Below are 57,671 nucleotides of genomic sequence, written 5' to 3'. Positions count from 1 at the left end.
ACAAAGCGCCGCGTGAAATGAACTGGGTCGTTGGTATGCTCATTTTCTTTGTTATGCTCGGTCTTGGTTTGACAGGTTACCTGCTGCCATGGGATAACAAAGCTTATTTCGCTACAAAAGTTACATTGGAGATTGCGAACTCCGTACCTTGGCTTGGACCTATCATTAAAGAATTGCTGCAAGGCGGTACGATCGTAGGTGCCGAAACGCTGACGCGTTTCTTCGCGATTCACGTATTCTTCCTTCCGGCTGTCCTTCTTGCTCTATTGGTAGGACACTTTATCATGATCCGCAGACAAGGTATTTCCGGTCCACTATAAGAAGAAGGGAGGCGCATATTTATGGCACATGGTCATAAATCTGATGAGAAAGTAGTTTATGTCGGCGATTCGCGTGTGAAAAAAGGCAGCGGTTGGGTTACGCCGCCGGATTACACCGCTTATCCCGGCAAATCAGAAGCGTTCATTCCTAACTTCTTGTTGAAGGAATGGATGGTTGGTGTAGTTGTACTGGTCGGTTTTCTTGTGCTGACCATCTCGGAGCCGGCTCCGCTCGGTTATCCGGCGGATCCGGGAGCTTCTGTAATCCCGATGCCGGACTGGTACTTCCTGTTCCTGTATGAATACCTGAAGCTTCCATACGCTTCCGGTGATTATGTAGTACTGGGTACTCTTGGTGTTTCGGGCGTTGCCTTTGGCGCATTGCTCCTGGTTCCTTTCCTTGATACGGGGAAAGAGCGACGCTTCTACAAGCGCCCTATTACTTCGGCCCTTATGATTCTGTCGTTGTTTGCAGTCATCTATCTGACGAATTCAGCATGGACGCACTATGCGCATGAGCTGGAAGCGACTGGACAGAAGCCTGAGCATATCCAGCGTGAAGAAGAGGCGGAAGAGAAGCATGCAGCTGGTCTACCAACGACTAGTGGCAAGCAGGCTGAAGACAGTGTTGTAGCGATCGTTGATAAGGATAATCCTGCGATGGAAACCTTTAAAACAGCTACCTGTATCTCTTGTCATGCTGCAGATTTGAAAGGGGCATCCGGACCATCGCTTCGCGGTGTTGGGGATACCCACACGAAAGAAGAGATCGTGGCTATTATTGCAAATGGCAAAGGCGGCATGCCGGCTATGAAAGACACGGCGCTTGCGGCTGGTGTCACCGAAGAACAACTCGATCAGTTGGCTGATTGGCTCGCAAGCCAAAAGGCAGAAGCAGCTGCAGAGTAAGATAAATAAAAGAACCTGACCGCAATGCGGTCAGGTTCTTTTTTAAATGTTGTACATAGATGAAATATATGTGCGGTTTAGGTATAATCGGCATTAGTCGTAAAAGTAAGAATACAAGGCACAGGACAGGAGGACGGAGTTTGTCGATTTCGTATTTTTGGAGCCGGGAATTTCTAAGCAAGCGATCGATTCTCTGGCTGCTGCTCATCTGCAACATCCTTGGAACGATCTATGGATACATATGGTACGGGGGGCAAATGGTCGATACGGTGGATCATGGCTTGTTATGGCAGGTTATATTCGTACCGGACAGCCCGACGGCCAGTTTATTCTTCAGTTTGGCGCTTCTGCTGCTCCTCTACCCGCCTCGTGGGCTTGGGGGCTCCTTGTTTCAGCAATTCATTGAGGCGCTGGCGGTCGTGACATCAGTAAAGTATGGGATATGGGCTGTTGCCATCATATTTGCCGGACAAGCCCAAGGGGATGTGCTGGGATGGCAGGATTGGATGCTCGTCGCTTCGCATACGGCGATGGCGGTGGAAGCGCTATTGTTCGTACGATTGTTTCATTATCGCTGGACAGCGCTCACCGGGGCGATTGCCTGGACACTGCTGAATGACACCGTAGATTATACGTACGGCGTATTTCCTTGGCTGCCGGGTCAGTTGTATGACGACCTATCAGCGGTCGAGCTGTTTACTTATCTTTTGACTCTTTTCAGCGGTTTCGCCGGCTGGATCTTCATGAAATATGGGAATTCCAAACAACGTTAGCCGTTTAGGTTACACGGTTCTATGAGCATCCCTTCTGCCATACATATACGGTAGGAGGGATGTCCCATGTTTCGAATCTTTCCGAAGCTCCTGCTGTGTCTGTTTGCACTGCTTATGCTGGTTACTGTCAGCATGGGTGATCCTGTTGGGTGGGCTACCCCGGCAAACGGACAGTCGGAGACTTCGCCCGCTGCATCCATACAGGCCAAGGCACTTAACAAGGAAGTGGAGCAGCTATACCGCCATGTGGAAGAAGGCAATGTACAAGCCGTGCTGGAGGATGTTCGCCGGGTATCCGGGTTGTTTGAGGCTTCGTCATTTCAGGGATTGACCGGTGTAGAAGGGATTCATGCGTTGGCCGAGAGCATTTTGGAGATGAAAGAAGCCACGGCAAGAGCCACGCAGGAGCCGCAGCACTGGATGGTGTCCGCAGGTAAACTCCGAATGGCAACCGATAGCCTGATTCGTACCAGAGATGCGTTATGGCTGCAATATTACAAGGTCATCCGTGAAGACCTGAGGGTCATGGGAGAGTATGCCATCCAGCAGGACCAGGCTGGCATGAGACGAGCGTATGACAGCCTGAGTGAACATTATGAACTCATCCGTCCTTCGGTTGTCATACAGCGAAAGCCTGAGGAGGTTAACATGATGGAGTCCTGGATTTCTTATGCCGGGGGTTTGGTGTCATCTGGGGACACAGCTCAGGTGCAAAAAGTGGTTCCGCAGGGCGAGGAAATGATCAATACGCTGTTTGGCAAGAAAAAGGATGAGCCCGCCCTAGCTCCGCTCGGAGAGGTCAAGGAGCCATGGACGTGGCAGCTGGTCATCGGCGCTTTCATTTTGGCGGCATTAACGTTTGCGGGATACCGCAAATACCGAGGTCAGTTGTATAGCGCAAAACCCATGTTCCCTCGCAAAATGTAGGCGGGAATCCATAGTTGTTCTGATTGAGGCTCGGTGCAAACCGGGCTATTCTTCTTTAAATCCTTCGCCATGCACATCATTGACATCATTAATGATAATAAATGCCCGAGGGTCCAATGATTTGGCGATTCCCGTTAGGCGGCGAATTTCCTGCCTCGATACGACGCAGTATACCATATGCTTGGCTTGCTTGGAGTAGGCGCCGATGGCCGGGATCAGTGTTACTCCGCGCTCCATCTCGGTTGATATGCGATGGGCGATATCGGGTGCGTGATCACTGATGATGGTAAAGGCTTTGGCGGCATAAGCCCCCTCTTGTATGAAATCGATGACCTTGGAAGCGATGAATACGGCAACGAGGGTATACAATATCCGCTCGAGCGGGATAAAGAATAAAGAAAGCCCGATGATCAAGATATCAAGGGATAGAATAATCTGGCCCATGCTAAAGCCGAATTTTCGGTTAATGATTCTGGCAATGATGTCTGAACCGCCCGTCGTTCCGCCAAACCGGAACACAATGCCGAGTCCAGCGCCCAATGTGACACCTGCGTAGAGCGCAGCAAGAATATAATCCTGCTCGGTCTGAAACGGTACAACATAGCCGCGATCGATTAAAACTTCAAACAGCCACAGAAACAGGGTTAATGAGGCGATACCGAGACCTGTGTAAATCGACTGGCGTTTACCGAGGATCTTCATGCCGACCAAGAATAACGGGATATTGAGCACCATAGTTGAGATGGACGGCGATATGTTAAAGGCATAGTTCAGCAGTACGGTAACGCCGGTGACGCCCCCTTCCATAAGTTCATTCGGAATGATGAAATACAGAAGGCCGAATGCGTAAATGGCGGAACCGGCGATGATCGGAATGATCGTACGAAGCTGATTGAACAACTTGGACGTTTTCATAAGACCCCTCACATTTCCAATTGTGGATATTACCCGTATGTCAGGTTGCTTGTACACCTGCTTAGTATGTGCCGATCATGTTCCAGCCATAAAAAATTATTTGTTTTCAAATCCGCTTTACGATAACATAGGTTTAAAACCAATCGCTCGTCATAAGAGAATGCTGCTTACAGCTTGGATATTTCTAAGTTGAGGCAGACTGCGCAGTGAAGGGAGTTATAGAGTCTTGGAAAAATCAATGGCTGAAATGCAGCAGGAAGTCGATCAATACATATCACAATTCAAGGAAGGTTATTTCAGTCCTTTATCCATGATGGCCCGGATGTCCGAAGAGGTGGGCGAACTCGCCAGAGAGGTTAATCATCAGTTCGGTGAGAAGCCGAAAAAAGCCGATGAAGCAGACAATTCCATCGAAATGGAACTTGGAGATATATTGTTCATTACGATTTGTTTTGCCAATTCCCTTGGCATCGATCTCGCGGAAGCGCACGCTAAAGTCATGCATAAATTTGCCACGCGTGATGCTGATCGTTGGACGAAAATAAACACCGATTAGGCTGCTGCTACATATGCTGTACCAAACCCGCTGTGGGGAGGGACAGCCCGTGAAACCTGAAAGTTATATACAAAAAGCATATCGATGCATCCTTCAAAATGATTTCGAAGAGGCGCTACGTTGGTTTGAGCAAGCGATCATTGCGAATCCGGGAGATGCCGAAGTGCATTACCGATGCTCCATTACCTACGGCAGAAGCAACAAACTGGAGATGGCGATTATTCACGCGGAGGAAGCCGTCAGGCTGCAGCCGGACAAACCGGAATATGCGCTTCACTTACAGCATATCAAGGCGGCGGAGCTGGTGCAGCGTGCCAGAAAAATGGTGGAAAATCGCAAGGATGTGACCAAGTCTGAGCTCTATCAGGCCGTGTCTCATCTGAAATCAGCCATAGCGATGGACCCTTTGTACGCTCAAGCCTACGTGTGGCTTGCTCTGGTCTATAGCGAACTTGATGAGCATGCGCGCGCCATTTCTACACTAAAAGAGGTCATCTCATTATACCCGCAGGAGAGTGGGCTTCAGCATATAATGGAGGAACTCAAACAGCGCTTGAAATCATATATGCAGGATACAGCATCGGATTGAAAGTGAGGACATGTACAATGGCAAACAAATGGACAGTTGCGGTCGTCGGTGCCGGCGGCCGTATGGGTAAAGAAGTAGTGAAGCTTGTTTTGGGCGACGAGGAACTGAAACTGGTTGCCGCTGTGGGCCGATCAGATGCAGGTGTTGATGCAGGGACGCTTGTGGGTCTTCCTGCCTGCGGCATTACGGTGACATCCGATCTGGAGATGGCGCTGGTTGAATCGAAACCAGATGTTATGGTCGACTTTACAGCACCGCAATTTGCCTATAGCAACACGGCTCTGGCCATTAAGCACGGCGTGCGTCCGATCATGGGCACTACCGGCTTTACGCCAGAGCAAATCGAAGAGTTGGACAAGCATTGTACGGAGCAGAATATCGGCGGTTTGATCGCACCGAATTTCTCCATCGGAGCGATCCTGATGATGAAGTTTGCGGCTGCGGCTGCCAAATATTTGCCTCATGTTGAAATCATTGAAACCCATGGCGACCAGAAGCTTGATGCGCCATCCGGAACATCGATCAAGACAGCGGAAATGATTGCCGCAAACCGCGAGGAGATCCGGCAAGGCAATCCGAAGGAAGAAGAGGTCATTGAAGGCGCCAGAGGCGGGTATTATAACGGCTTCCGTATTCACAGTGTTCGTCTGCCGGGTGTATTTGCTCAGCAGGAAGTTATATTTGGCGGTTACGGACAAAGCTTGAAGATCCGACATGATTCCTATGAGCGTGCAGCTTATATGCCGGGCGTGAAGATGGCGATAGAGAAGGTAATGGGTTACACCGGCTTGGTCTATGGATTTGATCATTTTATCGACTAACATAGGGGAGAAATTACTATGAATATTTCATTTATCGCTCATGACCGTAAAAAAGAGGAAATGGTCAACTTCGTAATTGCTTATGAAAGTGTATTCGAAGATCATAATCTTTACTCGACGGGAACGACGGGGACCCGTATTATGGAGCAAACCAAACTCAGCATTCACCGTTTCGCTTCGGGACCGCTTGGTGGCGACCAGCAGATTGGCGCGCTTGTTGCGGACAATGAGATGGATCTCATCATTTTTTTACGGGATCCTTTGATGGCACAGCCTCATGAACCGGACATTAATGCACTCCTTCGTCTGTGCGATGTGCAGGGAATTCCGCTTGCTACCAATGTGGCAACGGCCGAGATTCTTGTTAAAGCGCTGGACCGTGGCGATTTTGCATGGCGGGAACTCGTTCATAAATACAAACCGGGTGTGGATAGCTAATGAACAGCCAACTGGACATCTTAATCTTCGGAGCACATGCAGACGATGCCGAGATCGGAATGGCAGGAACGATTGCGAAGCATACGGCAGCTGGACTGTCGGTCGGGATCTGCGATCTGACGCAGGCTGAGATGTCGTCTAACGGTTCCGTCGACATTCGCAAGCAGGAGGCAGAGCAAGCAGCCCGGATTTTGGATCTTACGGTCCGGACGAATTTGGGACTGCCGGACCGCGGTTTATTTGTGACGCCGGAGCATATTGAACGGGTCACGGCTGAGATTCGCAAGTTTTCTCCCTCGATTGTGTTTGCTCCCTACTGGGAGGATCGCCATCCGGACCATGTGGCTTGCAGCCGTTTAGTTGAGGAAGCTGTATTTAATGCCAAGCTTCGTCGTTACATGCCTGAGCAGCCACCGGTTAAGGTGGACGAGCTTTATTTTTATTTCATTAATGATATCGGAAGAACGGATCTGGTCGTTGACGTTACGGATCATTATGCTGTTAAAGAGCAGGCCCTGTCTTGTTACCGTTCTCAGTTCCAGAAGGCTGAAGAAGATGCAGTCTCTACCCCGTTGACTGAGGGGTACATCGAGCGTGTGCGGGCCAGGGATTCACTGCTTGGAGCGCGCAGGCTTATTCCTTATGCAGAAGGTTTCGCTTGTAAAAGTCCGTATGTTGTTCATCTATTCGGCTCCAAGCAGGCATAATATATAAAATTCGAGTTCAAAAAGGTCGGTTTTCAGCACCGAGAAGGTTGGATGAAGCTAGGGAGTGAGGAGCGGAGCGTACGTAGTTTGTACGTGAGCACCGGAAGGCCCGGCTGAATTCAAGATTCGATGCCGAGTTGCTTCTTGATTCACTTCGTGATCAAAATCGGACTTTTTGAACAACCTCATAAAGGCGTAAAGGAGGCCTGACATGAATCAACATCCATTAAAAATCGGCATTACCTGTTATCCTTCATTGGGCGGGTCGGGCGTGGTGGCGACAGAGCTGGGGAAACTCCTGGCCGAGCAAGGACACCAGGTTCATTTTATTGCTCACAGTATTCCATTCAGATTAGGAACTTTTCATAAAAATATTTTTTATCATGAAGTAGAAGTGAACGATTACTATGTGTTTCGATACCCGCCATATGATTTGTCGCTGGCGACAAAGATGGCTCAGGTAGCCAAAATGCAGCAGCTTGATGTGCTGCATGTGCATTATGCGGTCCCGCATGCCGTATGTGCCTTCCTAGCGAAGCAGATGGTCGGAGACCAGCTGAAGGTCGTCACGACGCTGCATGGAACCGATATTACGGTTCTGGCGCAGGATGAATCGCTGAAGGACTTGATTCGACTCGCTATTAATGAAAGTGATGCGGTTACGGCTGTTTCTCAGGATCTCATCCGAGAAACGCGGGAGCTGCTGGATATAAGCCGGGATATTGACCTTACCTACAATTTTGTGGATCCGCGGGTGTATTATCCACGGGATTCGGAATCGCTTCGTAAAGATTATGCAGATCCGAATGAAAAGATTTTGATGCATATTTCCAACTTCCGTCCGGTAAAACGGGTAGCGGACGTGTTGGAAATATTCGCCCAGGTGCAGGAACAGGTGCCGGCGAAACTGCTGCTTGTCGGGGAAGGGCCCGAGCTTCCGAAAATCCAGTGCCGGATCAATGAGCTGGGACTCGCCAGCAAGGTGCATTTTCTAGGCAAGCAAGATGAAATTGCACATGTGATTTCGATGGCGGATGTGCTGCTGCTTCCTTCCGAGAAGGAAAGCTTTGGCCTGGTTGCTCTGGAAGCGATGGCCTGCGGAGTGCCTACCGTCGGCTCTACGGCAGGCGGGATTCCCGAGTTGATTACACATGGCGAAACCGGATATTTGGCGCCCATCGGGGACACCTATTCGATGGCTCAGCATGTGCTTGAAATATTCAAGGATGAAGCGCTTAGTGAGCGGCTGCGCAAGGCTTGTTTGCATCGTTCCAAGACGATGTTCTGCAATGAATTAATACGGGGCAAGTACGAAGAAATATATTACCGAGTATTGGGACGGGAGGTTAACGAGCTGAAGCCGGTATGCGGCTAAGCTCGGCCCTCTCGTTGTTTTTCGGATAAAGGAACGGGAAACTATGGCAGATATGTTTAATTCAATACGATGGCGCAACGCGGATCCCGATATGGCCGAGCGGAGTGCGGACCTGATCCGGAATCTGCTTCGGCATGGACATGAAGCGTATTGGGTCGGAGGCTGTGTCCGTGATGAATACATGGGACGCAGGGTCAGTGATATGGATATTACCACCTCCGCCTTGCCGGAAGTCACCTGTTCCGTATTTCCCAAGGTCATTCCTACCGGAATCAAGCATGGGACCGTGACGGTGCTGATGGAAGGTCAGTCTTTCGAAGTGACGACTTATCGCGTGGAGAGCGGTTATGCAGACCATCGTCATCCAACGGAGGTTGCTTTCGTCAGGGATGTGAAGGAAGATTTGCGACGGCGCGATTTTACGATGAACGCAATGGCCCGAGGGATTGATGGATCCTGGGTGGATCCCTTTGGCGGACGTGCGGATATTGACAGGCAGGTGATCCGCTGCGTGGGCGATGCTCGTCTTCGTTTCCGTGAAGACGCCCTGCGCATGGTTCGCTGCATTCGTTTTGCCTCCGTGTTCGGTTTCTACATCGCGGCACATACATGGAGAGGGATTCTCTCGGAGAGAGATACCTTAAGCTGGATTGCGATGGAGCGCATTCGCAGTGAATTTGAAAAGATATTGACAGGACCGGCCCCCTTACGCGGATTGGAGATGTTTGTCCGCAGCGGCTTGTACGCCCGAATGAAGGCGCCGTTTCCGTATACCGGACATGACACGCAGGCGATAGAAGCCATGAATCGGATCGAGCCGGAGCAATCTACGATCCGCTGGACGCTGCTGATGCTTGCCTGCGGCATTTCAGCCCAGGCAGCAGAGGGACTGCTACGATCATGGACGTTCTCCAATAAGCAGCGGGAAGCCATCGTTAAGCTGCTGGCGCTTCATGAATCCTATCTGCAAGAGCAGGAAGGGGAAGATACCGAAAGCGCTAGGCTTCAGTGGATTAAGCTGGTTCTTTTCCATGGGGTCGAAGCAGCTCAAGGCTGGTTGTATCTGCAGACGGCGTTGGACCAAACGGGAGCGGCCTCTGCTTCACTAAGCGTAATCGAGCAGCTTGACGGTTGGCTCGGGGAACTCCGAATTCGGAGTTTGAAGGATTTGGCCATCACCGGAAACGAACTGCTTGAAGCGCTGGACAAGCGTGGGGGTCCATGGCTAGGCGAACTTCTCGGGCAATTGCTGGAGAAAGCGGCAGCAGGTTTAATTAACAACGATAAGGAATCGTTGATTGAAGAAGCAAAGCAGGTGGTAATTCATAATGAAGGATTATGATCAAGACAATGCACTTCTGAACATGTTCCAGGAGCATTCCGGCCAGTTTTTGTCTGGAGAAGAGATCAGCCGTAAATTGTCCATCAGCCGGACGGCCGTATGGAAGCAGATCAATAAGCTTCGACATTTGGGTTATGATTTCGAGGCCGTTCCGCGGCTTGGCTACCGCCTGATGGATGAACCGGACAAACTGAGCGTGGAACAACTGACAGCGGGGATGACCAGTCAAACCCTCGGGAAACCGCTGAAGCTGCTTGATAAAACGACGTCAACGCAGGAAGATGCCCGGCAATTGGCGGAAGAAGGGGCAACCGAAGGCACGCTTGTGATCTCGGAAGAGCAGACGGGCGGCCGCGGGAGAATGGGAAGGAAATTCCATTCTCCGAGAGGCAAAGGCATATGGATGAGTCTGGTGCTCAGACCGAAGCAACCGCTGCATTTAACCCAGCAGCTTACCTTGTTGACAGGCGTAGCGGTATGCCGTGCGATCACGAAGTGCGCCGGTGTGCAAACCGATATCAAATGGCCAAACGACATTCTGTTTCAGGGCAAAAAGGTGTGCGGCATTCTGCTGGAGTCTGCGACGGAAGACGAAAGGGTGCGCTATTGCATAGCCGGTATCGGCATCAGCGCCAATCTGAAAGAGTCGGATTTTCCGGAGGAGCTGCGCAGCGTGGCGACTTCGATTCGCATGGCTGGCGGAGCAACCGTCAATCGGACAGAGCTGATCCAGTCCATCATGGCGGAGATGGAGGTTTTATATGAATTGTACAACGAGCAGGGCTTCGAGCCTATAGCCTCTCTCTGGGAAGCATTATCCGGTACGGTGGGCAGGGAAGTTCAAGTGCAGACGGCTCGTGACCGTTTTAGCGGGATTGCCACAGGACTCAACCGAGATGGTGCGCTGCTGGTTCGCAATCAGGATGACGAGCTGATCCCCGTATATTCCGGTGAAATTCTTTTTTAATACCAGGTAAATGAAACATGGTGAAATCGTCGTTGGATTTTGTTATACTATGACCAAGAGGCGGTATCGCATGAGCGAATTGCACTCAACAAGCAAGTGGTAATGAACAGCATTACATTTTTAGAACACCTTCATAACTGTTATGCCGGTTACGTTGGATTCTGCTCTGAGCCGAAAGGACCGAGACAGAAGGGACGATCGCGAGTGACTCTTTTTTGCCTTTCGGACTTTTTAGCAAGCATGTGCTAAAAGGTTTTTTTTATTGTGTCTAACTTATTTACACAAAGGAGGCTGTGTCACAATGGCAGGCAAACAACCACTGAACATCGTGAAGATGAAGAACATGAAAAAGAAGGGTGTACCGATCACCATGCTGACCGCGTACGATTATCCTTCCGCCAAGCTGGCGGAGGAAGCGGATATTGATATGATATTGGTAGGCGATTCCCTCGGCAATGTCGTACTTGGGTATAACTCCACAATTCCGGTAACGCTGGACGACATGGTATACCATACCCGTGCCGTCGCTCGTGGAGCGGAAGAAACTTTTATCGTAGCGGATATGCCGTTTATGACCTACCACGGAGATATTGATGAAAGTCTGCGCGGGGTGCGGAGATTGATGCAGGAAGGCCATGCGCATGCCGTGAAAATGGAGGGCGGCGAAGAAATCGCCGGCACCGTGAAACGGATCGTCCAGTCCGGCGTACCGGTACTGGGCCATATCGGGCTGACGCCTCAGTCGGTGAATCAGATTGGAGGCTACCGCATCCAAGGCAAGGATGCCCAGGACGCGCAGCGGCTCATGAATGATGCGAAGGCACTTGAAGCGGCTGGAGCATTCGCAATTGTATTGGAGCTGGTTACGGAAGAGGCAGCGGCGGAAATATCCAAAGCGCTGAGCATACCGACGATTGGCATCGGAGCGGGTCGTTACTGCGACGGTCAGGTTCTGGTATTCCATGATATATTGAAATATGCGTCTCCCTATCGGGACAAACGCTTCGTGAAAACATACGCCGATGTCGGCTCTGTCATCCGTGAAGGCATTACGCAGTATGTGAAAGAAGTGAAGGACCGCTCATTCCCGGCGGAGGAGCACGTATTCAAGGCCGAGAATCATAAGGCTTCCGAAACGACAACAACATTATATGGAAGCAAAAAGGAAAAGGTGGGCACGACATCATGAAAGTGATTCGCACCATTGCGGAATTAAGATCAGAGCTTAAGGACCGCCGGGAATCCGGCAATGGTCCGGTTGGACTTGTGCCTACGATGGGTTATTTGCATGAAGGACACGCCAGCCTGATGCGTAAGGCGCGTGAAATGGCAGGTACGGTGGTTGTTAGCATCTTTGTCAATCCGATTCAATTCGGACCGGGTGAGGATTATGAGACCTACCCTCGGGATGAGGCACGCGATCTGGCATTGGCGGAATCCGAAGGGGTGAATGTGGTGTTTATTCCCACGGTTCAGGAAATGTATCCCCAGCCGACCAAAACCAAGATCGCTGTATCGGAAATTACGTCTTTGTTGTGCGGGGCCTCCCGTCCCGGGCATTTTGACGGTGTTACCACAGTTGTTAACAAATTGTTTAATATCGTAAAACCTGACTATGCTTTCTTCGGAATGAAGGATGCCCAGCAGGTAGCCGTCATTGAGCAAATGGTTCAAGATTTGAACATGGATGTAACCATCGTGCCTTGTCCGATCATTCGCGAATCTGACGGCCTTGCTCTAAGCTCACGTAACGTGTATTTGAAGCCGGAAGAGCGGGAACAGGCACTTGTGCTGTCGGGCTCTCTGCGGACCGCTCAGGAGATGATCCAGCAGGGACAAGCGACGACGGCAGGAGAGATCCGTGCTCATCTTCGGGATTTTATATCCCGTTCCGTGCTCGCTGATATTGAATATGCAGAATTGCTCACTTTCCCGGAACTTGTTCCCGTGGAAGACTCATATCGCATTGCGGATGAAGGCCGAACCGTCATTATGGCGCTGGCCGTACGATTTGGCCGTACTCGTCTCATTGACAATGCGTTACTTCAACCAAAAGTAGGGGGATCCCATGTTTAGAACAATGATGAAATCCAAAATACACCGCGCAACGGTGACGGAAGCCAATCTGAACTATGTGGGCAGCATTACCATTGATGAGGATCTCATGGAGGCTGCAGACCTTCTGGAGAATGAAAAAGTTCAAATCGTGAATAATAACAATGGCGCCCGTTTGGAAACGTACGTGATCAAAGGCGAACGCGGCAGTGGCGTGATTTGTCTGAACGGGGCAGCTGCAAGGCTTGTACAGCCTGGCGACAATGTCATTATCATTTCTTATGCCATGATGTCTAAAGAGGAATACGACAATCACACCCCAACGGTTGTGATCGTTGACGAATTGAATAAGCCGGTTAACACGCAATACCGTGAGGTTCACGCCGCGGTTCTCTAAGGGTTTCCTAAGAACCAAAATGTGTCGGGGCCTTAAAGGGATGAAAAGACCGTCTTCTACAGAAAATGAGTTCAGGTCGACGCACTGATCTCATTTTTCCGCTAAGGGTGGGATGCAGCTATGTTTCAACATGTATTCGCTGAAATGAACAACATGTTAGATGAAATTGTGAAGCATTACCCTTCTGCTCAAGGTCCCCAAAAACAGGCGCTGGTACAAAACTGGAACATGCTTAAAAGCATGAGCGAGGGCATTATCGAGGAATGGCTCCATTTTGAAGAGAAGATGGCTATCTTCCGCGAGAGTGCCGCCTCACCTCCTGTTTTTCCACCTACCGAAGCGCCTGAACTGCAGCTTGATGCATTCATTCGCGGCCAAGGTTATTACAAGTTGTTGATGTTCCAGCCGGCTATACAGCAATTTGAGGTGGCCGCCACAGTATTTCCGGATAGTCTTCTGATCAAGCTGTATATTGCGATGTCCCATCTTTATTTGGGGCAAACCATACCAGCGTCCGATGTATTGGTGTCCATCCTGCCCATGGCAGACAATAAGAAGATGCGAGCGATGATTTACAACGCGCTTGGATGCATCGAGGTGTTGAATGGACAACAAGGGAAAGCCGAGGAGCATTTTGCACTGGCGATTCACAGCGACCCGACGCTTCCTGACCCCATTATCAATTTGGAGGTCTGCAAGCAGAATCGCGGTGAGCTCCAGTACGGCAGCCAATTGATCTCTTTGCTGTAGAAATCAAGCCATTACAAGAAGCGATGCCAGAGCTCATTCCTGAGACTTTGGTATCGCTTTTTGCCGTATGGAGCGATGGAGGAGAAACGGGGGATTTTTTACCCGGAATGTTCAAATCCCGCAACTTCTGGTATGCTGTTAATTAGTCTGGAGGAAAGGGATTTTATCGAAATGAAATTTGCCGTATTGGATTTTGAAACCACGGGCAACCAGTCAGCAGATGAGATCATTCAGGTTGGACTGGCCATCATCGAAGAGGATCGAAGCATCTCCCGCGTATACGGCACCTATGTCAATCCCGGGATTCCGATCCCTCCTTTTATTACCGGTTTGACCGGCATTTCCGACAGTGATGTAGCGGATGCTCCGTCATTGGAAGAAATGATGATGGAACTCGTGCCCATGCTCGACGATGTCGTATTGGTTGGGCATAATGTCGCTTTTGATTTTAACTTTTTGCAAAATGCACTCGATCGCTGCGGCTATTTACCGTTCAGCGGCCGAATTCTAGATACGATGCACTTCTTAAAAATATGTTTTCCCTCGTTGCCTTCTTATCAGCTAGGGATGGTCTCTTCTCATTTCGGTCTGGAGCATGACCGTCCGCATCAGGCGGACAGCGATGCGCTTGCCACAGCTTATGCGCTGCTGAAATGCCTGGAGGAGATCGATGAGCTTCCTTTGCTTACCGTGCAGCGGTTAAGCGACCTCTTTGCCGACGAGGACAGCGACTTGGCCTGGTTCTTTGACGGCATCCGTGCTGACAGGGAGTTCCAGGCTGTACAAGCCGGAGACACCCATACGTACTATCGTCAATTTGCCCTGGCAGTTGACGATTGGAACGATATTGCGCCTGTCAGGGATGAGTCAGAGCCTAATCCGCTGGCGGATGTAAGCTTTGAGCAATACATGAATGATGTCCGTGAACGGCTAAAGGAAACGCTGCCTCATTATGAGAGCAGGGATGCCCAGGACATGATGTTTCAGGAAGTGATGCAGGCCCTCGATGCCAATAAACATTTATTGATCGAAGCCGGCACGGGAACAGGCAAATCCCTCGGGTATTTGCTGCCGTCGATTTATCAAAGTGTGAAGCAGGAACAGAAGGTTATGGTGAGCACGCATACAATCAACCTTCAAGAACAGCTGCGTGACCGGGATATTCCCCTGCTCACTCAGGTTGTTCCTTTTCCTTTTAAAGCGGCTATTTTCAAGGGAAGAGGCCATTATTTGTGTTTGAGAAAATTTGAACATAAAATAAATAGAAGAGATTTTCATTCCCCGAAGGAAGATGTGATCACCGCGGCGCAGATGCTGGTCTGGCTGACCCAGACGGAGAACGGGGATGATGAAGAGCTGAACCTTGGCGGTCGCGGAGGAGATTTCTGGGAGACCATCTCCAGCGATTCGGATTCCTGCCTTGGCCGTGCCTGCCCATGGTTCCGCAAATGCTACTACCACAGGGCCAAACATGAAGCGGGTATTGCGGATGTTGTCATTACGAACCATTCGAAGCTGTTCACCGACGTGAAAGCGAATCATCAGCTGCTTCCGAGTTATGAGCGCCTCGTCATTGATGAAGCGCATCATCTGGAGGACGTCGCCGGCAAGCACCTTGGCCTGCAGATGAAATATTTTTCGGTTGTTCATACGTTGACCCGTATGTACAAGGACAGCCGCAGCGGTCAGCTTCCGGCTCTTCGCCAGCTGCTGCAAGCATCATCGCATGAGAAGGCTGTCGAGTGGTCTTCCATCATCGACCGGATCTATCCGGATCTGATCACCGCAAAAGAGAATTGGGACCGGCTCAGCGATCAATTGTTCGGACTGCTTCCGGAACGCGGAGACGCGACGCCGGGGGATGCCGGTCAATTCTCGCTTCGCTTATCGCCTCTGAAGAAGCCGAAGGATTGGGATTCGCTGGCCGAGCTGGAGCATCAAATTCATGTGACGCTAGGCGATGTCGTACGCAAGGGTGACAAGCTGATCTCCGAAATGAAGGAAGATCTGGACGACTACAGCGCGGACAGTTTGTTAACAGACCTAGCGGGTCTGTTTAAGGACCTGGCTGCACACCGCGAGGACCTGAGGTCCTTCATGGCTCTGAATGATGAAGGCACGGTATACTGGATGGAGGCTAACGGGAATTTCCGCGGCAAATCGCTGCAGCTTTATGCAGTGCCTGTCGATGTAAGCACCCACTTGAAGGAATTGTTTTTTGATAAGAAACAAAGCGTGATCCTAACATCGGCGACCTTGTCGGTGGATAAATCGTTTCAGTTCATGATCGAGAACTTGGGTCTTCAGGAAGCGGCAGATAGCGGCAACCTGAACACGGTTCTGCTGCCGTCCCCGTTTAATTACAGGGAGCAGGCCCTCCTTGTCGTGCCGCGCGATTTTCCGAGCGTGAAGGGCTCGGTCGGTGATGCACTCTTTGTGAATACACTTGTGCAATCATTGGCCGATACGGCAATCGCTACGCATGGCCGCATGCTTGTGCTGTTCACCTCGTACCGGATGCTGCGTCAGGTGCACGAGCCGCTGAAGGAGGCTCTGGCATCCAGTGATATTACGGTACTGGGACAAGGGATGGACGGAACAAGCCGTACCAAGTTAATCCGGAGATTCCAGGATAGCAGCGCTTCCGTCCTGCTGGGTACCAGCTCCTTCTGGGAAGGGGTAGACATACCCGGTGAGGCGCTCACTTGCCTTGCCATCGTACGGCTGCCGTTTCAGCCGCCGAATCACCCCTTGGTCGAAGCCAAGAGTGAATTGCTGCAGCAACAGAAGAAGAACCCGTTCATGAAGCTTTCGGTTCCGCAAGCGGTCATTCGCTTCAAACAGGGATTTGGCCGACTGGTGCGGACCGCGCAAGATAAGGGGATTGTCATCGTCTACGATACCCGGGTCATTGAATCCTATTACGGGAAATATTTCTTATATTCTTTGCCGGGGCCGAAGATGGAGCATATGCCGACAGAGGGGATTGTTCCCCGAATTTCGGAATGGCTGCAGGAAGAGGCAGGCGTAGAGAACCAAGCAGAATAAATGTGTAAAAGTGAAACAATGAACAAAATGATCGGTCACAAAAAATGTAGTTATTAACCTATTATTAGGGGGAGCATGAATGAAATCGGAAAAAATTTCGGAAGCCGTGGTCCGCAGATTACCTGTATACTTGCGCTATTTGAATGAGCTTCAGAAAAGGGAGGTCTCCACGGTTTCCTCCCAGGAACTGGGACAAAAACTGGATCTCAATCCTGCTCAAATTCGTAAGGACCTAGCGTATTTCGGTGATTTTGGACGGAAAGGGATCGGATATGACGTATCTTATCTGATCGAGAAAATTCGCCAGATTCTAAAGCTGGACCAGAAGATCAATGTCGCATTGATTGGGGCCGGTAATCTTGGACATGCATTATCGAATTACAATGCATTTCTGAAGGACAATATGAAGATTGTGGCGGTTTTCGATTCGTATTCTCCCAAAGTTGGTATGAAAATTAACAATTTGGTCGTACAGCCGATGGAAGAACTGGAGAAGACGGTTCATGAGTACGGCATTCGTATCGGGATCATCACCGTTCCGGATTTTGAAGCGCAGAATGTAGCAAATCAGCTTATTGCAGCAGGCATCGAGGCTATCCTGAATTTTGCGCCAACCATCCTGAAAGCCCCATCCCATATCCGGATTCATACGGCTGATTTTACTACGGATTTGCAGAGTTTGGCCTATTATTTGGATAACGGTAAGGAGGATGCAGCACATGACGACAACGAATTGGATGGTTAAGAACGGAACGTTTGCGGTACTAGAGGAAGGAAGGTCCGTGCTACGCGGATATATGGTTGTGGAGAATGATCGGATAACCTACCTGGGTGAAGAAGAGCCAACCGTCCAAGAAGGAACAGAAGTTATTGACGGAACTCATCTCTTTTTCCTACCTGGGTTGGTGAACACGCACGGACATGCGGCGATGTCGCTGCTCCGCGGTTATGGCGACGATCTGGCACTGCAGGTATGGCTTCAGGAAAAAATGTGGCCTATGGAAGCCAAATTTACGGCCGACGATGTATACTGGGGAACCGCACTCTCCGTGCTGGAGATGATCAAAGGCGGAACCACGACGTTTGTGGATATGTATGATCATATGGATCAGGTTGCTAAGGTTGTGCAGGACTCAGGAATGCGCGGCGTTCTGACACGCGGTGTTATCGGATTATGTCCGCCTGAGGTGCAGCAGCAGAAGCTGGATGAGGCTGTTGCATTCGCAAAAGACTGGCATGGCAAGGCTGACGGGAGAATTACGACGATGATCTCGCCGCATGCACCTTATACGTGCCCGCCGGATTTCATCGAAAAATTCGTTCAGGCATCCCATGATTTGAATCTGCCTTTGCATACCCATATGTCTGAAACGGAAACGGAAGTCGCTCAGAATGTAAATGACTACGGACTTCGTCCTGTCGCCCATTTGGAGAAGCTTGGCATGTTCTCCCGTCCAACGCTGCTTGCGCATGCCGTCCATCTGACCGATGAAGAAATCGAAATCCTGGCCAAGCATCAGGTCATGGTGTCGCATAATCCAGGCAGCAATTTGAAGCTTGCCAGCGGCATTGCTCGCGTGCCCGCACTGCTGAAAGCCGGGGTTACCGTGTCTTTGGGTACCGATGGACCTGCGAGCAATAATAATCTCGATATGTTTGAAGAGATGCGCCTGGCGGCGCTGATCCATAAAGGGGTAAGCGGGGATCCAACCGCGATTCCTGCATCCGAAGCGCTTCGAATGGGTACAGAGTATGGAGCCAAGTCAGCCTTCCTTACGGATATCGGTACGCTTGCGGTAGGTATGAAAGCAGATATGATCGCACTGAACACGGATCAGGCGCACTTCCTTCCGAAGACGGATTACATTTCTCATGCTATCTACTCCGCTAGTGCGAAGGATGTTGAGCATGTATGGGTTGACGGCAAGCAGGTAGTGAAGAATGGCGCGAGTCTTACTCTCGATGAGGAACGTATCCGCCGGGAAGCGCAGCGTGCCTTTGAGCGTCTTACAACCCTCTAGGGAATAATCAAGGGGAGCGAGGAAGACGGATTTGAAGAAAAAAACGAAGTGGATATTGCTGAGTGTATCCGGCGTGCTGCTGTTACTGCTTGGTCTACAACTCTATTATTCATATGTTATGAAAGATACTTGGAATGAAGAAAGAATGGCGATTGTTGCCGCCAAACAGCATGGCCAATTGGTTACGTCCGGGAAGACCTATAAATCGGTGTGGGGCGAGGATAATAACTATTGGGTGGTAAACGGGAAGGATCAGGACAATCAGGATCGTATGGTATGGGTGAAATTTACGGATGATAACGTACCTGTTGAAGGTGCTGACGCTGTCCAGTCCGTTTTATTGAATACGGGGATGTCAGAAGCCCAGATGCGGGATCAGATCTATAACGAATTGCCTGGCGTGGAAATTAAGCGGCTGCTGCCTGGAATGTACGAGGGCGAGTATGCATGGCAGCTGCAGTATGAACACAACGGTCAGCGCGGGTATCGGTTTTATCGTTTTCAAGATGGTAACACTATCGGGAATGACATTATTCTTCCAAATCAATAAAAATGTAGAAGAGAGGCGCCCTTTAATATTCATAGGGTGCCTCTCTTTTTCTTTCAAATTGTAAGCGTATTCAGAAAAAATATGGAAGAACTGTTCTAAATATTTTCACAGACATGCATGAAAAAGTATATAAGATGTGATATACTCGTACTTGTATAAAAAGAGCATACAAAATACATGCATCGCAATATATCGTTGTTATATGTATTATTTTGTTACAGAATGATAGACAAAATTTCATATAGAAATGAAGGAGGAGCTTCATGAAACTACGCATTGTACCTATCATGCTGACTGTCGTGATCTCAGCATCGGTTCTCTTTGGCGGATGGTTTCTGTATCGGCAGATGGCTTTGCAGAACCCGCTGGCCAATGTTGTGTCACAATATGACGGCGTGAAGGATTCTCATATAGATATTAAACAGAATACCGTTACTTTGAATCTTGATTTGGCTCCAGATACGAATTTACAAGGCTTGGTTCAGCATATTAAGAAGGAAGGCAAGTCAGTGATTGATAAACGGGAATTGAAAATCCAGGTTGAGGACCATTCCTCGGAAGCCCTGGATCAATGGTGGGAGAAGGCGATGCTGTCAGTCGCTGAAGCGATGGACAATAAACAGTATACCGATATTCAATCATCGCTCGAGCAGCTTGCTGCCCAGTCGCCGAATTTGAAAGCAAAGGCAACGATTGATGACACCCATGTCTATGTCAGCTTGTCAGACGGCAAGTCTGGTAAATATATAATCTTGCCGCGTCAACCTGGCAAAATGGAGGTGTGGAATCATGCCTAAATTAGCTAAAGAAATTATGTTAGGCTTTATTCCCGTTTTGTTGGTATTCCTCGTGTTTGTCGGCGTGAACATCGTGCCCTTGCTTATCGCGGCAGCGCTTGTAGGCGGTTTGTTGTTTATTGCTAAAATGAAGGGCGGCATCGCTGTAGGCGCAGGGAATGAGCGGAAACGGAAAAAGAGCGGACCTGCCAAGCTGACCTTCGAAGAAATCGGCGGGCAGGATAATGCCAAGCAAGAGCTGCGAGAAGCATTGGATTTTCTAATTCGTCATGAAGACATTAAGAAATTCGGCATTCGCCCGCTAAAAGGCATTCTCCTCACCGGACCTCCGGGAACAGGGAAGACGTTGATGGCTAAAGCTGCTGCCCATTATACGGATTCGATTTTTGTCGCTGCATCCGGCAGTGAATTTGTTGAGATGTATGTCGGTGTTGGTGCAGGGCGCATCCGGGATCTGTTCAAGGATGCCCGGAACCGTGCGGCAAAAGAAAACAAGCAAAACGCCATCATCTTTATCGATGAGGTCGATGTTATTGGCGGTAAACGCGAAGGCGGCCAGCAGCGAGAATATGACCAGACGCTCAATCAACTGCTAACCGAGATGGATGGCATCTATTCGCAGGATACTCCTCGCATTCTGGTTATCGCCGCAACAAACCGGAAAGAAATGCTGGATAGCGCACTGCTGCGTCCAGGTCGATTCGACCGTCATATTCAGGTGGATCTGCCGGATAAGAAGGGGCGCTCCCATATCTTGAATCTGCATGCGGGTAATAAGCCGCTGCATGAAGATGTTGACCTGGAGAAAATCGCCGAGGAAGCTTACGGCTTCTCGGGTGCACAGCTTGAGAGCGTCATGAATGAAGCGGCCATTTATACGATGCGTGAGAATGAGCAGTTTATCCATCAGCGTCATTTGTCCATGGCGATTGACAAGGTCATGATGGGTGAGCGTTCTGACCGTGAATCGAATTTGGAAGAGAAGAAGCGTGTTGCCATCCATGAATTGGGACATGCTATCATGGCAGAGCTTGTGCGTCCCGGCAGTGTGAAACAAGTTGCCCTCAGCCCGCGTGGTAAGGCACTTGGTTATGTTCGTCATAACCCGCAGGAGGAACAATATTTGTACACAAAATCCTTCCTGGAAGAGCAAATTATGATCGCGCTTGGCGGTGCGGCCGCCGAAGAGATCTTTTACGGGGGGCGAAGCACAGGCTCAAGCAATGACTTTGAGCAATCGCTGAATATTGTGGAGACGATGATGAAGTCGGGTTTGACGTCGCTGGGCATTGTTAACATGAATATGGTAACAACTGAAGAGTTAATGAAAGAGAATAATGTGATTCTGGAAGAGTTAATGAACCGCACCAAGAATCTATTGGAACAGAAACGGCCAATATTCGACAATTCTCTTAATATCCTTTTAAAGGAAGAAATCCTCTCCGGGGAACAATTTCGTTGTCAATTTCGTGAAAACGCGCTTTTACCAGCATAAATTGTTATGCTGGTTATTTTTTTTTACTTTTTTGTCGTGCTAAGATATTATTATACTTTGTGCTCTGAAAATGTATTTTTCGACAAATGGGGTACAATAAAGTATAGAGATAAGGAAAGGGTGGAGTAGAAACCATGTACTTCAAAAAAATCGGCGTTGTAGGCGGCGGGACGATGGGGCAGGGCATTGCGGAGATGCTGGCAGCCAAAGGTCTTGACGTACTGCTCGTAGAGAAAACTCCAGAGAAACTGGACTATTCATACCGAATGATCGAGACCAGTCTAGATAAACAATTGGAGAAGTGGGGAATTACCCAGGCAGAGAAGAAACTTATACTGAACCGGATTCAAAAAGTAACTCATTTTGCCGAGCTTAGCACCTGCGATATGGTGATTGAGACCATAATAGAGGACTTGGAAGCGAAAAAAGAGGTATTTTCACAGCTTGATCAAGTATGTCCGAGCCAAGTGATATTAGCAAGTAATACATCCACGCTTAGTTTGACGGAGCTCGCCAGCTCTACCAAATATCCTGAGCGTGTTATTGGCATGCACTTCATTCATCCTGTTTCCAAGGTAGACCTGGTTGAAATCATCCGCGGCTTGAAAACTTCGGAACATACGTTTACGGAAACGAAACGCTTTGTTGAAGAAGTTTCGGATAAAAAAGGCATCATGGTGTATGAGTCTCCAGGTTTTGTTACAACCCGCATGATTACCCTCATGATCAACGAAGCGATGCATCTGCTGCAAGAAGGCGTGGCTTCGGCGGAAGATATCGATGACGCGATGAGAATCGGATATAACTTCCAGCATGGGCCGCTTGAGATGGCCGACCGTTTCGGCCTGGATTCCATTCTCGCTGCGCTGGAACGCATGTTCCGCGAGTACGGCGAACTGAAATACCGTCCATCGATTGTCTTGAAGAAACGGGTCCGCGCAGGGCAACTGGGCGTCAAAACCGGAGAAGGCTTTTTCAAGTACGATAAGGATGGTGACCGGGTATGAATATTCTCGTAATTAATGCAGGTAGTTCTTCACTGAAGTATCAACTGTACAACATGACGGATGAATCCGTATTGGCAAAAGGCTTGGTCGAGCGGATCGGTATGGATTCCTCGATTCTGACGCATAAGCCAACGGGAAAACAGGATGTTACGGAAGTCAGCGAAATTCTAGAGCATACCACAGCGATCCGCAAAGTGCTGGGCATGCTTACAAACGAGGAGCACGGTGTGATCGATTCTATCGACAGCATTCAGGCTGTTGGACACCGTGTAGTTCATGGCGGGGAGTCTTTTAAAGAATCCGCGCTCGTTGACAGTGACGCCAAAGCGGAAATCCGCCGCTTGTTCGATTTGGCTCCGCTGCATAATCCCGCATCGATGATGGGAATTAAGGCAGCAGAATCCAATATGCCGGGCGTTCCGCAGGTCGTTGTATTTGATACGGCGTTCCATCAGACAATGCCGGAGAAATCATACCTGTACGCTATTCCGAGAGTACTTTATAATAAATATAAAGTACGTCGTTACGGTGCGCACGGTACGTCCCACGACTATGTCAGCAAGGCAGCGGCACAATTCCTGAACCGGCCGCTGGAGGATCTGAAGATCATTACCTGTCATATCGGTAACGGTGCTTCCTTGACAGCAGTAAAAGGCGGGAAATCCATCGACACTTCCATGGGGATGACCCCGCTGGAAGGGCTCATGATGGGTACGCGCAGCGGTGATTTGGATCCGGCAATTGTACCGTTTGTTATGAACAAGGAAGAGCTGACCGTCAATGAAGTGAACTCCATGCTGAACAAGCATAGTGGACTGTTGGCAATTTCCGGGATCAGCAGTGACATGCGTGAGATTACGGAAGGCATGGAAAAAGGCGATCCGAACTCCACATTGGCCTTTGAGATGTATGAGTATCGTGTTCGTAAATACATCGGGTCTTACGCTGCTGCCATGAATGGCGTCGATGTCATCGTATTTACTGCGGGCGTCGGCGAGAATTCGATCGTTCTTCGGCAAAGAGTGCTTGAGCAGCTTACCTATCTCGGAGTAGAATTGGATGAGGAGCTGAACAGCATTCGTTCCGGCGAGCCACGCCGTATTTCTGCGGCGAATTCGAAGGTCGAGGTACTTGTGATCCCTACCAACGAAGAATTGGTTATTGCTCGGGATACGCATCGTATCGTGCAAGCTTCCAACCGTTAAATAGTAGTGATATAAGGGAGAGATTTAAGCATGGCCACCAAAAGTGTGATTCGTAACGTCAACCAGCATGTCGGTGAGACCGTCACGATCGGCGCCTGGATCAACAACAAGCGTTCCAGCGGGAAGATTCAATTCCTGCAGCTTCGCGATGGGTCCGGATATATCCAGGGTGTTGTTGTGAAGAGCGAAGTATCCGAACAAGTATGGGATGACGCGAAAAGCCTGACACAAGAAAGCTCTTTGTATGTGACGGGTGTTATACGTGAAGAGCCGCGGAGCCAATCGGGTTATGAGATGACGGTTACCGGCATTGAAATTATACATCTTACGGAAAACTATCCGATTACGCCTAAAGAGCATGGTGTTGATTATTTGATGGACCATCGTCATCTGTGGCTTCGTACACAGAAACAACGTGCGATCATGGTGATCCGTGCTGAAATTATCCGTGCGGTTCAAGATTACTTTGATACCAACGGATTTACGCTTGTGGATCCGCCGATTTTGACCCCAACTTCCGCGGAGGGTACAACCAACCTGTTCCACACGAAGTATTTTGATGAGGATGCCTATTTGACCCAGAGCGGACAGTTGTACATGGAAGCTGCCGCCATGGCGCTCGGTAAGGTATACTCCTTCGGGCCGACGTTCCGTGCCGAGAAGTCCAAAACCCGTCGTCACCTGATCGAGTTCTGGATGATTGAGCCTGAGATGGCCTTCACGGACCATGAGGAGAGCCTTCGCGTGCAGGAGCAGTTCATTAGTCATGTGGTGCAATCCGTGGTTAAAAACTGCCGTCAGGAGCTTGAAACGATCGGTCGCGACATTTCAAAGCTGGAGGCGATCCAGGCACCATTCCCGCGGATTACGTACGATGAGGCTATTGAATTCCTGCATACGCAAGATTTTGATATTCCTTGGGGTGAGGACTTTGGCGCGCCACACGAAACGGCGATTGCCGAGAAGTATGACAAGCCAGTCTTTATTACGCATTACCCGGCGGGAATCAAGGCTTTCTATATGAAGCCGGATCCGAATCGTCCGGAAGTCGTACTCTGTGCGGATATGATCGCTCCAGAAGGATATGGTGAGATTATTGGCGGATCGCAGCGGATAGACGATCCGCAGCTGCTTGAAGAGCGTTTCAAGGAGCATGATCTGTCGATGGAAACCTACCAATGGTATATGGATTTGCGTAAATACGGCACCGTGCCTCATTCCGGCTTCGGTTTAGGTCTTGAGCGTACCGTTGCTTGGATTTGCGGCTTGGACCATGTGCGTGAAACGATTCCGTTCCCACGGACCCTGTACCGGTTGTACCCGTAAGCCGTGAGAGGTGAGTCTATGGACCACGACGGTAACGTGGACACAGGCGTGAATGGGTGGACGGCCGGCGCCGCTGCCGGCATGAGCCAAGGAATGGCGATCATTCCTTATGCCTTGCTCCGGCATTACCGGTCACTTGGTTTAAGCGACCGTGAAGCCATGCTGGTGATCCATTTGATTGGTTATCAGCAGGTGGAGTTCAAGGCGTTTCCTTCGCTGGAGGAACTTGCGGAAGTGACAGGGGCTCCCACCGGATTCATCGCTACCAGCCTGCAGCGCTTGATGAAGGTAGGGCTGATCGGAATTGATGAGTATGTGGACGAAACACAGGGGATTCATTACGAGCGCTACAATCTCCACGGATTGTATGAGAAGCTCGCTTCGTGCTTGGCTGAAGAGCACAAGGAAAAGACCCCTGATGGAACCAAGTTTGCGTCTCCGCTGTTGAATGCCCGTCCTGCTACCGGCAAATCAACTGCATCGGGGAACCCCGTTCCTGAGAAGGAAGAGCGGAATTTGTTCACCATTTTCGAAAAAGAGTTTGGCCGCCCGCTGTCGCCCATGGAGCTGGAGACGATCTCCGGCTGGGTTGATGCGGATCGCTATCCGGACGAGTTGATCTTATTGGCTCTGAAAGAAGCGGTATTTGCGGGCAAACTGCATTTCCGCTACATTGACCGGATCCTCCTTGAATGGAGCCGCAACCGGGTGCGTACCGCACAGGATGCCAAGGCCTATACGCAGAAATTCAGAAATATCGGAAGATAGATGAGAAGCACGTCCTTAAGGGGCGTGCTTTTTTATGTGTAATATTCTGTATTCCCTTTCCAAGCTATCTGTTTCATGATGGAAGGTGCATTAGAAGCAGTTATTCAAAAATAGTTACGATCCCGAGTCAAAATATAGATGTCCCTTTTTTCCGCTGCCATGTGTTATAGCTCGTGAAGGCACCTGAACAATGGATTGCTGATGAAAGGGGGAATAACGGAGTGAGCTTTCAACCAATGAATTCAGAGCCTAAAGACTTGCGCTTAGAAGAATCCATAGAACAAGTTTTAAACGGGGATCGGCAAGCTTTTGTACATATCGTCGAGGCGTATCAACAGCAGATTTTCATGTATTGCTGGAGGCTATTGAATCAGCGGCAGGATGCGGAGGATGCCGTGCAGGAGATTATGGTCAAGGCTTATCAGAAGCTGGAGACATATGAGCCAAAGACCTCCTTTTCTTCATGGTTATACAAGATTGCTTATCACCATTGTCTGAATATGCTGCGAAGGAGACGTTTCTTTCATAGCATTGCTCCTTTGCTGAGAACGGATAAGGAGCAAGCGGAAAGCGCAGAGCAGGAGGCCCAAAAATATATCATTGGCGAGTCCATGGAGCGTGCTCTTCGTAGGCTGACCCCGGAGGAGCGGAACCTGCTTATTCTGCGGGTTTTTGAGGAAAAAAGCTTTGCGGAAATCGGATTAATTCTTGATAAAACCAAGGATTCGGTCAAAAAACGCTACAGCCGCCTGATACAAAAAATAAAAAAGTGGATGGTTGACAGAGAGGGGGATCTACAGTGGAAGTTAAACGAAATGACGTGGAAGAAAAGCTGATAGAGCAGGACCCAAAGAGCTATTATATCATTGATGTCAGGGATGCAGTCATGGAACGGATTGCCTGCCTACCCGCCAAGAAACCTCAGCCCAACATGTTAAGAAGACCGCTCGTGATGGCAGCGTCGCTGCTGCTGGTGACTTCGCTGTCGGTGACGGTTTACGCCGCAACCGAACTGATACAGATTCGCAGCAAAGACGGAAAAGTGGTGCTGGAGACCAAACCTAAACCTGGAGTGTCCAAGGAATTACAAGGAAAATGGGATAGGTTAAATTCTATCGATAATTCATCCTCAAACTTAGCCTGGCGCTCGGCTTTGCCGGGCCAAGCCATCGCTTATTATATCCATAATCAAGAGATGAATGACTTGAAGAAAGAGTTATTTGGAAAGGATACATTGCTCGAATTTCAAACGGGTGATATTTCTCTGGGTGCGCTCAATGTGTTTCAAGAGGAAGCTACAAAGCGCGGGATGCCTAATATGGAATATCCATCCCGATTACTCAATGAGTATTCATTTAGTGAAGGAATCCTATCCTTCAATCTGGATCTATCTGATTTATTTCATGATGGAGAACCGACGGAAGTTTATTACGATATACAAAATGAGTTAATCCGACAGGCTGAAGGTTCAACGAACAACAAAAAAGTTTTCGTTAAGGAGATTAAACCGCCAAGCGTGAGTAGCATTTCTCTGTCCTATGTAAAAGGCAAAGAAATAGAGTCTTCGATCACCGTGTTCGCGACCAAACGCAGCGGAATGAACCCCAAGAAGGAGATCCAGTTTTCCGAAGCGGATCATGTGGAAAAAGTGCTCGTTAAGGGCCGCGAGATGATTTACGTAAAATATGCGGACGCTTTTTTTAATCAGGGGCTGACTTGGGTGGATGAGCAGCATGACCTTTATTATCATATATCGTTAAATAATAAAGTTGCTCTTAAAAAAGAGGAAGTTCTTGAAATTGCAGAGAGTTTTATTAATTAATATCGATCCCGCAGAGTCTGTTTTTGGGCTCTAGGGATTGTTTTTTTAATGGTTGGTTGGTAGGTATGTGCAGCCACGAGATGTCAAATGGCAGGAGAATATCCCCTCTTTAGCGAATTCAATTATTTACAGCCGATGGATGTGAGGGGGGAGAGAAATGAGATATAAAGCGATTATTTTTGATCTGGATAACACGTTATTAGATTATAGTCAGAGTGAAAGGACATGTATGCAGCAGGCCCTGGAGCACTACCGGCTGCATGAGGAACTGACGTGGGAGGAATTCTGGAGCACGTTTGGACCGATTAATTTTAATTATTGGATGAACCGAATTCAGAACAATCATGATATCAGGCAGGTTTTGGAGCATTCCTTCACGGACACCTTCCTGAGGTTGAAGCGGGAATTTCGTCAGTACCGGGAGATTTCGGAAACCTACTGGGGGTTGTTTTGCAGTTCCAACCATATGGAGCCGAATGCCGATCTTATTTTGGAACACCTGCATGGCGATGTTACGCTAGGGGTGATATCTAACGGCATTGGCGAAGCACAGCGTAAACGCCTGACAACAGGAGGATTGTTTCATTATTTTGACTCCTTTATCATTTCGGATGAGGTGAAATGTTGGAAGCCGGATCCGCAGATCTTTGAACTCGCTTTGCAGGAATTGGAGGTAGGTCCAGGCGAGGTGTTGTACATAGGGGATTCGCTTACGGATGATTATGAAGGAGCAACGAGAGCCGGAATTGATTTTTGTTATTATAATCGCCGGGGGGCCGTTTTAAGTGATCACCATCGACCTGCTTATACGATCAGGGATCTCATGGAGATCAAGGATCTGGCTTAAGAATCATGTTTGAAGGAGAATGATCGAATGAGATACCATCATATTCTATTTGATTTGGATGGCACTTTGACGGATCCGCGTGAAGGCATTACGAAAGCCGTGCAATACGCACTCGGTAAACATGGGATTAACGTACGTGATCTTTCCGAGCTGGAATGTTTTATCGGTCCCCCGCTCCAGGCGACCTTCACCGAGAAATATCATTTTAGTGAAGCCGAGGCATGGGAAGCCGTTCTAAGCTACCGTGAATATTACAAGGATACCGGCCTTTATGAGAATGAGGTGTATGGCGGCATACGCGAATTATTGGATTTGCTGTTATCCCAAGGGCGCCACTTGTATGTCGCTACCTCCAAACCTACGATTTTTGCTGAAACGGTTCTAGAGCACTTTCAGCTATCCGCCTATTTTTCCATGGTGTGTGGAAGCGAGCTGGACGGCACCCGGTCCGCCAAGACCGAAATCATTCAACATGTTCTGGATACGTGCCGTATTCAGACGCCTGGAGCCGTTATGATTGGAGACCGGAAGCATGATCTGATTGGAGCCCGAAACTGCGGGATACACAGCATCGCTGCAGGCTATGGATATGGTTCCGAGGAAGAGCTGGCTGCATGCCAGCCTACCTATTGTTTCAACACCGTGGAGGAGATGTTTCGGTCGTTTGCCAGCTTGGCGGTTTGAAATCGGCTTGTAGATGAGACAGATCACTTCGATTTTTCGCGTAACATCGGTTATAATGGTCATAACCAGTCGGAGGAATGTCATTATTTTGAAAGGAGGGCCTGAACATGAAGGGAAGATTGACAATGAGCTCTATGCAAAGTCTATTTGATGAACAACGGCGGTTGTTTGCATGGAGCGATGAGAAAGTTACCGCCTGATTACCTCGTGTAGAGAGGCCGTTTATCTAAATGGACTTTGCATCCTTAAAACCTTTATTTTAATTTTAAGGAGCAGAGCTACCATGAAATATATAAACGCGGATATTATACTTCCAGAGGAACTGTTGAAGGAAGTGCAGAAATATGTACAGGGCGGGATGGTGTACATCCCTAAACCTGAAGGATTACGCAAGAAGTGGGGAGAGAACTCGGGCAGCCGGGTGTATTTGAAAAAAAGAAACCTGGAAATCCGGCAGTTGTTTGCGTCGGGTGCTACGATTGATCAGCTTTCTTCTCAATTTTGTTTATCCTGCGATTCCATCAAGAAAATCGTATATACCAAAAACAAGTAATGCAAAGTCACATTGGAACGTTCTGTCTAATGTGGCTTTTTCTTATGTATAAAAGTCATTTTAAATCAATCCTTATATAGGAAGGGCAGATGCTGGGCAATTATAATCATTCAAGAACGTTCAAATGATAGGGCAGAGGTGAGTTCATGAATGATTTTTTTCAATTTGCAACAGAAGAACAACGGTGTGCGCTGCTCGATAGGGCTAAGAGGGTTGCGATATCGGCACTTCAGCAATATAACCTGAGATGGGTTGAGATTGAGTTTATCGGTATTTCGGACACGATTACATATCAAGTTAGGACCAACTTAAATGAAACATACTTATTGAGAATTCATTCGGATCGACGGTCCAGTTTTGAAATATACTTGGAGCTTCAATTCCTGGATGCCCTAATTGCCGCAGGTATCAAAGTGCCGTCAGGTATAACGACTCCAAATGGGTTAAGATTGTTGAAAATCGGTACGGACCATGGATTCAGATCTCCTTATGTTACCGTGATGAAATGGGTGGATGGTGTGCATGCCCATGAAAGACTCACAGAAGATCAAGCGTATCAGGTGGGTGTTTTGATAGCCAGACTACATGAAGAGGCACTTGGCTTCGAAAGTTCTTCTGATTTCCGGAGTCCCATATGGGGGATGAATAGCTATAGAGAAGCACTCGCCAAGTTGGAGCGATATGCAGGAACTTTTTTGTCAGAAGTCTCATGGTCACTGTATCAACTCGCAGCTGAAAAAGTTTTATCCCAGCTTGATCAGATGAACGCTGATGATTGCAATTATGGCCTCATTCATGCCGATTTACATCTGGGGAATGTGGTATTTGAAGGTGGACTTCCTCACCCGATTGATTTCGGTAGGTGTGGCTACGGTTTTTTTCTTTACGATCTGGCCGCGGTGATGTTGTCACTCGTTCCGAACCAACGATGTAAAGTGCTTCAAGGATATGAAAGCGTGCGGAAATTGGGCACGGATTATATTCAGTCACTGGAGTGCTTTTTCATCATGATTATGATGGAGAACTATAGCCACCATGCCTCCAATCCAAGAGAGACAGAAAGTCTGAAGAGTGAGCAAATCTATGCGCTGGCCTATATCCGTGAATATTTGAGCGGGCGTTCGTTTCTGCTGAATGTGGTGGAGCCGTTAGAAATAGATGAGGTGCAAATCTCTAGTTGATCCGGTCATTATAGAAGGGTATCATAATATGATGTAGTTCCCGTGATGTTTATGCATGTTGTGATGAATGTTCTATTTGTTCTTAGAGGCATGATCCTGTAATCTTTCAAAGGGCGTCGACAGACGTTCTTTTTTTGTTTTGGCCGGTGTGGGCAGACTATGGGACAGCTGGGCTGGTCTTGGTTTTAGATGATTCAAAACTTTTTTTGTGAAAAGTGCAGGGGCAGCTTTCAAAGCTGACGTCTATGTATTTGGGAAGGAGGGGAGAGTTATTGATGCTGAAACATTAATCACGCGCATCCTGCAAGGGGATCAAGAAGCCTTTCGGGAACTGGTGAACCATTACAGCCAGCACGTGTTCCATACGGCATACTCGGTCCTGCGGGATGCCAAGGAAGCGGAAGATGCGTCGCAGGAAGTGTTTATTCAAGTATACAAAGCTCTCCCCCAGTACCGATCTGAAGGCTTTAAAACCTGGATTACACGCATCACGCTAAATAAAGCGATTGATATGAAGAGGAAGCTTTCCCGTAAACCGCCGGAGCAGTTGCACGGCGAACATGATGAAGTGCTGGATAAACTCCCTTCCCGGGACGAAGACGTGGTTTCTCTGCTTGTACATAAGGAGAGAAGAGAGGAACTTCGAGAGAAAATCAAACAATTGCCGGACAATCACCGTGCCATTATAACGGCTTTTTATTTGGAAGAGAAAAACTACGAACAAATCGCAGCCGAGCTGGATGTCACGGTCAAGACGGTGGAATCGAAATTATACCGGGCCAGACAATGGATTCGGAAATCGTGGAAGGAGGAGGAATGGAAATGAACGTAAAGGGTAACGAGCTTAAGATGCTGACGGAACGATATGTTAGAGGAGAAGGCTCGGCAGAAGAACGGTCTTCTTATGAAGAGCTCATGTTATTGGATGACAGCGTGCTGGAGATCTATATGCAGGTACTGGCGGAGCTTGATTCCGAACTCCCTAGCCTCTCAGACGCGGAAGCATTTACCCAGCAGGTGGTGGAACACGAACAAATTAAGCCTTACACCCATAAAGCACCGCTGCGGATTCAGGAACGTCCGAAGCGATGGTACGAACGCGCGATCGTTCACTACACCATTGCCGCTTCCATTACCATGCTGTTCCTCTTCACCGGGGCATTTGACCGACTTCTTCCCGGCGATATGAACCATGATGTCCCATTATCCGAAACACCTTCCTACAGTAAACAATGGGTGGAAAAAACAACCGGCTGGCTTGACCAGCTATTATCCAGATAAGAAAAATGAAAGGAAGATGCCTTGTGCAACCGCAAAAAAGTAAAGGGTTTGCCTTTATATTAAATATCCTTCCGGGCCTCGGCCATTATTATTGGGGGAGAAAGGGACGCGCCCTGCTTTATCCGTTCTTGTTCTTCGGAAGCCTGTTCGGCGGGTTTTTACTTGGAATCATGTCAGCTTCCGACACGGTATTTGCGCTGGGGCTTCTCGGTGCTTTAATGATCTGGGGGATCAGCATGCTCGACCTGCTAATTGCTTTGATCCGATATTCGCCTGTAACGATTATCCACGATGAATATGGACGTCCGATGGAGATTCGCCAGGAAAAGAGTGATGAGTCAGAACGCTTTTATACCATATTGCTGTCCTTCATTCCCGGTTTGGGTCATTTTCAACTGGGATTGATGCAACGCGGGTTGTCTTTCCTGATCGCCTTCTTCGGACTTGGAACGATCCTGCTGTTCTTGACGGGCTTGACTCATGAATCGGTATTCCTGCTGTTTCTGGGCATGCTGCCCATCATTTGGCTCTATTGCATGTTTGATGTGGTTCAACTGGTTCACCGCAAGCAAGCTGGAGAATTCCTTGTCGATCGCACGCTGTTTGATGAGCTCGAGAGCGGCCGGGAGAGCGGACGCCGGAGTAAAGTGTTTGCCACCTTGTTATCGGCGTTTCCCGGAGCGGGTCAAATGTATTTGGGATTGCAAAAACGCGGACTGCAGCTCATGGTCCTATTTCTTGGCAGCATCTATGTGCTGGATGTACTCAAGCTGTCGCTGTTCCTGTTCTTGATTCCGCTGATCTGGTTTTATGCATTCTTTGACGGTCTGCAGCAAGTAAGCCGTTACGGCAGGGAGCCGCTGCGCGATCGACCGATCATCTCGGGACTTGGGAATCAGCAGCGCTGGCTCGGGCTTGGACTGCTCGTACTCGGTGTCTATTTCGTATTTACCAGCGTGGTGATGCCTTATATCGATACACATTTCCCTCATTTGCAGCTGGATTACCGTATTCGTTCCTATTTGAAGACCGGGATTATCGCCGTACTTCTCATCGGAGGTGGAATCAAGCTGATGACTGGCTCGAAAAAGGATGCATTGAGAGGAGGTTCATATTATGATACCGACAACGAATGATATGTCCATTCATGATCTGGGAAACCCTCCACTGAATTCTGCTCGGCAATGGAGAGTGGGTACAATATCCATGGGACTATCCTTGCTCGTGCTTGGCTTGCTTGTCTTGTCCTCCGCCTGGAAAGGCGTAGAGGTGTACAGCTCCGCCGCAAGATGGTGGCCGATCGTATTTGTTCTGTTAGGTGCCGAGATCGTCAGCTACTCGCTGATTTTTCGGAGACGCGGTTGGGTCAAGTATGATATATTCAGCATTCTTCTCATCGGTTTTCTGGCCTTCTGCTGTATCGGCATGGGAGCGCTGAGTGCGACGGGTTTACTGGATCAGATTCGCCGTGAGACGATGTCCGTGCAGCAAACGATTCCGTTACCGGATCAAAAGATAACAATCCCGGACGGGGTTAAAAAAGTCATAGTTCAGGGCAGTTACAACCACAATATCCGACAGGATGCTTCGAGTTCGAATGAGATGCTGATCTTTGGCAGCCTGCGGACGGAAGATATCAAAATGTGGAGTACGACCGAGCTGCCGTCGATGATCCAGATTAAACAGTCGGGAAACATTCTATATGTCCAGCTGCATGATCCCCCGCGCTATACTTTTCGGGGATCCTTCTCACAACTTGATGTGACGCTGTCCGTGCCTTCTGCAGTCAAAGTAATCATTAGAGAGCGCAGCAGTTAGGCGAGGTTGCCTGCTGTACATATGTGGTGTTAATAACATCCATAGGATCAAGAGGATCGCGATCTAATCAATGAACTGATATGAAAACGAGATATGGAGGGAGATATCGTGGCCAAGAATCTGTATTATCTGTTGTATATTGCACTGTTTGTTGTGACTTGTTTGTTTATCTTCAATGTCTACTCATCACCGGATCAGGTACCTGCGCCTTCGATCTCTTTAACGGAGCATGAGCAGAAGCGGCTATAATCCATATAAAGAAAAAACCTGTAAACGATCCGAATCGTTTTACAGGTTTTTTAGTTTTCGTTCAACGAGTATGTAAATCAGGATAAAAACGATCACGGTCGCAATACCGGTTGTCATGAAATGGCCGGTGAGCCTGGCGATCAGCAGCAGGATGACCCCAAAGATCATCAGCAGCAGACTGACATAGGCATTGGCAACTTTAAAGTTTCGTTCATTTTTGAGAGACGACGTAGTTTTATAAGCGTAAATGCTCTTGGAACTTTTAGGCGGAAGCAAAAAGAGGACCAAACCATACAAAATAAATACGATGCCAATGGCTAAACTTTCGAGCATCCCTATACACTCCTAACGGAAATATAACGCCGGATGCACCCCGAGAACGTTGGATAAGGGAGCATCCGGCTGTTCAAGCCCCATATCTGCAAATATGAATATACCTTACTTGGATCCGGCTGCATTCAGGAGCAGACGACGGTAGGAGTATTCGAATATGAACTCAAACGCCTCCAGATGTTTCTTGGCTTCAAATGCATTTTTGCCCCAGGCATAGATGCCGTGGTTGCGCAGCAAAATGCCGGGTACCGCCGGATCAAGCGCATCCGGAACGAGTTCCGCAATCCGCGGAATGTCTGCATAGTTCGGCAGGATCGGAATGCGTATCGCCGCGTCCTCATCCCAAATGTTAAAGGCCTTGATCAGCTCGATTCCTTGGGCAGGGACATAACCTTGTTCACCATACCAGTCGCTGATCAGATTGTTATCGATGGTGTGCACATGGAATATGGCGCCGCAGCCGGTTTTGCGATAAATTTCGCAGTGAATCAAAGTTTCCGCACTAGGCTTTAAGCCGGTGGCTTCACACGGTACGCCGTTTTGATCTACAAAAAGATAATCTTCGGGCGTATGTACCGACTTGTCTTTTCCACTGGCTGTCACCGCAAAATAAAACTGTTCTGGGTTGAACTCGCCAACACGGACAGATAGATTGCCGCTGGTACCCGGGAACCAGTTTCTAGAAGCAAACAGTTCCTTAATTCCTCTAAGATCCTGCAGGGCAGCCTGTTTCTGTTCAAGCTGGATATCTGAAAATGCCACTTACAGCACCTCCTGTTTAAACTTGTCTTTCATGTCGTTCTGAATATCGGTAAATGTCTCGAAGGGTACATGATGAACGCCAAGCTTCTTGCACTGCTCGGTGAGCGAGGAACGGGAATAGACCAGATCCGCCTGTTTAGCGCCTTCGAAATCGGTAAGGCTATCCCCGATCAGAATCCGGTAATAACGATCGGTCGGAAAACGGTCCATCACCGTAACCTTGCACATGCCGCAGTCGTTCTGGCAGGATTTCTTGCAAGGATGAGGCCAAGTTATCTCGATGTGATCTCCTTCGAAATTCGAACCGTTGCAGAAGATATGGTCTGCAGGAATGCCAAAGGGCTTCAACAGGGGATCGACAAAGAAATCGATGCCGCCGCTAGTGACATAAAACTCAATCTGTTCTGATTTCAAATAGTCAAGGAATGCACCGAACCCTTCACGGATTCCTGCGTGGTTTAGAACAAAATTGGTAATCTCTTCTCGCATCGAGGAAGGGAAGAGGGCAAACATGCGGCCCACGCCCTCCCGTATCGAAAGGGTACGATCAAGCGTGTCCTGCATAATAGGCTCATAACCTTCCGGCTTGTAGTGCTTCATGATGGCTACAATATTGTCGTTGTTCGTGATGGTTCCATCGAAATCGCAAAAAATGATCGGCTGTTTCTCTCCAGATGTCATACTTCTCCTCCCCAGATGTCCAGTGCGGCTTTCAACTCTTCGTGTTCTTCGGCAAAGTGAGCGAGCGGCACAGATTTCATCGTTGCCTCAATCGCTTGCACAAAGGCTTTCCCGCCCGCTTCGGTTCCCATTGGATGCCCGTGGATTCCGCCGCCTGCGTTAACGACCACATCGGTGCCGAAGTCCCGGATGATACGCGGAACGAGTCCCGGATGAATTCCTGCTGATGGTACCGGCATGCTTCGTTTCACGCCAAGTTTAGCGCTATGCAGCTCATCCCGTATGGCCAGATTCTCTTCCCTCGGCATCGTTACAGATCCATAAGGAGAAGGGAAGAGCACCAGATCCGCCCCGGCGATCCGCATCAGCTGGCCGAGCAGCACCGGAGCCGTTATTCCATAGTATGGAGAAGGATAAATGGCGCCGGCAAGCGCAGGATGAGCCGCGATAGGCACGGTGATATCCGGATCGCTGCTTAGCTCGTGCAAAACGTCATACCCATAGGACAGCACATTAAATAGCAGGGCGTTAGCGCCGGCATCAATCGCGCGCAGTGCTTGCTCACGCAGCTGCGACGTCCGGCCGGTTAGATTGGCTGCATAGAGCAGCTTTTTGCCTGTTTGTTGCTCAATGTCGGCAGCAGCCTGGATGCACATGCTTACCCGTTTTTCAATCGGGGTGAGGTCGTTCTCGAACAGGATTTCATCATCTTTGATGAGATCCACGCCTCCAAGCGCCTGACGGATAAATTGGGCTCTAAGCTCGTCCGCATTCAGTCCGATCACCGATTTGAAAATACTCATGAGCAGCGGACGGTCATGGACGCCGAGAAGATCGCGAACTCCGTCGATGCCATACTTCGGTCCGGGAAACGCACTCAGGAAGTCGGGAGACAAATCCAGGGATGTCAGCTTAATGCGTCCGTCCATGGAGATTTTGCCGAATACCGTCACCAGTAGGGCAGGAATATCCCGGCTGAAATTAATGTCCGGATAAGCAATGCTGACATCCGCATAACGACTGCCTGGCTCCCAGCCCTCGTGAACCTGAATGTCAACGACTTCGCCAAGATGCTTTTGCATCGCTTCACGCTTGGCTTGCGGCAGTTCAGTCCAGCTGCCAACCGTCATGCCAACGGCGATGGAAGTCGCTTTCTTACGAAAATCCGCCTGGTCGTCATAGATTCGGTACGTTGCGATACAGCGGCTCATGAGATCTGCTCCTTCAGCATGGCGCCCATTTCTTTGGAGCGCTCAGCGCAGCGATTCACGGCGGCAATGACGGTTTCGAAGAAATCGCCTTTGTCGAGCGTTTCGAGGGCCGCTTGCGTCGATCCGTTCGGCGATGTGATTTTCGCCCGAAGCGAAGAAGGCTGTTCCCCGGTCTGCTGCACCATCCGGGCCGCGCCCAGAATGGTTTGGAGCGTCAGCTCGCGGCTTTGCTCCGGCGTCAGGCCGCCACGGATCCCTGCGGCAGTCATGGCCTCCATCATGTAATAGAAGTAAGCCGGACCACTGCCGGATATGCCGGTCAGAATATCCATCTTGTCTTCTTCAATGACCGTTACATTACCCACAGCTTCGAACAAGGTCATGACCAGCTGGCGCTGTTCTTCGCTGATTTCCTTCGAGAACGCGATTCCTGTGGAACCCAGCCCGATGGAGGCGGATGTATTCGGCATCGTGCGTGCTATGGGCTGCTGGGTTCCAAGCAGCGTCTGTGTCGTATAAATCGATAGCCCGGCAATCACGGAGATGATCAATTGATCGTTTGACAGCTCCGGCCCCAGTTCTTTCAACACTTTAGCAGCATCTTTCGGTTTCATGGCAAGCACGATCACCGGCGAAGTTTTCAAAATTTCGATTTTGGCGGCATCGTCATTGTTGATCTGGACACCGTACCGCTCACTGAGTTCCTGAAGGCGCTGAACATTGCTTCGATTGAGCATCGTAATATTCTCCGGAAGCACGACAGAACGGCTTACTAATCCTCGTACGATCGCTTCGGCCATCGAGCCGGCGCCGTAGAAGGTAATGGCTTTATCTATTAAAGGTCGGTTCTGCGGGGATTGGCACATCGTTATTTCCTCCTTCATGGCTATAGATGAATGATTTATTCGCGTATTTGACCACTACCGATAATAACATATTTGGAGGAAGTAAGCGCGGGTAACCCCATAGGTCCCCGGGCATGCAGCTTCTGGGTGCTGATCCCGATTTCGGCGCCGAAGCCAAATTCAAAGCCATCGGTGAAGCGGGTCGATGCGTTATGATAGACAGCGGCTGCGTCTACTTCCTGCAAGAAGCGCAACGCATGATCCTTATTCTCCGTAACGATACATTCCGAATGCTTGGTGCCATAAATCGAAATATGCTCAATGGCCTCATCCAGGTGATCCACAATTTTAAGGTTCAAAATATAGTCGTTATACTCGGTAGCGTAATCATCAGACGTGGCTTTTGCAGCCCACGGAACGTAATCCAGGGTACGCTGGCATCCGCGCAGCTCGACATTACGCTCACGGAATGCTTCGGCCAGCGCAGTCAAATGCGATTTGGCATAATCCGCATGGACGAGCAGGGTTTCCATGGAATTGCAGACCGAAGGGCGCTGCACCTTGGCATTGATACTGATGGCGGCCGCCATGTCCGGGGCTGCCGAAACATCCAGATAGGTATGGCATATCCCGGCTCCGGTTTCGATGACTGGTACCGTGGCGTTCATCACAACATTCTGGATCAGCGAGCTGCCACCGCGCGGGATGATGACATCCAGCAGTCCGTTGAGCTTCAGCATTTCATCTACGGAGGAACGGTTCGGATCCTCGATAAGCTGTAGCGCATCTTTAGGCAGTGTGGTGCGTTCCATAGCTTCGTGAAGCACCTCGATGATTTTGCGGTTGGAGGAGAGGGCGGATGAACCACCGCGCAGCACGACCGCATTGCCCGTCTTCAAGCATAGCCCGGCTGCATCAACGGTCACGTTGGGACGTGCTTCATAAATAATGCCAATAACGCCAAGGGGAACGCGCTTCTTGACGATGTTCAGACCGTTCGGGCGGTCGATCGTGTCCAAGGTGTCGCCGATCGGGTCCGGCAGCTTAACGATTTGGCGCAATCCTTCGGCAATGTCCTCGATTCGAGCTTCATTCAGTGCCAGCCGGTCCAGCAGGGAGGCAGAGGTGCCGAGCTCTTTCCCACGGCGAAGATCCTCCGCGTTCGCTTCCATGATATCTGCTGTCCGCTGGATCAGGGCGTCTGCCATGATCAGCAAAGCCTGGTTTTTCTCCTCCGTGCTCAGTCTGCCAAGACGAAATGCTGCCTGTTTGGCGAGTTGGGCTTTGTTGCGTACCTCACTCATGATAATTCCTCCTTATTTTAGTTATCAGTAAATATCTAATTGGTTTATGGCAATCCGGTTATTTTAACGTGATCCATTCGTCGCGGTGAATGACCTCAAGTCGATGGATTTCCCCGATGATGCCGATCACTTTACTGCTTGGCATTCCGAGCACGGCCTGCAGCTGGTCCTCATCGTAATTGACGATCCCTCTGCCGAGCGTTTCGTTGTTCATATTAACGACTTCTACCACGTCCCCTGCATGGAAGCTGCCTTCGATCCGTTTAATGCCAACGGGAAGGAGGCTGTGACCTCCATGAATCAGCGCTTTCTCGGCGCCCGGATCAACAACGATCCGGCCTAACGGCGAGGACATAAAGCCGAGCCATTGCTTTTTCATCGGCAGGGAGGAGAGGTGGGTGGCAAAATAAGTTCCTTTGCCTGCATGCTTAAACGCCTTAAGCAAATCCCCGGTCTCGTTGGCTTTTCCGATGAAGACGGGGACACCGCCGCGGGTGGCGATTTTGGCAGCATCGATTTTTGATCGCATGCCGCCTGTACCTACGCTGGAACCGGCGCCTCCTGCCATGCTGTAAATCTCATCGGTAATTTCATCAATTTCCTCATATTTTGTTGCATCCGGCGACTTGCGTGGATCTGCCGTGTACAAACCGTCCGTATCGGTCAGGATGATTAATTGCTGGGCGCGGACCAAGTTCGCTACCAGCGCGGATAACGTATCGTTATCGCCAAATTTCAGTTCGTCAATTGAAACGGTATCGTTCTCATTAATAATCGGAATAACGCCTTGCTTCAGAAGCTCCGTAATCGTCATGTTGGCATTATTCATGCGTTTGCGATTCGCGAAGTCCGTTCTCGTTAACAGAATTTGCGCAGCCTTCAATTGATGGGAGGCCAGCGCATTCTGGTAAGCACGCATCAGCAGCGCTTGGCCCAATGCGGCGGATGCTTGCTTCTCGTGCAGTAGCTTGGGTCTACTCTCGTAGCCGATCTCCCGAAAGCCTGCTGCGACGGCGCCGGATGTCACGAGCAGCACCTCGTGACCGGCCTTGCGGAGCGCGGCAAGCTCTCCGGCAAAGAAGGCGACGGAATCAAGATTAAGTCCGCCTTCATCTGTCGTCAGGGAACTGCTTCCGATTTTTACGACGATGCGGGATAGCATCGTGATCACTTCCTTGTATTTATGATTAGTTGGTATAGCTGTAACGAATCCATTTCCTGAAAATAAAAAAACTTTCGTCCTGTATGAAAAAGGACGAAAGTTTAACTTCCGCGGTACCACCTTTGTTGATGAGCGCAGCTCATCCGGCTTTAACCCTGTAACAGAAGGCACTGTCCTGGCAAGCCAGGCCGCTCGGGGGTAGGATTCGGAAAGGGGGTCACGGCAAATTCTTTCAGCCCATGGAATTTGCTCTCTGGTCATCGTGCCATATGCTTTCGTACTGGTCCCGTCATTGCGTTTTTGAAAACTGCATTCAATTGTTATTGCAAGAATAGCACATCGTTTTTGTTTTTTCAAAAGGAATTAGGTTAACCGAACAGGTTCAGCTTGCCAATTCGGTAGGCGGCTTCCCGCATTCGTTCTTCGCTGCTTAACAGGCCGACGCGGACATATCCTTCGCCGTGATCGCCAAAGCCGACACCAGGCGCAACTGCCACCTTGGCTTCCTCAAGCAGCAGGTCGGCAAAGGATACCGAGGTAAAGCCCTTCGGTACGGGCAGCCAGCTAAAGAAGGAGCCTGCCGGTTTCTGGGCTTCCCATCCGATTTCGGACAGGGCACCATAGAAAGCGTCTCTTCTCGATTGGTAGCGTGCCACCAGCTCCCCAACGCAGTCTTGCGGCGAAGTGAGCGCTGTGGCCGCTGCCGCCTGAATGCCGCCAAACAGGCTGACGTAGATGTGGTCCTGCAGCATATTGATCAGCGAGATGATTTTTTTATTCCCTAGGGCAAAGCCAACACGCCATCCGGCCATATTATAGGTTTTGGAGAGGGTGTAGAATTCTACGCCAACTTCTTTGGCGCCTTCTGCCTGCAAAAAGCTGACTGGACGATCGCCATCAAACCCAATCGCTCCATAAGCAAAATCACTGGCTACCACGATCCCGTGTTCAGCGGCAAATGCCACCGTATCCTCGTAGAAGGACAGGGGAGCGACGGCGGATGTCGGATTGTTCGGGTAATTCAAGAACATCAGCTTCGCTTTTTCTCGGTCTGCAGATGTGATCGCACCATAGTCGGGAAGAAACCGGTTAGCAGCGGTTAACGGCATGAATTTCATTTGGGCACGGGCCAATGCAACACCTGACCAGTAATCCGGATAACCGGGGTCTGGGACAAGACATACATCGCCCGGGTTCAGAAGCACTTGCGGCAGCTGTACGAGCCCTGTTTTTCCTCCAAACAGAATCGCTACCTCTGTCTCCGGATCGAGATCAACGTTGTAGTCTTCCTTATATCGATGCGCAATGGCTTCTTTAAGGAAGGAAAAGCCGGTAAAAGGCGAATATTTGTGAAACTGCGGGTTGTCGGCCGCTTCCTTCAAGCTGGATATGATATGAGACGGTGTGGGCTGATCGGGATTTCCCTGTCCCAGATTGATTACATCATGTCCCTGCGCCACTTGGCGGTTTACCTTGGAGACCAAGGTCGCGAAAAATTGCGTGGGCAGCTGGGACATGATCTCGGCCGGTTCTATTTGGAATTCGTTTAATTTTTTGTTCATTGCAGTTTCATCACTCCGTTATCTAATTACACTCAAATGCAGCTGATATGGAAAACAATTAGGATTAATTTAACACGATTTATCAGGGGTGTATAGAGGGAAATGGAGCTTGGGTGTTGCAGCAGCAGGGCGGAGGAGGCTATGATGATGACATAAAGAGAATGGTTGAACCCTGTAAATGAGCCCGTTTGTTGATATCATGATTTTAGCGGCGCCGATGCTGGATTCAACCCAATAACAGGAGGCTGCAAGATGACTGGAGAAGCAAAGGCTCAATTGAATATCGCACTTATCCAAGCCGATATTGAAATAGGAAACGTGAATGCCAATATGAATAAAATGCTCGGCATGATGGAGCAGGCCGCAGCGGCTGATATGAAGCCGGACGTCATGGTACTGCCGGAAATGTGGAATACGGGGTATGCGCTGGACCGGATTCAAGAGCTTGCCGATCCCATGGGACAGGAAACCTCTCGGATGCTGAGTGAATTTGCGCGAAAACACCGCATCCAAGTCGTTGGCGGATCTGTAGCCGAACGAATCGAAGATCGGATTTATAACACCATGTATGTGTTTAACCGAAGCGGGGAGCAGATCGCCAAATACTCTAAAATTCACTTGTTCCGCCTGATGGATGAAGAGAAGCATCTGCAAGCCGGACAGCATACCGTAACCTTTGAGCTGGAACAATTGAAAGCGGGCGCGTCCATCTGTTACGATATACGGTTCCCAGAACTGTCCCGCACCCTTGCACTCAGCGGCGCTCAAGTGCTGTTTGTGCCTGCGGAATGGCCGCATCCGCGGCTGCATCATTGGAGAACGCTGCTCATGGCCAGGGCGATCGAGAACCAAATGTACGTCGTTGCGTGTAATCGAGTAGGAACCAGCGGAGAAACGGACTTTTTCGGTCACTCCATGATCATCGATCCGTGGGGTGAGGTCATTGCCGAAGGGGATGAGCAGGAAATGATCCTGACCGGTACGCTGGATTGCCGTCTTACGGATGAAGTCAGAGGACGTATTCCGGTTTTTGAAGACCGTCGTCCGAATTTGTATTTCCCATAAAGTGTTTATGGTTAAACTCCTCTAAAAAATGAAGTTTCATCTGGGCAGAGGCGGGTATACTATGGGTAATCCGTCTGAGAGGAGGCTTTGAATGATGGCAGATAACAACCAATTCGACAGCCAAAACCATGAGCAGGAAGAGGAACAGAAACAACAGTTCCGCAGCTTTGTTGAGGATGTTGCCGGAGGCGGCAACGGGAAGAACGAATCGATTCAGGATCAGTCCCGTACTGCGGATGAACAGAACCGATTGATTGACAAGCATAATTTGCGCAAATAAACCTCCGTCTATGATGAAATGGGGAACCGTTTTACTTTCAGGAGAAAAAGAGGCATAGCCACTGTCATTCGACGATGGTTATGCCTCTTTATTCGTATATGGGCTGCATTCATTTGCGTTTATTGATCTTGAACGCTTTCCACAACCAGCTTGTCCATAACCTGCTTGAACGTATCGATGAACGCATCCGCCGCTTTGGACAAGTATCGGCCGTTGCGGTAAGCCACGACCAGCGTACGGCTCGGAACCGGATCAGCCAGCGGCAAGTAAACCGGAATAAACTCGCTGCGTTTCGCACGGGCGATAAAACGAGGCACCAGCGTTATGCCCATGCCGGTTGCGACCAGAGATTGGAGCGTCTCGATGTTGTTGCTCTCGAATACAACGTTCGGTTCAAAGCCGGCCTCTCGACATATATCAAAGGTAAGCTTCCGGAAGCCCTGCCCTTTTTTGAGGACAACAAATGCTTCGTTTCGGATTTCGTCGATCGTAATGGGCCGAACGGGATCAGTGGCTGCCCGCAGCGCAAGCGGATGCTGCGGAGGAACGGCCAAATCAATCATTTCCTCACCGATCGGAATCCAGGACAGCGAAGGCTCGGACAGCGGCAGCGCAAGGAGGCTAAGATCGGCCTTGCCGCTGGCCGTCAGCTTCTCCAGGTTCATAGAGGAGTCTTCCAACAAGGTGATCTCAATATCCGGATATCCCTTTTTAAAGGCAGGCAAAACCCGTGGCAGCAGGTGAGAACCTGTAATCGGCATGCTGCCGACTACGACTTTACCCTTACGAAGCTGGGAGATGTCCGACATCTCCTGTTTCAGCTGCTCAACGGCGTCCATGATCTTCTGGGCATGCTCGACAAAGCTGGCTCCGGCATGGGTAAGCTCTACGTTGCTCGTATTGCGCTGGAACAGCAGCACGCCGAGCTCTTTCTCCAGCTTGGAGAGCTGCTGGCTCAAGGAAGGCTGGGCGATATGAAGTTTCTCCGCGGCACGCGAAAAATTTTTATCCGCCGCGATTTGCAGCGTATATTGCAGTTGTCTCAGTTCCATTTAGCATCACTCCGTTATAGCTGAATCCTATTACATCTATAGATATTATATCTTGGAACAATGAAGAAGGAAATGATATATTACTATCAACGTAAAGATGATGCGTTGTAGATCTTCCTTATATTTAAAGAAGATAACAAGCAATTATCTTCTCATGGACGTAAAGAACAATGGGGTGATGATGATGAGTAAGAAGACAATGTTCGAGAAAATTTGGGATAACCACGTTATTCATCAAGAAGAAGGCAAACCGGGTATTTTGTACATCGACCTGCATTTGGTTCACGAGGTAACTTCCCCGCAAGCATTTGAAGGTTTGCGTCTTAGCGGCCGTAAAGTACGCCGTCCTGAACTGACCTTCGCAACGATGGATCACAACGTGCCAACGAAAGACCGTTTTAACATCACGGATCCGATTTCGAAGCAGCAAATTGATACCCTGACCAAGAACTGTCAGGATTTTGGCGTTACCCTGTATGATCTCGATACGATTGATCAAGGCGTTGTGCACGTAATGGGGCCGGAACTTGGCTTAACGCATCCAGGCAAAACGATTGTGTGCGGCGACAGCCATACATCCACTCACGGTGCATTCGGCGCGCTTGCGTTCGGTATCGGTACGAGCGAGGTTGAGCATGTGCTGGCCACCCAATGTTTGCAGCAGGCCAAAGCGAAGACCATGGAAGTGCGTTTTGTCGGTCGCCGCAATCCGGGCGTAACGGCTAAGGACATGATCCTTGGCGTGATCGCGAAATACGGTACTGATTTTGCAACAGGTTATGTTATTGAGTATACGGGTGAAGCGATCCGCGAACTGTCGATGGAAGAGCGCATGACCGTATGTAACATGTCCATCGAAGGCGGAGCCAGAGCGGGCATGATCGCTCCGGATGAAACGACGTTTGAATACTTGCGCGGACGTCAACATGTTCCGCAAGGTGAAGCTTTTGATGCTGCAGTAGCAGCCTGGAAAAACCTTGTGACAGACGAAGGCGCCGAATTCGACGTAGTGGTCGAGTTCGATGTAGAATCTCTGATCCCTCAAGTAACCTGGGGAACGAGTCCGGGAATGGGTACTGGCATTTCCTCAACGGTTCCTAACCCTGCGGATTTCAAGACCGAGAATGAGCGCAAGGCAGCGGAGAAAGCACTGGAGTATATGGCGCTTGTGCCAGGGACTCCCATATCCGAGATTCCGATCGATTATGTCTTTATCGGTTCTTGCACGAATGGACGCATTGAAGATTTGCGTGCAGCAGCAGCTGTGGCGAAGGGACATAAAGTGTCCAGCAATGTAACAGCCATCGTTGTTCCCGGGTCCGGCCGAGTGAAGATCCAGGCTGAACAAGAAGGTCTCGACAAAATTTTTGTTGAAGCGGGTTTCGAATGGCGTGAAGCAGGCTGCAGTATGTGTCTTGCGATGAATCCGGATGTACTGAAGCCGGGACAGCGCTGCGCATCCACGTCCAATCGTAACTTCGAAGGACGCCAAGGCCGGGGCGGCAGAACGCATCTCGTATCGCCGGCAATGGCAGCGGCAGCTGCGGTTAAAGGGCGCTTCGTGGATGTACGTGACTGGAACTTTGTAGCCGAAGAAGTTGTGAGCTAAGAAGGACGGAGGAGAAGTTTATGCAAGCATTTACGAAATTACACGGTATAGTCGCACCTGTGGACCGGGTGAATGTAGATACGGACGCCATTATTCCGAAACAGTTTTTGAAGCGGATTGAGCGTACAGGGTTTGGACAGTTTCTGTTCTACGAATGGCGGTTTGACGAAGAGGGAGGCAACATCGACAGCTTCTCGCTGAATCAGCCCCGCTACCAAGGCTCAACCATCCTGATTTCCCGTGCCAACTTTGGCTGCGGTTCTTCCCGTGAGCATGCCCCTTGGGCGATTCTCGACTACGGATTCCGCGTGGTCATCGCTCCATCGTTTGCTGATATTTTCTACAATAACTGCTTTAAGAACGGGATTCTTCCGATCAAACTGTCGGAGGAGCAAGTCGAGGAACTGTTCCAGCGCACAGAAGCCAAAGAAGGTTATAAGCTGAACGTTGATCTGGAGAGCAAAACGATTACAGATGATCAAGGACTTCATATTGACTTTGATCTCGACGAGCACCGCCGTCAATTCCTGCTTCAAGGACTGGATGACATCGGCTTGACGCTGCAGCATGAAAGTGCAATCGATGCTTACGAGAAGAAGCATGGGGAGCGTCTGTTCGCTTAATCTCGTAATTACACGGCAAAAGGTTACAAGATTATTAAACTTCCATTTCCTGTGTAGGAAATGGAAGTTTTTTTTGGTATTATGGAATTAATATGCAGCGATAGCCAAAAGGAGCCATAGTTTTATGTCAGTATTTGTCCGGCGGTGTGTCGTCGGGAATGTGCTGATTACATATTTTTAGTTTTTTGCTAGATTTGCTTTTCAAATTTAATCATGGGATGATCGAGGTGGATTCATGAAGAAGTTAGGGTTTGTAATGATGTTGATAGTCTTCTTGCTGGCGTTTCCAAAAAGTGGCGAAGCCAGTTCTTCAAATGCAAGCATTTTTCTTGACGGAGAACCATTGAATTTGTCTTCGGGTGTTCAGGTAGCCAACATGAAAGGCAACGTGATGATTCCGATCCGCGTGGTATCCGAGAATCTCGGGTTCAAGGTAGGTTGGGAGAAGGCCAGTCAAACCGTAACGGTCGAGAACAGCGAGAAGGCTGTTCGTATGGTGGTCGGCAGCCAGCAGGCTGAGATGAACGGTGCCCAGGTTGAACTGAACTTGGCCCCTGTCTTAAATGGGCAGAACACGCTTGTGCCGCTCCGGTTTGTAAGTGAGCAGATGGGGCTTGATGTTAAATGGGACAACCAGACAAAGGCTGTGTTTCTCTCCAGCTCCATTCCACCGGTTTCTGAAGGAGAGGTTGATCCTGCTGACGGAAACCATTCGGGAAGTGAAACGCCCCCGCCCGTCGAATCAGGGAACCAGGCTGCAATGACAGGGCTTAGCTTTAGCGACAACCGGTTGATGATTGCTACAGATGGTACGGTTACGCCGAAAGTATCCAGCATAACGGGACCGGACCGGATTGTGATTGATCTTCCAAATACCATCTTCTCTTCTTCGTTCTTGGATGGACATGCAGCCAATGCACAAAGCGGCGGCGCGATGGTAATCACGGATTATCCTGACGTTATGAATGTACGATATGCCATGTTCAGTGACAATCCATCAACCGTGCGTATCGTTATCGACCTGACAGGTCCTAAAAGTTATGGGGTAACCCAAGAAGCGGGACTCATTATTGTTGATCTGAACGCCGAGGGAGAAATCCTCATACCACCCGTTCCCCCGGTAACAGGCAACGGCAAGAAGACGGTTGTTATTGACGCCGGTCACGGTGGAATCAAGCCTGGATCGATCAGCATTTCGGGAAAGAAGGAGAAATCATTTAATTTGGATGTTTCTCTGAAGGTTGAAGCGCTTCTTAAAAACGAGAAGAATATCAATGTTGTGATGACTCGCACTGATGATTCACACCTTGAACTTAGTGATCGCGTCAAGATCGCAAATAACCTGAAGGCGGATATATTCGTGTCTATTCACGGAAACAGCAGCACGACCAGCAGTCCGAACGGTACGGAAACGTATTATACGAGAGATTCAAGCAAATCCTTGGCGAATGTGATACACAAACATCTTGCGAGTGCAACAGGTCTTAAGGATCGGGGAGTTAAATACAGCAGCCTTCATGTTACGAGAGAAACAACGATGCCGGCTGTCCTGCTCGAGATTGGCTTTTTGAGCAACCAGGGTGACGAAGCCCAGTTGTTTAAAGACGATTTCCAAAATCGTGTTGCACAAGGTATTGTAGCGGGTATTAAAGAATATCTTCAAGTACAATAATGTGTACAAGATTTGATGAACTTAGAGGGGGACGAAAGTCATGAACAAAAAATATTGGATGACAGGATTGCTGGCGCTCCTGCTTGCATTTAGTGCCGGCTGTGGACAGAAGCCGACTGCAGCCCCTGCCGAGACAAATCCGGAGACCGCAACAGGAGAAGTACAAACACCTCAGGATAATCCGGGAGAAACGGCGGCTGATGATCATAAGGAAGATGACGCAACATCAGTAAATGCAGGCGTGGGAGCCAGCACACCACCGCAGAATACAACCGGTGAAAGTACTGGAACGCCTGTGGATACAAAGGATGTGAATGCCACGGAGGATCAAGCTAAGAAGGCCAATATTAAACTCTATTATACGGACCCCGAAATTATGGATCTGAAAGAGGCTAGCAAAGAGATCACATATTCGGGTGAAGAGGATAAATATAAGAAAGCCTTTGAAGGACTTCAAACGAGCAGTGACGCCGCACTAATTCCACTATGGTCGGATAAGATTACGTTGAAGTCTCTCAAGTTTGAAAAAGGAGCCTTGACGCTGGATATCACCAAACCAGCCGAAGCCAACCTCGGAGCTGGAGGGGAAATGTTTGCGATTGATGGCTTGCAGAAAACCTTCTTCCAGTTTGATGAGGTACAGTCCCTGGAATTGCTAGTAGACGGTAAGCAGATCGAAAGCTTAATGGGACATGTTGAGCTGGAGCATCCGATGACTCGAAAGTAGTTATAAAGTACTATTAATGAATTTCATATGAAGGACAAAACACCTATTTCGGCTTTTGAAATAGGTGTTTTTTTGGTAAAAAGGGAACAATTTCGCAACTTTCATTGTGACTTTGCGTCTATAGGTTGTCAGGTAATGTCGGACAGGCCGAGTGCAGGAACGCCAATCTATGGCAAAATAATAGGATGGTAGGGGTGAAGGATGAAGAAGTTCGGTTTTTTAATGTTTCTGGTTGTCATCATGATTGCGTTTCCTAAAATGGCGGATGCGAGTTCGTACAGCGCAAAGATTTACCTGGATGGTCAACAAATCAATCTGTCATCTGGCGTGAAGGTCGAGAACAATAACGGTACAGTCATGGTTCCGATCCGTGTCATTTCCGAGAATCTGGGATTTGACGTGTACTGGAACAAGGCATCCAAGAAGGTAACTGTCCAAGACGGCTCGCAGACTGTAACGATGGTGATTGGAAGTCAGCAAGCTGACATCAACGGTCAGCGCGTACAAATGACCCAAGCACCTGTTCTTCGTGGCGGAACAACACTAGTTCCCATCCGTTTTGTAAGTGAGCAGATGGGCCTTCAAGTAAGATGGGATAACGCGCAGAAGGCAGTCTATCTGACCTCGTCTTATGACGGGAGTAACCCTGGTGAAGAACCCGGGGTAACTACGTCGACCGTGGACGGTATCAGTTTCAGCGAAAACAGGCTGATGGTCGCCGTTACCGGCAATGCGAAGCCGAATGTATCAAAACTTAGTAATCCGGACCGTATCGTCATTGATATGGTGAACACGAATTTTTCGGATACATTCAGCAGCAATGCCAGCTTTGATGATGTGATGAAGAGCGGTCAGATGACCGTAACGGGATATCCGGATGTCAAATCAGTACGATACTCCTTGTACAATAGCAATCCGATGACCGTGCGAATTGTCATTGATCTTAACTACGCCAAGAATTACACCGTTTCAGGCCTTGAGAACGGTTCGGGCCTGTTCATTGTGGATTTGAATACGGGATCTAACCCGTTACCTGGTACAGGCGGAAAGAAACTCGTGGTCATTGATGCGGGTCATGGAGATCACGACCCGGGAGCAATCGGGGTAACGAAGAAGAGGGAGAAGGATTTCAACCTCGCAATGGCGCTGAAAGTTGAGAAACTGTTGGCCAAAGAACAAAATATCGAAGTCGTTTTGACTCGCAGTAACGATACTTTCCTCGAGCTGAAGGATCGCGCGAAGATTGCGAATGATCTGAAGGCTGATGTTTTCATATCGATACATGCTAATAGTGGCCCTTCCACTGCAAGCGGAACCGAAACGTATTACTACCATGAATCTGACAAAGCGCTGGCGAATGCACTCCATAAAGAGATCGTGAAGGCCATGGGATTAAAGGATCGCGGAGTGAGGTATGGTAATTTCCATGTGATTCGTGAGACGAAAATGCCCGGTGCCTTGCTTGAAGTCGGATTCGTGAGCAACAAGACCGATGAGAGCAAGCTGTTTGATCCGGCAACGCAGGATCGTGTGGCAGAGGCCATTGTCAGAGGCATCAAAAATTATTTGAAGGTTGATTAACGATACAACAGTGATCGTGATTGCAGGAGGTGGCTACTTTTGAATAAAAAAATATGGTCGGCTGGCCTATTGGCAGTCGTAATGCTGATTGGTGCCGGTTGTGGACAGAAACCCGGAGCAGCTCCGGACAATACGCCTGGGCAAGAAACGCCTGCACCTGATGATCAGACAGGACAGAGCAATAATGGAACGTCGAATGGAGCAGGTGGATCGTCTACGGGCAGCGGCAGCGAAGTGACAACGCCGGAAGCGAAAACAGAGAGCATCAAAGCCTATTACACGGATCCTGATATGATGGAGCTGGTAGAAGGTACGGCAGAAATTTCGTATAAGGAAGATCAGGAAAAATACGAAGCGGCTTATCAAGCATTGCAGAAGAGTGGTAATGCCGAAATGATTCCTCTGTGGGATAAAATCGGGCTGAATTCCCTGAAGTTCGAAAACGGGGCGTTGACACTCGATGTGACGGTCCCGGACGAAGCCAACCTGGGTGCAGGCGGGGAGTCGTTTGCTGTCGATGCGATCAAAAAAACTTTTTTTCAGTTTGACGAAGTAAAATCACTTCAAATTCTGGTGGATGGTCAGCAGACCGAATCGTTAATGGGTCATGTCGATTTGGAAAATCCAATGACTCGGTAATGATGGTTGAAGGAGATCACGATCTGCTGTCGAATATTAGTATATGATGAAGCAGTAGTTATTGAGAGGGGAAAGAAAATGGTACTTAGACACAGCAAACATGTTCATTCCAAAAAAGTGGTCTCCGCCGTCATGGCCGGACTTATAGCATTCGGAGGCGGGGCTTCGATCGTCTCGGCAGATGAAGAAACGGCAAATGCGACAACGGCAAATGCCGGCCAAACGGCCATTAACGGATTCAGTGACGTTAATGCCGGATATTGGGGAGAGAAGTATATTTATCAATTAGCAGCACAGGGGATCGTGACCGGAAATAACGGAAAGTTTCGTCCGAACGATCCAGTAACGCAGCAGGAAGCTGTAACGATGGCGATCCGGTTCTTAAGCAAGCAGGATCAATTAAGCAGCGGCGCTGCGACATTACCGACAAATATTAAAGTGAATGATTATTTTACGAAGTATGTTGAACTGGCTTTTCAGCAAAACCTGCTCGACAAGCAGAAAGAATCCGGATATACGGATGAGAAAGTCATTTGGGGGGCGCAGAAAGCATCCCGGGAATGGATAACCGAAGTGCTTGTCCGTTCCATTGGACGTACCGCGGAAGCCAATGCAGCCAATAATAAAGCGACAGGCTTTGCGGATAACGCGAAGATATCCCCGGATCGTCTGGGTTATGTGAATGTAGCGGTTGAGCTTGGACTTGCGAAAGGCGTGAACGGCAACAAGTTCGATCCGCAAGGGGCCGTTACCCGTGCCCAGCTTGCAACGTTCCTCAGCCGGGCTCAAGCCTACATTACCACAAATTACGAGAACCAATACAAAGGCTCCATCGCTGCGATCGAGAACGGTAAGGTGGAGCTGTATGCCGATGGCAAGCTGAATTCATTCAAGCTGGATAATTCCACAGCGTATTTCACCTCCGATTCGGAGAAGAGATTGCAATTCTCGGAGATCAATCCTTACACTCAAGCGGTGGTCGTCGTGAATAACGGAACGGCTGCTTACGTGGAAATTACGGATCCAACCCAGCAAGTGGAGCGGTTTGACCGCACGTATGCACGCTTGTCGCCGGACAACCTCATTTGGCTGGATACAGGTAGCACCTTTGAAGAGCTGAGTTACGACCCAAGTACAGTGTTCCTGGATCAGAACGGTACGAAGATCGATCCGAAGACGCTTGCTGCCGGCAGTCTGCTTACGATTGAACGCGAAACATACAGCCCGCAGAAGAAAATCGTGTCAATCCGCGTAAAGAGCGGCTTGGTTAACAAGACTGGGGCAGGCATCGTTCAGAACGTGGATACGGTCAACAAAAGAGTAACCCTTAAGGATAGCACCGGTTATGAGGATACGTACACATGGGATGATGCAACCGTCATTCGCTATCAGAATCAAATTTTGGCTCCGGCGGAGCTTAAGAATGGCTTCACGGTGAACTTTTCGGTAAAAAACAGCGTTATTCAGTCGTTGGAAGTCACGCAAAGCGTCGATCGTACCGTGCAGGCAACGCTGTATTCCGTTGAAGAAAACGGAAAGACAATCACTTACAAGCGCAGTGGAAGTACACAGCTTGAAACGAAGTATTTGGCAGACAAGCCGGAAATCATCATGGGTGGCGTGGCAAAACCGGTTCTGTCCGATTTGCTCGCTGACGCGGTATCCGGGGATCAAGTGACATTGACCATTAACGGTGAAGAAAAGATTTCGAAAATCGAAGTAACGGGTCGTCAAATTGAGCAGTTGGATGCCGCTACCGTCGTAAACTACGATGCCAAGACGCGTTGGCTGACGGTTAAGGATGCGAACAACCTGCCTCGTGTGATCGTTTTGGATGACAAGACAAAGCTGGAATCAAGCTATGGAACGACGCTGGATCGAGTAGAACCTTTGCTTGTCTCAGGACGCAAAGTAAGTGTCTCTCTGATCGGTACCCGCGTACTTTCATTGGAAGTGGTATATAAAGTTGAAGGTAAAATCAGCAATATTAACACATCCAAGAGAGTAATTTCGATTGTGACCGCTAGCGGAAAAGTGGAGGAAATCTCATACTACAATAGTCCGGTTGTGGAAATCTTCGGCAGATCAGGCGTAACCCTGGCGGATTTACGGATTGGTGACGAAGTGTCAGCCCAGCTGTCGAACAATCAGGATTACTTGCAGAGCTTAAAACTCAAAACTTCCGCACAATTCGAGGTGGTATCTACAGAACCAACGAGGAATCGGATTCGAGTGAAAGCGAACGGTTCTACAAGCGATATATATACCGAAAAAACCATATTTACCGGTGAAAGCGGACAAGCGATTCTGCTCAATGACTTGCGTCCGGGAGCACTCGTTAATATAACGTTCCAAGGCTTAACGCCTGTCGCGGTTGCCGAAGTTAAATTGACGCTTGGCGAAGTGACAAACGCAGATGTTTCCGGAAATGCACTGACCGTGAAGGATTATTCAGGCAGCAGTCAGACGTTAGTCGTGAGCGGTGGGGTCAAAGTCGTTAAGAATGGTTCGACGGCTTCGAATTTAAGCACATTGACCGCAGGAGATCGCGTTGAGATTCGAAAAGATATTCAGGGCGTAACGATCGTGCAGGTTCTGGAGAAGGTTGAACGTGCATTCTGGCAGGCAAGCAATACGGAAATTCAAGTGAAGCGCAAATCGATTAACGATAATTTCCGGTACGCATTATCCGATAAAGTATTTGTTCATCAAGGTGACACTACTTTGTCCGTGCAATCCCTTAAGGAAAATGATAATATTGTACTGTACTTAAACAACGGTGTCGTTGTTGAGATCGTAAAACAGTAAATTATCGACCTGGGATTGCTCGAGAAACACCGTCTTGATGCGGGGATTTCCGCATCAAGATTTTTTTTTGCGGGAGGGAAACATATGAATGCGGCAACGGTACGGCATATTTTGGACACGATGGAGAGCATGTTTCCGGATGCACATTGCGAGCTGAATCACAGCAATGCGTTTGAGCTGACCATCGCCGTGCTGCTGTCCGCTCAGTGCACGGATGAAACGGTTAATAAAGTGACAAAGGATCTGTTTCAGAAATACAAAACGCCTTTGGATTATGTATCGGTACCGATCGAGGAACTTGAGCAGGATATCAGACGGATCGGATTATACCGGAATAAGGCCAAACATATTCAGAATTTGTGCAGGATTCTGATCGAACAGTATGGCGGTGAGGTGCCGGAGGCTCATGATGAGCTGGTCAAATTACCTGGGGTTGGACGCAAGACAGCCAATGTCGTCGTTTCCAATGCTTTTGGTGTGCCTGCCATCGCGGTTGACACGCATGTGGAGCGAGTTTCCAAGCGACTTGGACTGGCCGCCTGGAAAGATTCCGTGCTGGAAGTGGAGAAAAAGCTGATGAAGCGGGTACCGCGTGAAGAATGGACGCTGACCCATCATCGGATCATTTTTTTCGGACGGTATCACTGTAAAGCTCAAAATCCGCAATGCCCGGTATGCCCATTGCTGGATGTTTGCCGTGAAGGAAAGAAACGTATGAAAACCTTAGCAGTCAGGAAGAATAAGGAACAATTGTAAAATCAGCAAGAAATAGACAAAAAAGAGGTTCATCTGATTCATTGGGATACGGCACTTTAATGAATAGCTAGCGAAATGGACATAATTGTAAGCAAGCGCAAAGCTTGCCTTTGTCTCCGGATTTCTATCTTTAGCCGCATGGGAGAATGGAGATCTGGAAACAACAGTGACAAAAGTCGGTTCTTCGCGAGGTGAAAGAGGACGGTATCCTGGATCGGCATGAGCTAAATTTAAAAGAGGATGGGATTACACATGAAATGCATCTCTGTTTACACCGACAATTTTGAATTGTTCTCAGATATTTTTGAACATGTGGTGGAGAGCCAAAGCCAACTGAGTGAGAATGAAGAGCAAGAAATCGAAGGCGTGACGTTCAGTCATTCCGGGGATGCTCCCGAGCATTATTTGGAGCGTATGTCACAGAAGCCCGAAGTGGTGGTCATGCGCGATAAATCACGCGGGTTAACTATTCTGCAGCACGGAAATGTCTTCGAAATTTTGATTCCGGCAGAAGAAAACACCGTTGTATCCTAAGTTCTTCAAATTTGATGTTTTAAAAAATGAGATAAACCTGGTGCATACAGGGTAATCGAGTATGAATTCTCACCTCATTCCTTCTGTGTGTGTCGGTTTATGAAGCTTTGGATTAATGGCAGGCAAGGAAGATCACTTCCTTGACCTGCCATTTTGCATAGATAAGGACTGTCCTCTCAAGACAACGGCCGAAAATGAAATGCAATGATTCCTTTACGGCGCAAGCGGTGATAAAATAAAATGATGTGAATAGATGGTGTCAGAAATTGAGAGATCACTGGACAGGAGCGAGAAATGACATTGAAGTTGATGGCTGAGCATGAAATCGGATACAGTGTGACGGAACTAACCAGAGTTCGAGATCGTTTCTTGGAGTGGAATGACGAGTCTTCCTCCGCTTTGACTGAGGATTTAATACGCAAGGGTACAGGCGGCGAGCTGACGCTTGCTTTCTGCGGACATTTTTCCGCTGGGAAGTCGAGCATGATTAATGCGCTTTGCGGCAAAAAGGTGCTGCCTTCGGGTCCGGTACCGACGAGTGCGAATGTGGTTACGATCCGAAGCGGTGAGCCGCGGGCGTTGATTCACCGATCTGCTGCGGAGCCTGGCGAGCCTTTAACGGTAACGATTGACGAACTTGCCGAATACTGCAAGGAGGGCCGGGAGTATTCCGCGATTGAAGTGTGGGATGATGTGCCGCTGCTTGGCGAAGATGGCGTCTTGATGGATACCCCCGGGGTCGATTCAACGGATGACGGGCACCGGCTTGCCACGCATTCCGCCCTGCATATGGCTGACATCGTTTTTTACGTCATGGATTACAATCATGTGCAGTCGGAGAGTAATCTGATGTTTGCCAAGAGCTTGTCGGATTGGGGGAAACCGCTGTACCTGATCGTCAATCAGATTGACAAGCATCGTGATGATGAATTAACGTTGTCTTCTTATCTAAACGACGTGAAGAAGGCGTTTGCGCAGTGGAAGATCACATATAAAGGGTTGCTATGCACTTCGCTAAAAGTTCAGGACCATCCCTATAATCAATGGGAAACGCTGAAGTCTTTGATCGGCGAACTGATATCCCATAAGGAACCGTTGCTGCGCTACAGTGTATCCTGCTCTATTCGTCATGCTGCCGATCAGCATGTCGAAGCCTATACCCGCAGCCATCAGGAAGAGAAGGAGCGGTTGCTGGAGGAAATGGGCGGCGAGGAGGCCGCTGCGGCGATGAAAGCGCGGCTGCAGGAGCTGGAAGAGCAAAAAAAATCCGCCCAGCTGCTGCCGGAATCCGTTCGGACGGAACTCCGCAAAGAAGCGGATGCCCTTTTGGCAAATGCCAATCTGACGCCGGCGGATGTTCGGGATTTAAGTCTCGCCTTTCTGGAAAGCCGCAAGAGTGGTTTTAAAGTCGGGTTTCTGTTCACAGGCGGCAAGACGGAGGAGGAGCGTCAACGTCGTCTGGAGGCGTTCCATCATCGATTGGAGGAACAGACTTCATCGCAGATCGACTGGCATTTGCGTTCGCTGTTCCGTAAAAGCGTGGAGCAGCATACGGAGTGGAATCCCGAATGGGAGAGCTTAATGGACGCTGAACTTCCCGGTGTGCGGGAGGATATGATTACGCGGACCGTGAATCCGGAAGCGACGGTGTCCGGCGAATATGTATTGAACTATAACCGGGAGCTGGCCGAGGAAATCAAGGGCAGCTACCGCCGGGCCGTGTTGGTGCTTGCCGACCGGCTGAAGGCGGTATTGACGGACGCTGCGGCCGTCCGTCTGCAGGAACTGGATCGCCAGGGCGCCGAGCTTCTGGCGCAATCCGCGGCTTCCGCCAGCTACGCAGCCCTGCAGCAGGCGGAAGCCGCCCGCGCGGCCGAGCTGGCGCAGCTGCTCCCGCCGCGCACCTCCCTCACCCCCGGCCTCCTGCCGGAGGTGAGGGAGCCGGAAGGGCAGCCCGCGCAAGCGGCTGCCC

Annotated in this window: 59 protein-coding genes and 1 other annotated feature (1 of these 60 running past the window's edge); of the genes, 49 read left to right on the top strand and 10 right to left on the bottom strand. The window is 49.3% G+C overall.

Annotated features, from left to right (window positions below; translation table 11 throughout):
* The 4 genes from qcrB to ABEW73_RS11190 form a co-directional block, all read left to right on the top strand.
* Positions 1-320, top strand: the end of a protein-coding gene (gene qcrB, locus ABEW73_RS11205; protein ID WP_006209500.1) for a menaquinol-cytochrome c reductase cytochrome b subunit. 352 nt of this gene lie to the left of the window's left edge; only the last 320 of its 672 coding nucleotides appear in the window; its start codon lies off the left edge, out of view; the stop codon is at positions 318-320.
* Positions 321-341: 21 nt separating this feature from the next.
* Positions 342-1,229, top strand: a complete 888-nt coding sequence (locus tag ABEW73_RS11200; protein ID WP_430171801.1) for a c-type cytochrome — start codon at positions 342-344, stop codon at positions 1,227-1,229.
* A 140-nt stretch (positions 1,230-1,369) separates the two neighbouring features.
* Positions 1,370-2,002 carry a DUF1405 domain-containing protein gene (locus ABEW73_RS11195; protein WP_098743039.1) on the top strand — a complete coding sequence of 211 codons (633 nt, stop codon included), beginning with the start codon at positions 1,370-1,372 and terminating at the stop codon, positions 2,000-2,002.
* 66 nt (positions 2,003-2,068) lie between these two features.
* Entirely contained in the window at positions 2,069-2,929 is an 861-nt protein-coding gene (locus ABEW73_RS11190) for a sporulation protein YpjB (protein ID WP_430171802.1), read from the top strand.
* Between the two features lie 45 nt (positions 2,930-2,974).
* On the opposite strand, the gene ABEW73_RS11185 is transcribed toward ABEW73_RS11190, so the two are convergent.
* Positions 2,975-3,844 (bottom strand): YitT family protein, encoded by an 870-nt coding sequence (locus tag ABEW73_RS11185; RefSeq protein WP_430171804.1) that lies wholly within the window; start codon positions 3,842-3,844, stop codon positions 2,975-2,977.
* A 226-nt stretch (positions 3,845-4,070) separates the two neighbouring features.
* Here ABEW73_RS11185 and ABEW73_RS11180 point away from each other — a divergent pair, with 226 nt between their 5' ends.
* The 33 genes from ABEW73_RS11180 to ABEW73_RS11020 all read left to right on the top strand — a co-directional run bounded on the left by ABEW73_RS11180 (position 4,071) and on the right by ABEW73_RS11020 (position 34,493).
* Positions 4,071-4,400 (top strand): nucleotide pyrophosphohydrolase, encoded by a 330-nt coding sequence (locus ABEW73_RS11180; RefSeq protein WP_076320987.1) that lies wholly within the window; start codon positions 4,071-4,073, stop codon positions 4,398-4,400.
* A gap of 49 nt (positions 4,401-4,449) precedes the next feature.
* Positions 4,450-4,989, top strand: coding sequence for a tetratricopeptide repeat protein (locus tag ABEW73_RS11175; protein ID WP_430171806.1), 540 nt, complete (start codon positions 4,450-4,452; stop codon positions 4,987-4,989).
* A gap of 17 nt (positions 4,990-5,006) precedes the next feature.
* Entirely contained in the window at positions 5,007-5,810 is an 804-nt protein-coding gene (gene dapB, locus ABEW73_RS11170) for a 4-hydroxy-tetrahydrodipicolinate reductase (protein ID WP_430171808.1), read from the top strand.
* An 18-nt stretch (positions 5,811-5,828) separates the two neighbouring features.
* The gene (mgsA, locus tag ABEW73_RS11165) at positions 5,829-6,248 is read left to right on the top strand and encodes a methylglyoxal synthase (protein WP_430171810.1); all 420 of its coding nucleotides are present in this window, start codon (positions 5,829-5,831) and stop codon (positions 6,246-6,248) included.
* Positions 6,248-6,955 (top strand): bacillithiol biosynthesis deacetylase BshB1, encoded by a 708-nt coding sequence (bshB1, locus tag ABEW73_RS11160; protein WP_430171812.1) that lies wholly within the window; start codon positions 6,248-6,250, stop codon positions 6,953-6,955. Before mgsA ends, bshB1 begins: the two co-directional genes overlap by 1 nt.
* A gap of 211 nt (positions 6,956-7,166) precedes the next feature.
* A complete protein-coding gene (gene bshA, locus ABEW73_RS11155) occupies positions 7,167-8,330 on the top strand; it encodes an N-acetyl-alpha-D-glucosaminyl L-malate synthase BshA (protein ID WP_430173464.1) in 1,164 nt (387 codons plus the stop codon).
* Between the two features lie 43 nt (positions 8,331-8,373).
* Positions 8,374-9,672, top strand: a complete 1,299-nt coding sequence (locus ABEW73_RS11150; protein WP_430173466.1) for a CCA tRNA nucleotidyltransferase — start codon at positions 8,374-8,376, stop codon at positions 9,670-9,672.
* Positions 9,659-10,639: a biotin--[acetyl-CoA-carboxylase] ligase gene (locus tag ABEW73_RS11145; protein WP_430173468.1), complete on the top strand. Its 981-nt coding sequence runs from the start codon at positions 9,659-9,661 to the stop codon at positions 10,637-10,639. Before ABEW73_RS11150 ends, ABEW73_RS11145 begins: the two co-directional genes overlap by 14 nt.
* 301 nt (positions 10,640-10,940) lie before the next feature.
* A complete protein-coding gene (panB, locus tag ABEW73_RS11140) occupies positions 10,941-11,828 on the top strand; it encodes a 3-methyl-2-oxobutanoate hydroxymethyltransferase (protein ID WP_430173470.1) in 888 nt (295 codons plus the stop codon).
* Positions 11,825-12,715: a pantoate--beta-alanine ligase gene (gene panC / locus ABEW73_RS11135; RefSeq protein WP_430173472.1), complete on the top strand. Its 891-nt coding sequence runs from the start codon at positions 11,825-11,827 to the stop codon at positions 12,713-12,715. The genes panB and panC overlap by 4 nt, the downstream gene beginning before the upstream one ends.
* On the top strand, positions 12,708-13,091 hold the full coding sequence (gene panD, locus ABEW73_RS11130; protein WP_430173474.1) for an aspartate 1-decarboxylase: 384 nt from the start codon (positions 12,708-12,710) through the stop codon (positions 13,089-13,091). Before panC ends, panD begins: the two co-directional genes overlap by 8 nt.
* 120 nt (positions 13,092-13,211) lie before the next feature.
* Entirely contained in the window at positions 13,212-13,841 is a 630-nt protein-coding gene (locus tag ABEW73_RS11125) for a hypothetical protein (protein WP_430173476.1), read from the top strand.
* Positions 13,842-14,012: 171 nt separating this feature from the next.
* Positions 14,013-16,889 (top strand): ATP-dependent DNA helicase DinG, encoded by a 2,877-nt coding sequence (gene dinG, locus ABEW73_RS11120; protein WP_430173478.1) that lies wholly within the window; start codon positions 14,013-14,015, stop codon positions 16,887-16,889.
* A 79-nt stretch (positions 16,890-16,968) separates the two neighbouring features.
* The gene (locus ABEW73_RS11115; RefSeq protein WP_430173480.1) at positions 16,969-17,634 is read left to right on the top strand and encodes a redox-sensing transcriptional repressor Rex; all 666 of its coding nucleotides are present in this window, start codon (positions 16,969-16,971) and stop codon (positions 17,632-17,634) included.
* Entirely contained in the window at positions 17,609-18,910 is a 1,302-nt protein-coding gene (locus tag ABEW73_RS11110) for an amidohydrolase (protein WP_430173482.1), read from the top strand. The genes ABEW73_RS11115 and ABEW73_RS11110 overlap by 26 nt, the downstream gene beginning before the upstream one ends.
* Positions 18,911-18,941: 31 nt before the next feature.
* Complete coding sequence (locus ABEW73_RS11105; RefSeq protein WP_430173484.1) at positions 18,942-19,460, top strand: DUF5590 domain-containing protein; 519 nt, start codon at positions 18,942-18,944, stop codon at positions 19,458-19,460.
* A 263-nt stretch (positions 19,461-19,723) separates the two neighbouring features.
* Positions 19,724-20,257: a hypothetical protein gene (locus ABEW73_RS11100; RefSeq protein WP_430173486.1), complete on the top strand. Its 534-nt coding sequence runs from the start codon at positions 19,724-19,726 to the stop codon at positions 20,255-20,257.
* The gene (locus ABEW73_RS11095) at positions 20,250-21,752 is read left to right on the top strand and encodes an AAA family ATPase (protein ID WP_430173487.1); all 1,503 of its coding nucleotides are present in this window, start codon (positions 20,250-20,252) and stop codon (positions 21,750-21,752) included. The genes ABEW73_RS11100 and ABEW73_RS11095 overlap by 8 nt, the downstream gene beginning before the upstream one ends.
* A gap of 134 nt (positions 21,753-21,886) precedes the next feature.
* Positions 21,887-22,759, top strand: a complete 873-nt coding sequence (locus tag ABEW73_RS11090; protein ID WP_430173489.1) for a 3-hydroxyacyl-CoA dehydrogenase family protein — start codon at positions 21,887-21,889, stop codon at positions 22,757-22,759.
* Entirely contained in the window at positions 22,756-23,964 is a 1,209-nt protein-coding gene (locus tag ABEW73_RS11085) for an acetate/propionate family kinase (RefSeq protein ID WP_430173491.1), read from the top strand. The genes ABEW73_RS11090 and ABEW73_RS11085 overlap by 4 nt, the downstream gene beginning before the upstream one ends.
* Positions 23,965-23,994: 30 nt before the next feature.
* Positions 23,995-25,290 carry an asparagine--tRNA ligase gene (gene asnS, locus ABEW73_RS11080; RefSeq protein ID WP_076321005.1) on the top strand — a complete coding sequence of 432 codons (1,296 nt, stop codon included), beginning with the start codon at positions 23,995-23,997 and terminating at the stop codon, positions 25,288-25,290.
* An 18-nt stretch (positions 25,291-25,308) separates the two neighbouring features.
* Complete coding sequence (locus ABEW73_RS11075) at positions 25,309-26,058, top strand: DnaD domain protein (RefSeq protein WP_430173493.1); 750 nt, start codon at positions 25,309-25,311, stop codon at positions 26,056-26,058.
* Positions 26,059-26,279: 221 nt separating this feature from the next.
* Entirely contained in the window at positions 26,280-26,894 is a 615-nt protein-coding gene (locus ABEW73_RS11070) for an RNA polymerase sigma factor (protein WP_430173495.1), read from the top strand.
* Positions 26,879-27,880 (top strand): hypothetical protein, encoded by a 1,002-nt coding sequence (locus ABEW73_RS11065; protein ID WP_430173497.1) that lies wholly within the window; start codon positions 26,879-26,881, stop codon positions 27,878-27,880. The genes ABEW73_RS11070 and ABEW73_RS11065 overlap by 16 nt, the downstream gene beginning before the upstream one ends.
* Positions 27,881-28,037: 157 nt before the next feature.
* Positions 28,038-28,727 carry an HAD family hydrolase gene (locus tag ABEW73_RS11060; protein ID WP_430173499.1) on the top strand — a complete coding sequence of 230 codons (690 nt, stop codon included), beginning with the start codon at positions 28,038-28,040 and terminating at the stop codon, positions 28,725-28,727.
* 27 nt (positions 28,728-28,754) lie between these two features.
* Positions 28,755-29,411: an HAD family hydrolase gene (locus ABEW73_RS11055; protein WP_430173501.1), complete on the top strand. Its 657-nt coding sequence runs from the start codon at positions 28,755-28,757 to the stop codon at positions 29,409-29,411.
* Between the two features lie 283 nt (positions 29,412-29,694).
* On the top strand, positions 29,695-29,964 hold the full coding sequence (locus ABEW73_RS11050) for a CD3324 family protein (RefSeq protein WP_071218363.1): 270 nt from the start codon (positions 29,695-29,697) through the stop codon (positions 29,962-29,964).
* A 146-nt stretch (positions 29,965-30,110) separates the two neighbouring features.
* Entirely contained in the window at positions 30,111-31,145 is a 1,035-nt protein-coding gene (locus ABEW73_RS11045; protein WP_430173503.1) for a phosphotransferase enzyme family protein, read from the top strand.
* 208 nt (positions 31,146-31,353) lie between these two features.
* Entirely contained in the window at positions 31,354-31,971 is a 618-nt protein-coding gene (locus ABEW73_RS11040) for an RNA polymerase sigma factor (RefSeq protein ID WP_430173504.1), read from the top strand.
* Positions 31,968-32,426 (top strand): hypothetical protein, encoded by a 459-nt coding sequence (locus ABEW73_RS11035; RefSeq protein ID WP_430173506.1) that lies wholly within the window; start codon positions 31,968-31,970, stop codon positions 32,424-32,426. Before ABEW73_RS11040 ends, ABEW73_RS11035 begins: the two co-directional genes overlap by 4 nt.
* Positions 32,427-32,449: 23 nt before the next feature.
* Positions 32,450-33,562, top strand: a complete 1,113-nt coding sequence (locus tag ABEW73_RS11030; protein ID WP_430173508.1) for a hypothetical protein — start codon at positions 32,450-32,452, stop codon at positions 33,560-33,562.
* Positions 33,543-34,244, top strand: coding sequence for a hypothetical protein (locus ABEW73_RS11025; RefSeq protein WP_430173509.1), 702 nt, complete (start codon positions 33,543-33,545; stop codon positions 34,242-34,244). The genes ABEW73_RS11030 and ABEW73_RS11025 overlap by 20 nt, the downstream gene beginning before the upstream one ends.
* Before the next feature lie 108 nt (positions 34,245-34,352).
* The gene (locus ABEW73_RS11020; RefSeq protein ID WP_430173510.1) at positions 34,353-34,493 is read left to right on the top strand and encodes a hypothetical protein; all 141 of its coding nucleotides are present in this window, start codon (positions 34,353-34,355) and stop codon (positions 34,491-34,493) included.
* 39 nt (positions 34,494-34,532) lie between these two features.
* Here ABEW73_RS11020 and ABEW73_RS11015 read toward each other — a convergent pair whose 3' ends face one another.
* The 8 genes from ABEW73_RS11015 to ABEW73_RS10980 form a co-directional block, all read right to left on the bottom strand.
* Entirely contained in the window at positions 34,533-34,826 is a 294-nt protein-coding gene (locus tag ABEW73_RS11015; protein ID WP_098743061.1) for an SdpI family protein, read from the bottom strand.
* Between the two features lie 105 nt (positions 34,827-34,931).
* On the bottom strand, positions 34,932-35,588 hold the full coding sequence (locus ABEW73_RS11010; RefSeq protein ID WP_430173512.1) for a methylthioribulose 1-phosphate dehydratase: 657 nt from the start codon (positions 35,586-35,588) through the stop codon (positions 34,932-34,934).
* The gene (locus ABEW73_RS11005) at positions 35,589-36,269 is read right to left on the bottom strand and encodes a 2-hydroxy-3-keto-5-methylthiopentenyl-1-phosphate phosphatase (RefSeq protein ID WP_430173514.1); all 681 of its coding nucleotides are present in this window, start codon (positions 36,267-36,269) and stop codon (positions 35,589-35,591) included. It abuts the gene before it with no gap.
* Positions 36,266-37,480, bottom strand: a complete 1,215-nt coding sequence (locus tag ABEW73_RS11000) for a 2,3-diketo-5-methylthiopentyl-1-phosphate enolase (protein WP_430173516.1) — start codon at positions 37,478-37,480, stop codon at positions 36,266-36,268. The genes ABEW73_RS11005 and ABEW73_RS11000 overlap by 4 nt, the downstream gene beginning before the upstream one ends.
* Positions 37,477-38,346, bottom strand: a complete 870-nt coding sequence (gene proC / locus ABEW73_RS10995; protein WP_430173518.1) for a pyrroline-5-carboxylate reductase — start codon at positions 38,344-38,346, stop codon at positions 37,477-37,479. The genes ABEW73_RS11000 and proC overlap by 4 nt, the downstream gene beginning before the upstream one ends.
* 35 nt (positions 38,347-38,381) lie before the next feature.
* Positions 38,382-39,629 carry a glutamate-5-semialdehyde dehydrogenase gene (locus tag ABEW73_RS10990; protein WP_430173520.1) on the bottom strand — a complete coding sequence of 416 codons (1,248 nt, stop codon included), beginning with the start codon at positions 39,627-39,629 and terminating at the stop codon, positions 38,382-38,384.
* 58 nt (positions 39,630-39,687) lie between these two features.
* Complete coding sequence (gene proB, locus ABEW73_RS10985) at positions 39,688-40,791, bottom strand: glutamate 5-kinase (RefSeq protein ID WP_430173522.1); 1,104 nt, start codon at positions 40,789-40,791, stop codon at positions 39,688-39,690.
* 86 nt (positions 40,792-40,877) lie between these two features.
* Positions 40,878-41,093 (bottom strand) — a binding site (T-box leader).
* Positions 41,094-41,159: 66 nt separating this feature from the next.
* Positions 41,160-42,353: a pyridoxal phosphate-dependent aminotransferase gene (locus tag ABEW73_RS10980; RefSeq protein WP_430173524.1), complete on the bottom strand. Its 1,194-nt coding sequence runs from the start codon at positions 42,351-42,353 to the stop codon at positions 41,160-41,162.
* Between the two features lie 252 nt (positions 42,354-42,605).
* Here ABEW73_RS10980 and ABEW73_RS10975 point away from each other — a divergent pair, with 252 nt between their 5' ends.
* Together ABEW73_RS10975 and ABEW73_RS10970 are read left to right on the top strand one after the other, a co-directional pair.
* On the top strand, positions 42,606-43,418 hold the full coding sequence (locus ABEW73_RS10975) for a carbon-nitrogen family hydrolase (protein ID WP_430173525.1): 813 nt from the start codon (positions 42,606-42,608) through the stop codon (positions 43,416-43,418).
* Positions 43,419-43,512: 94 nt separating this feature from the next.
* On the top strand, positions 43,513-43,698 hold the full coding sequence (locus ABEW73_RS10970; RefSeq protein WP_430173526.1) for a hypothetical protein: 186 nt from the start codon (positions 43,513-43,515) through the stop codon (positions 43,696-43,698).
* A gap of 119 nt (positions 43,699-43,817) precedes the next feature.
* Here the strand turns inward: ABEW73_RS10970 and ABEW73_RS10965 are convergent, their stop codons facing one another.
* Positions 43,818-44,750 carry a LysR family transcriptional regulator gene (locus tag ABEW73_RS10965; RefSeq protein ID WP_430173527.1) on the bottom strand — a complete coding sequence of 311 codons (933 nt, stop codon included), beginning with the start codon at positions 44,748-44,750 and terminating at the stop codon, positions 43,818-43,820.
* A 184-nt stretch (positions 44,751-44,934) separates the two neighbouring features.
* Here ABEW73_RS10965 and leuC point away from each other — a divergent pair, with 184 nt between their 5' ends.
* The 10 genes from leuC to ABEW73_RS10915 all read left to right on the top strand — a co-directional run.
* Positions 44,935-46,359, top strand: coding sequence for a 3-isopropylmalate dehydratase large subunit (gene leuC, locus ABEW73_RS10960; RefSeq protein WP_076321329.1), 1,425 nt, complete (start codon positions 44,935-44,937; stop codon positions 46,357-46,359).
* A gap of 20 nt (positions 46,360-46,379) precedes the next feature.
* A complete protein-coding gene (gene leuD / locus ABEW73_RS10955) occupies positions 46,380-46,982 on the top strand; it encodes a 3-isopropylmalate dehydratase small subunit (RefSeq protein WP_430173529.1) in 603 nt (200 codons plus the stop codon).
* A 235-nt stretch (positions 46,983-47,217) separates the two neighbouring features.
* Positions 47,218-48,654 (top strand): N-acetylmuramoyl-L-alanine amidase, encoded by a 1,437-nt coding sequence (locus tag ABEW73_RS10950; RefSeq protein ID WP_430173530.1) that lies wholly within the window; start codon positions 47,218-47,220, stop codon positions 48,652-48,654.
* Positions 48,655-48,694: 40 nt separating this feature from the next.
* Positions 48,695-49,381, top strand: a complete 687-nt coding sequence (locus ABEW73_RS10945) for a GerMN domain-containing protein (RefSeq protein WP_430173532.1) — start codon at positions 48,695-48,697, stop codon at positions 49,379-49,381.
* A gap of 201 nt (positions 49,382-49,582) precedes the next feature.
* The gene (locus ABEW73_RS10940; protein ID WP_430173534.1) at positions 49,583-50,962 is read left to right on the top strand and encodes an N-acetylmuramoyl-L-alanine amidase; all 1,380 of its coding nucleotides are present in this window, start codon (positions 49,583-49,585) and stop codon (positions 50,960-50,962) included.
* Positions 50,963-51,001: 39 nt separating this feature from the next.
* A complete protein-coding gene (locus ABEW73_RS10935) occupies positions 51,002-51,601 on the top strand; it encodes a GerMN domain-containing protein (RefSeq protein ID WP_430173536.1) in 600 nt (199 codons plus the stop codon).
* Positions 51,602-51,679: 78 nt separating this feature from the next.
* The gene (locus tag ABEW73_RS10930) at positions 51,680-54,409 is read left to right on the top strand and encodes an S-layer homology domain-containing protein (RefSeq protein WP_430173538.1); all 2,730 of its coding nucleotides are present in this window, start codon (positions 51,680-51,682) and stop codon (positions 54,407-54,409) included.
* Positions 54,410-54,493: 84 nt separating this feature from the next.
* A complete protein-coding gene (gene nth, locus ABEW73_RS10925) occupies positions 54,494-55,165 on the top strand; it encodes an endonuclease III (RefSeq protein ID WP_076321029.1) in 672 nt (223 codons plus the stop codon).
* Positions 55,166-55,417: 252 nt separating this feature from the next.
* The gene (locus ABEW73_RS10920) at positions 55,418-55,699 is read left to right on the top strand and encodes an NAD/NADP transhydrogenase alpha subunit (protein WP_430173540.1); all 282 of its coding nucleotides are present in this window, start codon (positions 55,418-55,420) and stop codon (positions 55,697-55,699) included.
* Between the two features lie 294 nt (positions 55,700-55,993).
* Positions 55,994-57,671 (top strand): dynamin family protein (locus ABEW73_RS10915; RefSeq protein WP_430206385.1); only part of this gene is annotated, 1,678 nt, incomplete at its 3' end.

The organism is Paenibacillus lautus (assembly GCF_050482385.1).
GTDB lineage: Bacteria > Bacillota > Bacilli > Paenibacillales > Paenibacillaceae > Paenibacillus_AQ > Paenibacillus_AQ lautus_B.
Note: the sequence above shows the minus strand (reverse complement) of the source record. Positions and strands in the feature narration are given on the sequence as shown.

Coding starts and splice junctions, on each gene's coding strand:
- ABEW73_RS11200 (WP_430171801.1), top strand. CDS start 342: ATGGCACATGGTCATAAATCTGATGAGAAAGTAGTTTATGTCGGCGAT.
- ABEW73_RS11190 (WP_430171802.1), top strand. CDS start 2,069: ATGTTTCGAATCTTTCCGAAGCTCCTGCTGTGTCTGTTTGCACTGCTT.
- ABEW73_RS11185 (WP_430171804.1), bottom strand. CDS start 3,844: ATGAAAACGTCCAAGTTGTTCAATCAGCTTCGTACGATCATTCCGATC.
- dapB (WP_430171808.1), top strand. CDS start 5,007: ATGGCAAACAAATGGACAGTTGCGGTCGTCGGTGCCGGCGGCCGTATG.
- mgsA (WP_430171810.1), top strand. CDS start 5,829: ATGAATATTTCATTTATCGCTCATGACCGTAAAAAAGAGGAAATGGTC.
- bshB1 (WP_430171812.1), top strand. CDS start 6,248: ATGAACAGCCAACTGGACATCTTAATCTTCGGAGCACATGCAGACGAT.
- bshA (WP_430173464.1), top strand. CDS start 7,167: ATGAATCAACATCCATTAAAAATCGGCATTACCTGTTATCCTTCATTG.
- ABEW73_RS11150 (WP_430173466.1), top strand. CDS start 8,374: ATGGCAGATATGTTTAATTCAATACGATGGCGCAACGCGGATCCCGAT.
- ABEW73_RS11145 (WP_430173468.1), top strand. CDS start 9,659: ATGAAGGATTATGATCAAGACAATGCACTTCTGAACATGTTCCAGGAG.
- panB (WP_430173470.1), top strand. CDS start 10,941: ATGGCAGGCAAACAACCACTGAACATCGTGAAGATGAAGAACATGAAA.
- panC (WP_430173472.1), top strand. CDS start 11,825: ATGAAAGTGATTCGCACCATTGCGGAATTAAGATCAGAGCTTAAGGAC.
- panD (WP_430173474.1), top strand. CDS start 12,708: ATGTTTAGAACAATGATGAAATCCAAAATACACCGCGCAACGGTGACG.
- ABEW73_RS11125 (WP_430173476.1), top strand. CDS start 13,212: ATGTTTCAACATGTATTCGCTGAAATGAACAACATGTTAGATGAAATT.
- dinG (WP_430173478.1), top strand. CDS start 14,013: ATGAAATTTGCCGTATTGGATTTTGAAACCACGGGCAACCAGTCAGCA.
- ABEW73_RS11115 (WP_430173480.1), top strand. CDS start 16,969: ATGAAATCGGAAAAAATTTCGGAAGCCGTGGTCCGCAGATTACCTGTA.
- ABEW73_RS11110 (WP_430173482.1), top strand. CDS start 17,609: ATGACGACAACGAATTGGATGGTTAAGAACGGAACGTTTGCGGTACTA.
- ABEW73_RS11100 (WP_430173486.1), top strand. CDS start 19,724: ATGAAACTACGCATTGTACCTATCATGCTGACTGTCGTGATCTCAGCA.
- ABEW73_RS11095 (WP_430173487.1), top strand. CDS start 20,250: ATGCCTAAATTAGCTAAAGAAATTATGTTAGGCTTTATTCCCGTTTTG.
- ABEW73_RS11090 (WP_430173489.1), top strand. CDS start 21,887: ATGTACTTCAAAAAAATCGGCGTTGTAGGCGGCGGGACGATGGGGCAG.
- ABEW73_RS11085 (WP_430173491.1), top strand. CDS start 22,756: ATGAATATTCTCGTAATTAATGCAGGTAGTTCTTCACTGAAGTATCAA.
- asnS (WP_076321005.1), top strand. CDS start 23,995: ATGGCCACCAAAAGTGTGATTCGTAACGTCAACCAGCATGTCGGTGAG.
- ABEW73_RS11075 (WP_430173493.1), top strand. CDS start 25,309: ATGGACCACGACGGTAACGTGGACACAGGCGTGAATGGGTGGACGGCC.
- ABEW73_RS11060 (WP_430173499.1), top strand. CDS start 28,038: ATGAGATATAAAGCGATTATTTTTGATCTGGATAACACGTTATTAGAT.
- ABEW73_RS11055 (WP_430173501.1), top strand. CDS start 28,755: ATGAGATACCATCATATTCTATTTGATTTGGATGGCACTTTGACGGAT.
- ABEW73_RS11050 (WP_071218363.1), top strand. CDS start 29,695: ATGAAATATATAAACGCGGATATTATACTTCCAGAGGAACTGTTGAAG.
- ABEW73_RS11045 (WP_430173503.1), top strand. CDS start 30,111: ATGAATGATTTTTTTCAATTTGCAACAGAAGAACAACGGTGTGCGCTG.
- ABEW73_RS11035 (WP_430173506.1), top strand. CDS start 31,968: ATGAACGTAAAGGGTAACGAGCTTAAGATGCTGACGGAACGATATGTT.
- ABEW73_RS11025 (WP_430173509.1), top strand. CDS start 33,543: ATGATACCGACAACGAATGATATGTCCATTCATGATCTGGGAAACCCT.
- ABEW73_RS11015 (WP_098743061.1), bottom strand. CDS start 34,826: ATGCTCGAAAGTTTAGCCATTGGCATCGTATTTATTTTGTATGGTTTG.
- ABEW73_RS11005 (WP_430173514.1), bottom strand. CDS start 36,269: ATGACATCTGGAGAGAAACAGCCGATCATTTTTTGCGATTTCGATGGA.
- ABEW73_RS11000 (WP_430173516.1), bottom strand. CDS start 37,480: ATGAGCCGCTGTATCGCAACGTACCGAATCTATGACGACCAGGCGGAT.
- proC (WP_430173518.1), bottom strand. CDS start 38,346: ATGTGCCAATCCCCGCAGAACCGACCTTTAATAGATAAAGCCATTACC.
- ABEW73_RS10990 (WP_430173520.1), bottom strand. CDS start 39,629: ATGAGTGAGGTACGCAACAAAGCCCAACTCGCCAAACAGGCAGCATTT.
- proB (WP_430173522.1), bottom strand. CDS start 40,791: ATGCTATCCCGCATCGTCGTAAAAATCGGAAGCAGTTCCCTGACGACA.
- ABEW73_RS10980 (WP_430173524.1), bottom strand. CDS start 42,353: ATGAACAAAAAATTAAACGAATTCCAAATAGAACCGGCCGAGATCATG.
- ABEW73_RS10975 (WP_430173525.1), top strand. CDS start 42,606: ATGACTGGAGAAGCAAAGGCTCAATTGAATATCGCACTTATCCAAGCC.
- ABEW73_RS10970 (WP_430173526.1), top strand. CDS start 43,513: ATGGCAGATAACAACCAATTCGACAGCCAAAACCATGAGCAGGAAGAG.
- ABEW73_RS10965 (WP_430173527.1), bottom strand. CDS start 44,750: ATGGAACTGAGACAACTGCAATATACGCTGCAAATCGCGGCGGATAAA.
- leuC (WP_076321329.1), top strand. CDS start 44,935: ATGAGTAAGAAGACAATGTTCGAGAAAATTTGGGATAACCACGTTATT.
- leuD (WP_430173529.1), top strand. CDS start 46,380: ATGCAAGCATTTACGAAATTACACGGTATAGTCGCACCTGTGGACCGG.
- ABEW73_RS10950 (WP_430173530.1), top strand. CDS start 47,218: ATGAAGAAGTTAGGGTTTGTAATGATGTTGATAGTCTTCTTGCTGGCG.
- ABEW73_RS10945 (WP_430173532.1), top strand. CDS start 48,695: ATGAACAAAAAATATTGGATGACAGGATTGCTGGCGCTCCTGCTTGCA.
- ABEW73_RS10940 (WP_430173534.1), top strand. CDS start 49,583: ATGAAGAAGTTCGGTTTTTTAATGTTTCTGGTTGTCATCATGATTGCG.
- ABEW73_RS10930 (WP_430173538.1), top strand. CDS start 51,680: ATGGTACTTAGACACAGCAAACATGTTCATTCCAAAAAAGTGGTCTCC.
- nth (WP_076321029.1), top strand. CDS start 54,494: ATGAATGCGGCAACGGTACGGCATATTTTGGACACGATGGAGAGCATG.
- ABEW73_RS10920 (WP_430173540.1), top strand. CDS start 55,418: ATGAAATGCATCTCTGTTTACACCGACAATTTTGAATTGTTCTCAGAT.